The following is a 41,699-nucleotide window of genomic DNA, read 5'->3' as shown; positions in this document are numbered from 1 at the left end:
GGTGCCCCCGACCCCGCCGCGGCGCGGGCCGAGATCGGCCCGGTCGTCGACGGTGTGCTGGCGCGTCTGTAACCGCCCGCGTCGCCGCGTCCCCGTCGAGGCCCGCGGAGGCCCGGCCTCACGCCGCGTGCGTCGCGCGCGCCACCGCGGCGGCCACGCCCCGCCACCGGTCGAAGGCGCCGCCCTCCCCGGGGCGCCAGCCCTCGGTCGCGCCGTACATCACCAGCCGGTCGGCGATCCCCCGGTACCGGGCGACGAGGGCGTCGGCGAGCTCCGCCCACGTCGCCGTCACCGTGTAGGCGTCGAGCATCTCGTCGGTGATCGTCGCCGCCATCCCCGCCAGGTCGCCGGCTCGCTGCAGCTCGTGCAGGCGGTCGGCGGTGCCGTCCCAGCCGTGCAGGTCGAAGACCCCGTGGTAGGTGCGGGTCGACCCGTAGAAGGCGACGCGCAGCCGATGCTCGTCCCGCGCCGCTGCCAGCTCGGCCTCGGTGTCGCCGACGTTCGCCATCACCGGGCACACGATCGCGAGTCGGCTCGGGTCGCGACCGGCGCTGGTCGCTCCGTCGTGGACCGCGGGGAGGACCACCTCCCGCAGGTACCGCGGCGAGTGGAACGGATGGACGTGGACGCCGTCGGCGACCTCGCCGGCCATGCGGGCCATCCACGGCCGGACCGCGGCGACGTAGATCGGGACGTCCGGATGCTCGATCGGGCCCGGGCTCCACGTCCTCGGGAGGAGGTCGAGCCGCCAGTGGTCGCCCCGGAAGTCCAGCGGCGCCCCCGACTGGAAGGCGGCGAAGATCGCGCGCAGGGCCAGGACGTACTCGCGCAGCCGCGACCCCGGGTGCTCGAACGCCACGCCGTACCGGCGCTCGATGTGCGCCTTCACCTGCGTGCCGAGCCCGAGGATGAACCGCCCGCCCGTGGCGTCGGCCAGCTCCCACGCGACCTGGGCGGTGACCATGGGGCTGCGCGGGAACGCGAGCGCCACCGCCGTCCCGACGTCGAGCCGCTGCGCCGTCAGCGCGGCCGCCGTGCAGCCGGTGTACGCGGTGTGCCCGCTCTCGGTGAACCAGAGCCCGTCGAAGCCCGCCGCCTCCGCGTCGCGAACGAGGGCCGGGACGTCGCGCACCGGCTGCGCCATGCTGATCGCGTCGAACTTCATGGTCTCGGCACCGCCGGTCGGGGAAGGTAGCAGCCCGTCGTCGGGGCGACGCTCGACCGCGGCGACGAGGCCCTCGGCTTCCTCGCCGCCCGCCGGGAGGGAAGCGTTGGCCGACGACGACGAACCGTTCGTGCCGCGGGTCCTGGACCTGGTCGGCGCCGGGGCCCACGCCGCGGACGCCGTCGAGCAGGTGCGGCGCGCCGAGGTCACCGCGGTCGAGGCGGCACCACGGACCTCGAGGCGCTGCTCCGGTTGCCCCCCGGCTCGGCTTACGCGGCCCAGCCCGGGCTCACCGGCTTCGGGACCGACGTCCACTCGCGGTTGACCCAGTGATGACGCGCCGACGCGAGCTCGCGCTCGTCGCAATCGGGCGCGGCGAGGACCGGCCACCGCCGCGCCCGCGGCGTCGGCCGTCGCCACCTCCTCGTCGAACGGCGGCGCGACCATCCGTGGCTGGGCGCCCAGCCCTCGGTACCCTCGCACGCCGAGGAGAGGAGACGAACGTGTCCTCACGGCGAGCGGGCGCGACGGCGCGCGAACGCGAATGTCCGTCGGCTCGCTCGGCCTGCCTCGTCGGAAACCGAGGATGGTGATGGCCGATCCCTTCGACCGAGTGGCGAGCACGATCAACCGCGACCTCGCCTGGCTCGCCGGCGGCCTCGCGGCGCTCGGCGGCGCCCTCGTGATCTCGGGCTACGTCGCCGTCGACGTGCTGCTCCACCGGCACCGCGACCGGCGCAAGCCGACCAGCTGACGCCGCCGGCTCAGCCGTCGACGCCGCCCGCGCCCGCCGGGTCGGCGCTGGCGAGGTGACGTCGAAAGCTGTCCACCGTCGCCTCGACGACGCGGTCGTGCCCCCACCGCAGCAACGGGTGGGCGACCCGGGCCGCCAGCCGCATCGGGCGTTGCATCATCTCGAGGGTCCACGCGGCGTCGACCCGGGACCCGCCCGGGCGCGCCGCCAGCCGCAGCTCGGCCGGCCCCTCGAGATCGCCGTGGACCGAGGCCCGGATCCGCGAGGGCCGCACGCACTCCTCGAGGTCGACGCGCACCCGCATCCGGTACGGCACCGGTGGCGCGACGACGCCCGTGAGGACGGACCCGGCCCGGAGCCCGTCGCCCTCGAGCCTGAACTCCGACAGCCAGCGCCACCAGCCCTGGAAGCGGTCCGTTCGTTCCATCGCGTCCCAGAGCTCCGGCGGCGACACCGGGAAGGTGTACGCGCCCCGGTAGTCGATCAGGCAGGAAGCCGTCGTCACCGCCTGCGACCCTACGGGTCCGAGGCCCGGGCGCGGCCCCGGCTCGCCGGCCGCGAGAGACTCGGGCCGTGACCGACGACGCCGAGCTGCGGGGCCTCGACCCGTGCGACCTCCTCGACCAGGAGTCGGCTCGCCTCGCCGCCCACCTGTCGGGCCTCCCGGCGTCCGGCTGGTCGGCGCGCTCGCGCTGCCCCGGCTGGTCGGTCCGAGACGTCGTCGCCCACCTGGCGGCGTCGGAGGACTACCACCACGCGTGCCTCGCCGGCACCGTGCGGGCGTTCACCGAGGACGTCGAGGCGCGAGGCGGGACCGACCTGACCCGGGCCAACGAGCTCGGCATCGCCGACCGGGCCGCGCTGACACCCGAGCAGCTCGTGGCGGCGTGGCGAGCCGACAACGCCGAGACGCGCCGAGGGTTCCGCGACCGCGGGGACGGTCTCGTCGACACGAGCGTCGGCGACTATCCCTGCCGGTGGCAGGCCTTCCACGTCGCCGGCGAGCTCGCCGTCCACGCCGACGACATCTTCGTCCCGATCACCGAGGCCGAGCGCGAGGCGCGGCGGACGTGGCGGACGCGGTTCTCGAGGTTCGCGCTCCGCGAGGCGAAGCCCGACCTGGACGTCGGGGTCGAGGCGGGTCGCACCCGCGTCGTCGGCGGCGGCGTCGACGTCGCCGTCGAGGACGACGAGCTCGTGGAGGCCGTGGCCGGTCGGCTCGACGCCGGGTCGACGCTCGACCCGACGGCGCGCGCCGCGCTGTCGACCATGCCGTGAGCCGAGGTCCGCGGCCGCACCCACGCCGACCGCTCGCTCTACGATCCCGCCGGTGACGGGCAGGGTGACGGCGCTCGCGGCGGGCCTGCTCCTCAGCGCCGCGCTCGTGTCGCCGGCCCTCGCCACGCCGGACCCGGTGCATGGGCGCGCCCAGGTCGTCGCGCCCTGTGCCACGCCGAGCCCGCCGACCCCACCGCCGCGGCCCGGTCCCCGCCCCGCCGCGCTGGCGAGGCTGGCGCCGCTCCGGCTCCCGGCCCCGCCGCTGCGCACGCGCGGGCCCGACCTCGTCGACCGCCGCGGCGCGGTCGTGCGGCTCGCCAGCGTGAACTGGTACGGCGCCGAGGAGCAGGACTCGGTCGTCGGGGGCCTGGACCGCCAGCCCCTCGACACGATCGCGGCCGAGATCCGCGCCCTCGGCTTCAACTCGGTGCGGCTGCCGTGGTCGAACGCGCTGCTGCACGACGACCCGACGGTCTGCGACGCCAGCGTGGCCGCCAACCCCAGCCTCCGCGGCAAGCGCGCCCTCGCGGTGCTGGACGCCGTCATCACCGCGCTCGGGCGTCAGGGGCTCATGGTGATCCTCGACAACCACATGACCACCGCGGACTGGTGCTGCCTCCCGACCGACGAGGACAGCCTCTGGTACAACGCGGGGCACAACGCCGCCGACCCGGCGTGGGTCCAGAGCTTCCACACCGGGCAGTGGCTCGCCGACTGGCAGACCATGGCCCGCCGCTACCGAGGTCCCAGCTACCACAACGTGATCGGCGCCGACCTCCGCAACGAGCCGCGCGGGGGTGCGACCTGGGGGAGTCCGGCCGGGCCCGCGCCGGGCTGTCGGCCCCCGGCGCAGGACACGAAGGACTGGCGCGACGCCGCCGAGCGGGGCGCGGCCTGCGTGCTCGCCGCCAGCCCCGACCTGCTGATCATGGTCGAAGGCGTCGGCTACTCCCTCGACTTCACCGGCATCCCGGCCGGGCCCGTCGTCCTCCCCCGAGGCCACGAGCACCAGCTCGTCTACTCCCCGCACGACTACCAGGAGGACCACGCCCCGGACGCCAACGCCGACGCCGGGCGCCTCGCCGCCGTGCTCGACCAACGGTGGGGCTCCCTCGCCACCGGCCCGGGGGCGACGCCGGTCTGGGTCGGCGAATTCGGGACCTGCCACACCCCCGCGGTGCAGTGCGACGACAACCGCACCCACTCCCGCGAGTGGTTCGCGAACCTGGCCGCCTACGTGACCGCGCACCGGTTCGGCTGGAGCTACTGGCCCCTCAACGGGACCCAGTCGCGCGGCTCCACGCGGCAGCTCGGCGCCGAGGAGACCTTCGGCGTGCTCGACCCGACCTGGGCGTGCTCGGCCCAGCCCGGCCTCACTGCCATCCTGCAGCGCATGGTCGGGGCCGCCCCCGCCGTCAGCCTCCGGTGCCGGTCGTGACGCCCACGCCGCCGGCCCGCGCCGAGGACGGCTTCGGCGCGCTCGCCTCGCGGGCGGCCGCCCACCGCGACGACCTCGACGCCGAGGTCGACGCCCTCCTCGCCGAGCTGTCACCCGACGAGCGACTGGCGATGATGTCGGGGGACCTCGACTTCTGGCCCGGGCTCGTCGAGATGCTGCGCGGCGGCTACGGCCACACGCCCTACGTGGGCGGCGCCGTCGAGCGGCTCGGGCTCCCCGGCATCCGGTTCTGCGACGGCCCGCGTGGCGTCACGCTCGGCCGCTCCACCTGCTTCCCGGTCGCGATGGCGCGCGGCGCCACCTGGGACCCCGAGCTCGAGGCGCGCGTCGGCGCCGCCATCGGCGCCGAGGCGCGGGCGCAGGGCGCCAACCTCATCGGCAGCGTGTGCGTGAACCTGCTCCACCACCCGGCGTGGGGACGGGCGCAGGAGACCTACGGCGAGGACCCGGGCCACGTCGGCGCCATGGGGGCGGCCGCGGTCCGGGGCGTGCAGCGCCACGTCGTCGCCTGCGTGAAGCACTTCGCGCTCAACAACATGGAGAACGCCCGGTTCCAGGTCGACGTCCGCGCCTCGCCCCGAGTCCTCCACGAGGTGTACCTGCGCCAGTTCCGTCGGTGCGTCGACGAGGGCGCCGGCAGCGTGATGAGCGCGTACAACTCCGTGAACGGCGCCTGGTGCGGACACAACCGACCGCTGCTCACCGAGATCCTGAAGCGACGCTGGGGCTTCGACGGCTTCGTCATCACCGACTGGATCTTCGGCATCCGCGACGCCGAGCCGGCCGCGAACGCGGGCGTCGACGTCGAGATGCCGTTCCGGATGCACTTCGCCGCCCATCTCCGGGACCTCGTCGAGGCCGGCCGGGTCCCGGCCGAGCGCGTGGACGACGCCGCTCGGCGGATCCTGCGGACGCTCCTGCGGGCCGCGGCGACGACCGAGGTCCCGACGGCCGGCGACCTCGTGGCCGGGCCCGCCCATCGCGCCCTCGCCCGCGAGGTGGCGCGGCGGGCGATGGTCCTGCTCCGCAACGAGCCCGTCGACGGGACCCCGACCCTGCCCCTCCGCGCCGAGGGGCTGCGCCAGCTGGCCGTGGTCGGACCGCTCGCCGACGTCGGGAGCATCGGCGACGCCGGCTCGAGCGCGGTGCGCCCACCCGACGTCGTCACCCCGCTGGCCGGGCTGCGCGCCGCCCTCGGCGGCGCCGTCGTCGGGGACGACGGCCGCGACCCGGCCCGCGCGGCGCGGCTCGCCGCCGCCGCCGACGCCGCCGTCGTGGTCGTCGGCTACACCGCCGACGACGAGGGCGAGTACACGGACGTGGCCGAGACGCCGGAGCTGGTGGCGCTCTTCCCGCCGCTCGCCCCCGACGACCCGGCCGCGGCCGCGCTCGGCGACGCGATCACGTCCCCGGCGCGCGCCGGACGAGGAGGCGACCGCCTCCGCCTCACCCTCCACGACCACGACGAGGAGGTCCTGCGCGCCGTCGCCGCCGCGCAGCCCCGCACGATCGCGGTGCTCGTCACCGGCAGCGCGGTCGTGACCGAGCGATGGCGCGACGAGATCCCCGCGATCGTCGTGGCCTGGTACCCGGGCATGGAGGGCGGGCACGCGCTCGCCGACGTGCTGCTCGGCCGGGTGAACCCGTCGGGCCGCCTCCCGTGCGCGTTCCCGGTCGACGAGGCGGACCTGCCCCCGTTCGACCGCGACGCCCGGCACGCCGAGTACGGGCTGTGGCACGGCCAGCAGCACCTCGACCGCACCGGTCGCCGGGCGGCCTACCCGCTCGGATGGGGTCTCACGTACACCGAGTTCCGGTACGGCGCCCCGCACGCGAGGCTCGGCGACGACGCCATCGAGCTCGAGGTCCCGCTCGCGAACGTCGGTGCCCGCGACGGCGTCGAGGTCGTGCAGTGCTACGCGGCGGCGCCCCAGTCCGCGGTCGAGCGGCCGCCGCGGTGGCTCGTCGGCTTCCAGGCCGTCGCGCTCGCCGCTGGCGCCACGAGCACGGTGCGCCTCGACGTGCCCGTCGACGCGCTGGCGTACTGGGACGAGGCTCGCGACGACTTCGTGGTCGAGGCGACCCGCTACGAGCTCGTCGTCGGCGCGCACGCGGCCGCGACCGGCGACTCGGTCCGGGTCGAGCTCACCGAGCCGTCGGCGCGTCGCTGATCGGGGCGCGGGCGGGGCGGCGACGACCCTTGGCTAGGGTTCGGAGCCGCCGCACCAAGGGGAGACAGGATGGGTCTGGACCCACAAGCCCGCGCCGTGCTCGACGAGCTCGAGGCGCTCGGGAGCCCCGACCTCGACCAGGTCACGCCGAGCGAGGCGCGCGAGCTGGCCGACGCCGGCTCGGTGCTGCTGAGCGGCCCCGGCGCCCAAGACGTGGTCGCCACCGACGACGACGTCCCGGGGCCGGCGGGGCCGATCCCGGTGCGCCGGTACGCGCCGGCCCGGGGTGACGGCGCCCGCGCCGTCGTCGTCTACTACCACGGTGGCGGCTACCTCCTCGGCAGCCTCGCCACCCACGACGCCATCTGTCGAGACCTGGCGTCCGACAGCGGTGCGCTGATCGTCTCCGTCGACTACCGGCTCGCGCCCGAGCACCGGTTCCCCGCCGCGGTCGAGGACTGCGTCGCCGCGCTGGACTGGGTGCGCGCCCACGCCCGCGAGATCGGCGGGGACCCGGACCGAATCGCGGTGGCCGGCGACAGCGCCGGCGGCACCCTCGCCGCCGTCACCGCGAACGTCAGCCGCGACCGCCCGGGGCCGCCGCTGCGGTTCCAGCTCCTCGTCTACCCCGGCGTCGGGGTGACCGAGGACCAGCCCTCGGTCCGCGAGAACGGCGAGGGCTACCTGCTGACCCGACGGGACATCGAGTGGTTCACGGCGAACTACCTCGGCCCGGACGGCGACCAGAACCACCCGTGGTTCGACCCGATCCACGCCGACCTCGCCGGCGTCGCCCCCGCCCACGTGATCACGGCGGAGTTCGACCCGCTCCGCGACGGCGGGGCCGCCTACGCGCGCCGCCTGCGGTCGTTCGGCGTGCGCGTCACGGAGCGCTGCTACGAGGGCCAGATCCACGGCGCCTTCGGGATGCAAGCGGTCGTGGACGCGTCCCGTCCCATGATCCGCGACGCGGCCGAGATCCTCCGCCACGAGCTGGCGGGCGAGCTGCGCCCGGTCGCCGCCGACTGACGGGCGCCGACCGAGCCGGGCTCATCCGACGATCGGCCGGGCCCGTCGCCAGGGCGTGAGCGAGCCTGGCACCGCCCGATCCCGGCTGGCCGCGTCGGCGACGGGCCGGCCCGGCACGAGGCCCAGGGGCAGCTCGCCGGTCCAGCGCCCGTCGGCCGGGTCGTCGTGGCTCGACGGCAGTGGCGGCCCCGAGCGGATCTTCGCCGAGGCCTCCTCGATGTCGAGGCCGAGCACGAGCACGTCTCGCCGCTCGGCGTCGTTGGCCGGCCGCGCTTCGGCGGCCCGGCCGGGCACGACGTGCTCGACGATCCGGGTCAGGGCGGTGCCGACCTCCTCGCCCCGGAGGCGGCGGGCCGTCCCGAGGATGACGACGGACCGGTAGTTGACCGAGTGGTTGCGGTGCGACGCGGCCAGCACGAGCCCGTCCACGATCGTCACCGTGACGCAGACCCGGAGCCCCCGCTCGAGGGCGCGGAGCAGCCGGCTCGCGACCGAGCCGTGGAGGAGGAGCCGGTCCTCGTCGCGGCCGTACACCATCGGCATCACGAAGGGCTGCTCGTTGAGCGTGACCCCGACGTGCGCGACGAACGCGGCGTCGAGGATCTCGTAGACGGTGCTCCGCTCGTAGCTCGCGCGCTCGGGCTTGCGCCGCACCGCGGTCCTCGAGGTGGGCGCGAGGTCGCTCACGGTCATCATCGTCGCAGCGCCGGGCGCGCGTGCGCCGCGAATTCCCCTGGGCCCGGGCCGGGTGAGCCGGCGGCCGCCCACCCCGGGCTCGCAGCAGAATGCCCGGATGCGGAGGACGCGGTCGTTTCGGTTCGGGCTGCAGCTGTGGGACGCCCCGACCGGCGCCGCCTGGGCGGCCGCCGCGCGCCGGGCCGAGGAGCTGGGCTTCGACGTCCTCGTGGTGCCCGACCACGCGGTCGCCGGTGTGCTCGCGCCGCTGGCGGCGCTCGGCGCGCTCGCCGCCGCGACCACGCGGATCCGCATCGGCACCCTCGTGCTGAACAACGACTTCCGTCACCCGGCGCTGCTCGCCCGGGAGGCTGCGACCCTCGACCTCCTGAGCGGCGGGCGGTTCGAGCTGGGGCTCGGAGCCGGCCACGCCGCCCCCGAGTACCACGAGCTCGGCATCCCGTTCGACCCCCCGGGCGTGCGGGTCAGCCGCCTGACGTCGTCGGTGGCGATCCTCCGGCGGCTCTTCGACGGCGAGACGGTCAGCGTCGACGGCCCCCACTACGTCCTGGACGAGCACCGGCTCGACCCGGCGCGCCGACCGACGCTCCTGGTCGGCGGGAACGGGGACCGGGTGTTGCGGCTGGCCGCGAGGCTCGCGGACGTCGTCGGCTTCACCGGGCTGGGTGCCACCCTGCCCGACGGGCAGCGGCACGTCACCGAGTGGGCGGTCGGCGAGATCGACGCCAAGGTCGCGACCGTGCGCGCCGCGGCCGGCGACCGCGTCGACGAGCTCGAGCTGAGTGCGCTCGTCCAGTACGTCGAGATCACCGAGGACCGGGCGCTGGCCGTGGAGCCGATCGCGGCGCGCACGGGCACCGATCCCGACACGCTGCTCGCGTCCCCGTACCTGCTCGTCGGCACCCGCGACGAGATCGTGGAGCAGATCCGCCGGGCGAGGGATCGCTGGGGCTTCTCGTACTTCGTGACCCGCGACGCCGAGGCCACGGCGCCGATCATCGACGGGCTGCGCGGCGGCTAGGCGCAGGGCCCGGCCCGCCGCGGTCAAGGAGGGGCCGCCGCGTGTCGATCTGTTGGTCGACCCGCCGGGTGTGTGGCACCCTGCGCGCCCCGGTTCGGGGAGGCGGTGATGACGACCCAGCAGCGCGACGCCGAACGCTGGCCGCCGCCGCCGGTCGGGGCGCCGCGGGCCAGCTCGCCTCGGGCCGCGTGGCCCGCGAGCACGTACCAGCCGGTTCCGAGCCCGGCCGAGGTGACCCGGAACGGCATGGCGGTCGCGTCCCTGGTGCTCGGGCTGACCTGGCTGCTGTGGGCCGGGTCGATCCTCGCCGTCGTGTTCGGACACCTCGCGCTGCGCCAGATCGCGGCGTCGCAGGGCTGGCAGCGCGGCCGGGGCATGGCCCTCTCGGGCCTCATCCTCGGTTACTGCTGGCTTGCCCTCCTGCTCCTCGGCATCGTGTCGGCCGCGGTCTTGGGCTGACCCGGCGCGGCGCCGACCTCGTGGTCACCCAGCTCCCACCTGCGGCCGAGCTCGCCTACGACCTGTCGGCGTGGTCGGACGACGCTCGCCAGTGGCTCCACGGCCGGCTCCGCGACGCCGGGGTCACACCCTGCTGGCGCGGCGGCACGCTCGTCGTGCCGGCGACGTCGCGGGTCGACGTGGACCGCCGGATCGCCGAGCTGACCGAGGGTCGACCCGCCTCGGACCGCGACGCGCCCGGCGACGCCGCGGCCGCACCCCCGCCGGGGTGGTACGCCGACCCGTGGCGCGTGACGCCGGTGCGGTGGTGGGACGGGCGCGAGTGGACCGGCCACACCGCGGCCCCGGGCCCGGAGCGGCCCTGGTTCCCGCCGCGCCGGGACGCGGGGGAAACGCCGGGGCTCCGGGGCGGCGGGCTGGCGCTGGCGGGGTTCCTCCTCGCCGAGGCGCTGGCGGTCGGGCTGGCGCTGGGCGCGATCGCGCTCGGCGCGTCGCGCCACTCGCCTGGGCTCCTGGTGGCGTCGCAGCTCGGCCTGTGGGCGGGCCTGCTGACGGCGTGCGTCCTCGCCGTGCGCCGCCACGGGCGTGGGTCCCTCCGCGAGCTGGGCCTGCGGCGCATCGGGTCGCGGGACGTCGGGGTCGGGCTCGTCGCCGCGGTCATCGGCCGGATCGGCACGGTGGTGCTCGTGGCGCCCTTCATCCCGCTGCTGCCGAACCGGACCGTCCGCACGAACGGGTTCACGACCCAGCTGCACCGCGACACCCTCACGGTGCTCCTCGTCGTCCTGATCGTGACCGTGGGCGCGCCGTTCGTCGAGGAGCTGTTCTTCCGGGGGCTGGTGCAGTCCGTGTTCACGCGGCGCTGGGGCGCACGCGTCGCCGTGTTCGCGCAGGCCGGCTGCTTCGCGGTCGCCCACTACCAGGTCGGGATGAGCCTCGCCGAGGTGCTCGTCACCTTCCTGACCATCGCCGCCTTCGGCGTGTACCTCGGCGTGCTGCGCTGGCGCTCCGACCGGCTCGGCCCCGGCATGGTGGCCCACGCCGCGTTCAACCTCGTGGCCGTCGTGCTCGTCTTGAGCCTGACCTGACCCGCCCGCCCGTCCCGGCGCTCAGCCCGAGGCCGACGCGCCGGGCGGTGGGGTCGGCGCGTCGTCGACGCCCGTCAGCCCGGCGGCGCGCTCGAGCTCCTCGAGCGCCCAGGGGATGCCCGCGGCGATGGCGTCGGTCTCCGGGGCGTTCTCGGGACAGGTGAGGAACCCGAAGTCGAGCGCGTCCCGGTAGCTCAGCACGGTGATGTTCAGCCCCCCGCCGAGGATCAGCGGGCCCATCGGGTACATGCGGACGAGCCGGCCTCCGGCGAGGTAGAGCGGGAACGGCGGGCCGGGCACGTTCGAGATGATCACGTTGTAGAGGGGCGGCCCGTGCTGCTCGAGCCCGGCGGCGGTGTACATGCGCGCCGCCAGCGTGAGGAGGCCCGGCGGCGTCGTCTCGGTGAGGCTCATGATCCCCTGCGCCGACAGCGCTTGGCGCATGGACTTGGCCCGCCGGGTGTCCTCGTGGATGGTGAGGAGCCGCTTCACCGGGTCGTCGACGTCGGTGGCGAGCGACGTGAACATGGGTCCCACCTTCGTGCCCACCTGGTCGTCGCCCTCGGCGCGCAGCGACACCGGGACCTGGGCCACGAGCGGCTGGTCCGGCAGCTCGCCGCGGTCCTCGAGGTACCGGCGGAGCGCGCCGGCGCAGAGCGCGAGCACCACGTCGTTGAGCTTCACGTCGTACGCGCGCTTGATCGCCTTCACGCGGGCCAGCGGGATGCTCGCGGCCGCGAACGAGCGGTGCGGGGTGATCGGGGCGTTGAACCGGGTGCGCGGGGTCTGCAGCGGCAGCGTGGGCGGCTGGTCGCTGCGGAGGAGCCCCGCGAGCGTCACCGCCTTGCGGGTGAGCTCGGCGCTGTAGCGGGCGGCCCGCCACGGCGTCGCGAACGCGGCGGTGAGCAGCCCCTGGCCGAACAGACGCCACCCGCTCGGCACGTGGTGGTGGTGCAACGACTCGCGCACCTCGGGGTCGGGTCCCGTCGCCACCGGCTCGAGGTCGAGCAGGATCTCGGCCAGCCCGGCGCCCGACACGCCGTCGACGATCGAGTGGTGAATCTTGGTGAGGACGGCGACGTTGCCGTCGGCGAGACCCTCGATGACCCACATCTCCCAGAGGGGCTTCGACCGGTCGAGCTTGTAGCCGATGAGGCGGCCGACGAGGTCGCCGAGCTCGGCTGCGCCCCCGGGGGCGGGGACGCCGATCCGGCGGATGTGATAGTCGGGGTCGAAGTCCTCGGCCTCGACCCACACCGGGCGGTCGAGCCCGAGCGGGACCTCGACCGGCCGCCACCGGAACTGCGGGACGCTCGGCAGCCGCGCCACCGTCGTGGCCCGCACCGCGTCGAACCCGAAGTCGGGGGCCTCGGCCGGGTCGACGACGAGCAGCGCCGACACGTGCATGTGCCAGGCCGGCGTCTCCGCGTAGAGGAACGCGGCGTCGAGGCCGCCGAGGCGTCGCATGCGCGCTCTCCTTCCGCGGGCGTCCGGCCGGCGGCGCGGGCGCGGGGCGGGTGAGCGTAGCGACGCGGGCGCGGCGAGGGAAGCGGGGGCGCGGCCGCAGCCCGGGGCCGGTCGTACGATGCCGGCGTGCCCGAGGCGTTCCTGGCCGTGAGCCTCGTCGGGGCGACGTTCACGCTGCTGGCGGTGGCCGCGCCCCGCCGGCCCGCGGTGCTGGCCTTCCCGCTCTTCATCGCCGGATGGGTGACGGGGGAGCTGGCGCTCCTCCACGTGGCCTGGCAGGTGGTGGCGACCGTCGTGTTCGTGGCCCTCGGCGCGCTGCGGGAGCCCGCGGGCTGGGCCGGGCTCGGCGTGACCGCGCTCTCGTGGGCCGCCCTGGCCGTCGTCGCGCGGCGACAGGGCACGACCGCGGCGGTGCTGACCGAGGCGATGGGCGACGCCCTCGCCGGGGACCGCGGCCGGCGCGTGGCGGAGGGCGCGGCCGTCGCCGCCGTCGTGTCGCGCCGCCAGCTGCTCTCGCCCTTCCGGATGCACGCGCGCGCGGTCGAGCGCATCCCGGACCTCGCCTACGGGGAGGACCGCCGCCACCGCCTCGACCTCTACCGGCGGCGCGACGGGGAGGGGCGCCGGCCGGTGGTCCTCCAGATCCACGGCGGGGCCTGGGTCGTCGGCGACAAGCGTCAGCAGGGTCAGCCGCTGCTCTACCACCTGGCGCAGCGCGGCTGGGTGGGGGTGGCGCCGAACTACCGGCGCTCCCCTCGCGCCACGTTCCCGGACCACCTCGTGGACGTGAAGCGCGCCCTGGCCTGGGTGCGGCGCCACGGCCCCGACTACGGGGCCGACCCGGGCTTCGTGGTGGTGACCGGCGGCTCCGCCGGCGGGCACCTCGCCGCGCTCGTGGCGCTCACCCCCGACGATCCTCGCTACCAGCCCGGCTTCGAGGCCGTCGACACCGCGGTGCAGGCGTGCGTGCCGATGTACGGCGTGTACGACTTCCTCGACCGTCACGGGGTCCGGGGCCGGGACGCGATGCGTCCGTTCCTCGAGCGGTTCGTCATGAAGTGCGCACCCGAGGAGTGCCTGGGGCTGTGGGAGGCGGCGTCCCCGATCGACTTGGTCCGTCCCGACGCGCCGCCGTTCTTCGTGGTGCACGGCGGCCACGACACCCTGGCGTGGGTGGAGGACGCGCGCTTCTTCGTCGAGGCGCTGCGCGCCGTGTCGCGCAACCCGGTGGTCTACGCCGAGCTGCCCCACGCCCAGCACGCCTTCGACGTGATGTACAGCGTGCGGACCGCGTACGTGGTCGACGCGATCGGCCGCTGGCTCGACGGCCTCCGCGGGGTCAGCCGGGGCCCGGTCGACGCCGCCGTCGACGTCGACGGCGTCTCGCCGGCCTGACCGCGGTCGACCCGGCGCGTCCGACGGTCGCGCCGGCGGATCCCGGTGGCGATCGCCGGTCGCCGCCCGCCGCGGCTCAGGCCGCCGACGAGCGCTTGGCGAGGCGAACGGTGGCGGTGTGCTGGTCCCCGGCCTGGTCGAGCCAGGTGACCCGGATCATGTCGTTCGGGTGCTTGGAGCTGATGATCTGGGTGAGCTGCGTCGAGGACGACACGCTCTGCCCGTCGATAGCGGTGATCTGGTCGCCGCGGGCGATCCCGGCGTTGGCGGCCGGGCTGCCCGACTGCACGTTCTGGACCTGCACGCCGGCCGACGACCCGTTGCCGCCGAGGCTGCCGCCGAAGCCGCCGGCGACGTCGCTGACGCCGACGCCGAGGAAGCCCGACGGCCCGACGTTGGCGTTCCCGCCGCTCTTCCCGCTGTCGATCTGGTGGACGATGGCGAGGGCGTTGTTGATCGGGATGGCGAAGCCGTCGTTGCTGCCGTTCTGGGGGATCTCGCCGTAGCCGCCGCCGGTCGAGGCCGCGGTGTTGATGCCGATCACCTTCCCGGTGGCGTCGAAGAGCGGGCCCCCGGAGTTGCCGGGCTCGAGCTGGGCGTCGGTCTCGATGAGGTCGTTCAGCTGCTCGGAGCCGCCGGTGTCACTGCGGACGGTGATGGACCGGCCGAGCGCGGTGACGCTGCCCTGGGTCACCGTGGGCGGCCCGGACCGGTTGAAGGCGTTGCCGATCGCGACGACGCCGTCGCCGACCGAGAGCTGCGATGAGTTGCCCAGCGGGATGGTGGTGAGACCGGACGCGCCCTGCGCCTGCAGCACCGCGATGTCGTCGACGACGTCGGTGCCGATCGGGACCGCGGTGTAGCTCTCGGACCGGTTCGAGATCTTCACCGTGATGGCGCTGGCGTTCTCGATGACGTGGTTGTTGGTGAGGATCTCACCCGAGGAGGTGAGCACCATGCCGGTGCCGGCGGCCTCGCCGGTCCCGTCCGCGATGGTCGCGGTGACGTCCACGATCGCGGGATCGTTGCGGGCCGCGATGGCCGACGGGTCGAGCTTGGCCTGGCTGACCGGGTTGGCCGGCGCCGAGGTGGAGCTGTTGGTGGCGGTCGGGAGCAGGCCCGAGTGGCCGCCGGAGGCGTAGGCGAGCAGCCCGCCCGCCCCGACGGCGAGGACCGCCGCGGCCAGCAGCGCCCAGAGGGTGCCGCGCCGCCGCCGGGGGCGCTGGCCCCGGGGCGCCGGCGGGCCGGCCGGGGGCGGCGGGCCGAACCCGCCGCCGGGGCCACCGCCCCGCGGGGGGGCGCCGAGGCCGGCGGCGGGCTCGGGCGGCCACCACACCGCGGTGGGCTGGGGCGGCAAGGTCGGGTCGGGGGCGGCGCGCCGAGACGGTTCGGTCGGCTGCTCGTCGTCCTCCCACCAGGTCATGTGCGTGCTCCCTCGGGCCCGGTCCGTCCGTTCGGTCCCCCCCGGGTGATCTCCACCGAGCCGATCATCGTGGTTCCGGCTGAAATTCTCCTGTGAATCATGTGTGAATCACGTCACGGGAGCGGATCTCGTTCCCGACCCGTGGCCGTGCCCCTCGTGCCCGATTGGAACGTTGGTGTCGGTCCGATCCTTCCCCTCCACGGCCCCTCTCCTCGCCGCCCGGTGGCAGCGCCCGAGGCCACCGGTGAGACTCGGGCGGTGACCGAGCCCGAGGATCCGGCCCGCCCGCTGGCCGGGACCCGGGTGCTGGACCTGACCACCTTCCTGTCGGGGCCGATCGCGGCCCGCGCTCTCGCCGACCTCGGGGCCGAGGTGGTGCGCGTCGAGCCTCCCGGCGGGGACCCGACCCGAGCCGGGACGGGGCTGGCGCCGGGCGACCCGCCGTCTCCCTTCTACCTGGCCCTGCACCGCGACCGGCGCGGGGTCGTGCTCGACCTGAAGTCCGAGGCCGGCGGCGAGGTGCTGCGCGACCTGGTGGCGGCGTCCGACGTCCTGCTCGAGAACTTCCGGCCCGGCGTCACCGACCGCCTGCGGATCGACTACGAGACGCTGGCGCCGCGCAACCCCGGGCTCGTGTACTGCACGATCACCGGGTTCGGGCCCGACGGCCCCTACTCGCAGCTGGCCGCCACCGACGGCGCGGTGCAGGCCTTCGGGGGCGTCCTCGAGCTCACCGGGCCGCCGGGCCGCTTCGGCCTCCCGGTGCCGCTCCCGCTCGCCGACCTCCTCGCCGGCGCCACCGCCGCGCAGGGCGTCCTCGCCGCCCTCGTGGCCCGGGCCCGCCACGGCCGCGGCACCCACCTCGACGTCAGCATGCTCGAGTGCCTGCTCGGCTGGCTGCTGGTGGGCGACCGGGAGCGGACCCTGGCGCCGCCGACGACGCTCGTGCTCGAGGCCGCCGACGGGGCGGCCGTCCTCGTGCAGACCAGCCTCCACTTCCAGCCCCGGCTGGCCACGCTGCTCGCCGCCGTGCCGGGCTGCGCGGCGATCACCACCGATCCCCGCTTCGCGACGCGAGACGGGCGACACGAGCACCTCGCCGCCTACACCGAGCTCGTCGCGCGGGCCTTCCGCACCCGCACCGCCGACGCCTGGCTCGAGGCGCTGGGGTCGATCGGGATCCCGGCGTCGCGGGTCCAGCGCGTCGACGACGCGCTCGCTCACCCCCAGCTCGCGCACCGGGGGGCCCAGGTGGAGGTGGCGGTCCCCGGCCTCGGTCGCCGCACCGTGCTGACGGGCCCGTTCCGCTACGACGGTCACCGCAAATCCGAGACCGCGCCGCCCCCGACGCTCGGCGAGCACACCGGCGACGTCCTCACGCGGGTGCTCGGCTACGGCCACGAGCGCATCGCCGCGCTCGGCGACGCCGGCGCCTTCGGGGACCGAGCCGTCGAGTAGCGGTGCGAGGTGGGCTCGACGCGGCGCCGGCTCCCCTCGACCCGCGCCGAGGCCGCGGCCGCGCCGTCGTCGGTCCGCGCGGGGTGGCGCCCCGACCCGGGGCGCCAGGCCGGCGGCGGGCCCGAGCCCCGCCCCGCCGCCGCTCGCGGGCGCGACGGCGGGCCGTCGTCGGGGGGACGGCACGAGGCGGGGACGGGCGGCCCGGGGATGCGCGCATCGAAGCACGGAACCTCGCCCGACCGCGCCGGTGACGCCCGACGTTCAACGAGGCTTCACGGCCTGTTCGGGCCTCTTACCCGGGTCTCACCCTGGCCGACTAGAGCTTGGGCATGCCCGGACAGGTGCTGCTCGCCGAGGACGACCGGGCCACCCGCGATTCCGTGGCCCGGGCCCTCGAGCTCGAGGGGTACGCGGTCGACGCGGTCGGCGACGGCGCCGCCGCCCTCGACGCCGTCGACGCCCGGGGGCCGGACCTGATCGTCCTCGACCTCATGATGCCGAACGTCGACGGGCTCAGCGTGTGCCGGCGGCTGCGGGCCCGCGGGGACCACACCCCGGTGCTCATCGTGACCGCCCGCACCGAGGTGTCCGACCGGGTGTCGGGCCTCGACGCCGGCGCCGACGACTACCTGCCGAAGCCGTTCGCGCTCGACGAGCTGCTGGCCCGGGTGCGGGCGCTGCTCCGCCGGGCGACCTACGACACCCCCGACCGGGAGCTCGTCGTCACCGACCTGCGCATCGACGAGGCGGCTCGGCGGGCCTGGCGCGGCGACCGCGAGCTGGCGCTCACGAAGACCGAGTTCGACCTCCTCCAGTTCATGGCCCGCAACGCGGGGATCGTGCTGACCCGATCGACGATCTACGAGCGGATCTGGGGCTACGACTTCGGGCCCGACTCCAAGTCCCTCGCCGTCTACATCGGCTACCTGCGGCGCAAGACCGAGGAGGTCGGCGAGCCCCGGCTCATCCAGACCGTGCGCGGCGTCGGGTACACGCTGCGCGAGCAGTGACCCTCCGAGCCCGCCTGGCGGTGGGGCTGGCCGTGCTCGCCGGGATCTCGGTGATCGCGGTGGCGGTGATCAGCTACGTCGCCACCGACGACCGGCTGCACGGCAACGTCGACGACGAGCTGACGAGCTACGCGGCGCGCCTGCGGGACCCGGACGGGAACGTCGCCCGGATGCTCTGCGACAGCCTGGGCGGCCACGGCCCGTTCCAAGGGGGCGGACCGCTCGTGGAGTTCGGAGGGCTCCTCGGCGGGCTGCCGCGAGGGGCGGTGCAGTGCATCGACGCCCAGGGCGCCGTCACCGGCTGGACCGGGTCGGTGAACCTGCCCGTCGACCGGTCGACGGTGCTGACCGCGACCGCGACGAGCTCCGGGCTGCTCCCGGCGACCGAGCCGACCACGACGGTGGTCAAGGGCCAGGCCTACCGGGTCGTGGCCGTCGCCCGGCCCGGCGGGGGCGAGATCCGCGTCGCGCGGGGGCTCGAGGACACCACCGAGGTCCTCGGGTCGCTGCGCGACCTCTCGATCGGCGTCGGCGTCGCCGTCATCGCCCTCGCCGCCGCGGTCGGCTGGCTCATCGCCCGGCGGGTCACCCGGCCGGTGCTCCGGCTCACCGACGCCGCCGAGGCGGTCGGGGCCACCGGCCAGCTCGAGGTCGACGTGCCCGAGGGCGGCCGCGACGAGGTCGGGCGGCTAGCCCGGGCCTTCCGCTCGATGCTCGACGCCCTCCACCGCTCGCGCACCCAGCAGCAGCGGCTGGTCCAAGACGCCGGCCACGAGCTCCGCACCCCGCTCACGAGCCTGCGGGCCAACATCGACACGCTGCGCCGTCACCCCGAGCTCGCCGGCGGCCCGCGCCAGCAGCTCCTCGCCGACCTCGACGGCGAGCTGCGCGAGCTCTCGAGCCTGGCCGACGAGCTCGTCGCCCTCGCCGTCGACCGCTACGACGACGAGTCACCGCGGCGGGTGCGGCTCGACGAGCTCGCGAGCCGGGCCGGCGCGCGCGCCGAGCGACGGAGCGGCCGCGCCATCGTCGTCGACGCCGAGCCGGCGGTCGTCGAGGCCCGCCCCGGCCAGCTCGAGCGGGCCATCGGCAACCTGCTCGACAACGCGGTCAAGTTCAGCCCCGACGGCACCCCCATCGACCTCACGGTCCGACCGGGGCGCCTCACCGTTCGCGACCGCGGGCCCGGCGTCGCGCCGGCCGACCTGCCGCTGGTGTTCGACCGCTTCTACCGGGCCGTCGACGGTCGCAGCCTCCCCGGCTCCGGGCTGGGCCTCGCCATCGTGCGCGAGGCCGTCGAGGCGGCGGGCGGGCGCGTCGAGGCGTCGAACCACCCCGGCGGCGGGGCCGTGTTCACGATCGAGCTGCCCGAGGCCCCGCCGGCCTGATCCTCGCCCGGCCGTTCTTACCGAGTTCTTGACCGCCGCTCGTCACCGTCTTGCCTCCGGCGCCGATCCTGGTCCGCATGAGCGAGCCGCGCACCCCGTCCCGCCCGATCCCGGCCGCGTCGCCCCGTCCCGACCAGGCCCCGAGCCGGCGGCTCCCCCGCGCCGGCGTCCCGGGCCCGCGCCGCCGCCACCCGGCGGCGCGGGCCCGTCGGGTCGTCGCCGGCGTGTCGGCGGTCGCCTTCGCCGGCCTGGTCGGGGCCATGGCCGCCGGGCCGGCCAGCGGCACGACCGCGACCCGGCGCGGCACGACGGCCACGACCACGACCGGCGGCGCCAGCGCGTCGACGGGCTCGTCCTCCAGCTCGTCCTCGGGGTCGTCCTCGAGCTCGTCCTCGAGCGGCCTGGCCGCCAGCGCGGGCTCGTCGTCGACGTCGAAGCCGGTCACGTCCAGCCATGCGAGCTGACCGCTTCCGCGCCATGGGCAGCGACGCCGTCGTGCTCGTCGTCGGCGGCGCGCCGGCGCACCTCGCGCAAGCCCGGCGGCGCGTCGAGGAGCTCGAGGCCCGCTGGAGCCGGTTCCGGCCCGACAGCGAGCTGAACCGGCTCAACGCCGCCGCCGGCGACGGCCCCCGGCGGGTGTCGGCCGACACCTTCACGCTGCTCGAGCACGCGCGGGAGGCCTGGCGCCTCACCGACGGTCGCTTCGACCCCACCGTGCTCGGCGACGTGCTCCGAGCCGGCTACACCACCAGCTTCGACGACCCGGCCGTCACGAGCGCCGGCGTCGGCCGGGCCTGGACCCGCGGCTGCGACCGGATCGAGCTCGACCCGGTCGCCCGCACCGTCGCGCTCCCGGCCGGCGTCGGCGTCGACCCGGGCGGGATCGGGAAGGGACTGGCCGCCGACCTCGTCGTCGCCGAGCTGCTCGCCGCCGGCGCCGCCGGCGCGGCCGTGAACCTCGGCGGGGATGTACGCGTCGCCGGCGCGCCGCCCGCCGACGCCTGGGTGGTCGCCGTCGACCATCCGTGGCGCGACGAGCCGGCGGCGGTCGTGCACCTCGACGACGGCGCCGTCGCGACGTCGAGCCGCCTCCGGCGGGCCTGGACCACCCGGCGCGGCGCCGCGCACCACCTCATCGATCCCCGCCACGGCCGCCCCGCGACCGTCGGCGCCGCCAGCGCGACCGCCGTCGCGGCGCGGGGCTGGCAGGCCGAGGCGCTGGCCAAGGCCGGGTTCCTCGCCGGCCCCGTGGCGGGCGTCGACCTGCTCGACCGGCTCGGCGTCGGCGGGCTCGTCGTCGACGAGGACGGGGCCGTCCTCACCGGCCGGGGCCTGCGGCCGTTCCTCGCCGGGGCCGCGCCCGCGGCGGTGCCGTCGTGACGACCCAGCTCTGGTGGTACGTGGCGCGCGCCAGCGGGCTGCTGTCCTGGGCCCTGCTCGCCGCCGCCGTCCTCTGGGGCCTGGCCCTCAGCAGCCGCGTCTTCGGGCGGCGGCCCCGGCCGGCGTGGCTGCTCGACCTGCACCGCTACCTCGGCGGCCTGGCCGTCGTCTTCGTCGGGGTCCACGTCGGCGCCATCCTGCTCGACACCTACGTGCACTTCGGCCTGGTCGACGTCCTCGTCCCGTTCGCCGGCACCTGGCACCCCGCCGCGGTGGCGTGGGGGATCGTCGCCATGTACCTGCTGCTCGCGGTCGAGCTCACGTCGCTGGCCCGGCAGCGGCTGCCCCTCCGGGTCTGGCGCCGGGTCCACTACGCCAGCTTCCCGCTGTTCGTGCTCGCGACCGTCCACGGGCTGACCGCCGGCACCGACCGGAGCCCGGCGGTGCAGGTCGGGATGCTCGCCGTCGCCGGCGTCGTGGCGCTCCTCACGCTGCTGCGCGCGCTCCCCGCGCGCGGCGCGCCGGCCTCGTCGCGGCCGCCGGGCCCCCGCCCCGACCCGCGACCGCCGACGGCGCCGCGAGGCGTGGCGCGGACGCCGGTCAGCGCCACCGTCGACGCCGACCCGGGACCGCCGCCGGCGTCGCCGCGCGTCACCCGGGCGCCGGTGCGCGCCACGGTCGGCGCCGACCTCGGGCCGCCGCCGGCGCCGCCGGCGCGGCTCCCCGCGGGCCGGCGCTGAGCCGACGCCAGGCGCCGCCGCGAGGCGGGCGGGCCACGACCCACGCGTACGCTGCCGCCCCGTGGCCGGGTCCACCGGCGCCGACCGGGCGCGCGAGCAGCGGCTCGTCTTCGGCGAGGTCGCCGACGCCTACGACCGGGTCCGGCCGACGTACCCCGAGCCGCTCTTCGACGCGGTGGCCCGGTTCGCGGCCCTCGGACCCGGCGACCGGGTCCTCGAGGTCGGGTGCGGCACCGGGCGCGCCACGGTGCCCCTGGCGCGACGCGGCCTCACCGTCCTCGGCCTCGAGCCCAGCGCCGACATGGCGGCGGTGGCCCGACGACACTGCGCCGCCTTCCCGGCCGTGCGCATCGACACCACGACCTTCGAGGCCTGGCCGGTCGAGCGGCACGCGTTCCGGCTGCTCGTCTCGGCCCAGGCCTGGCACTGGGTCGCCCCGGCGGCGCGGGCGACGAAGGCCCATGACGCCCTCGCGCCGGGCGGCGGCCTGGCCCTGTGCTGGAACCGGGTCCGGTGGCGGCCCGACGACCCGGTCCGGGCCGCGCTCGACGCCACTTACGACCGGCTGGCACCGACGCTGGCGGCTCGCCGACCCGGCTTCCCCGGGCTCGGGGCGGCCCCGGCGACGCCCCCGTCGGTCGTCGAGCTCGAGGCGTCGGGCCGCTTCGGGCCGGTGCGCCGCCACGAGTACCCGTGGCACGCGCGCTACCGCGCCGACCGGTACGTCGAGCTGCTCAGCACCCAGTCCGACCACCGGATGCTCCCCGAGCCGGAGCGGCGGGCGCTGCTCGACGGGGTGGCCGCGGTCGTCGCCGACGCCGGCGGCGAGATCCGAGTCGACTACATCGCCGAGCTGTACCTGGCCCGGCGGGCCTGACCCGCCCGCGGGTCGCTACCAGACCCGGACGTGCCAACGGAGGCCGTCGTCGATGCAGCGCGTGGCCGGCCCCCGGGGCATCCACACCGTGGCCGGCGCGGTGATCGTGCCGGTGACCGGCTCGAGCCGGTCGCGGCGCGGCAGCGTCTCGACCTTGCAGTAGGAGCGGACGAGGTTGCCGGGCAGGTACGAGAACACGCTCGGCGAATCGACCACGATCGACGCGAACCGGCGCTCGGCGACGGCGCCCCGCAACGTGCGGGCGAGGGTGCGGTTCGAGCCCCGCACGTGGCCGCGGAAGATGTCGTCGAGCGCGGCCGCCTGGGCCGTGGTCGGCGTGCCCGGATGGGCCCGGTCGAGGAGCCAGCTCTGCGACGGCAGGTACACGGGCGCGGGGAGCCGGCCGAGGTCGGCGACGAGCCGGTCGCCGGCCCGCGCCGTCGACGCCGACGGCACCTGCCGGAAGGGGTTGTAGGCCAGGCTGGCGAACATGGCCACGACGGCGACGAGCACGATCCGCACCGTGGCCCGGTGCCGCCGGACCACCCCGGGGAACGTCAGCGCGTGGAGGCCGAGGCCGGTGACGAGGGCCACGCCGCCGTAGGCGGGGAGCAGCACGTTGTCGTAGCCGCCGGTGTGGAGCCGAGCCGTGTAGCTGGCCAGCAGCAGGCCGCCGGTCACCGGGATCCAGAACCGGCCCGCGTCGCCGCGCCGGTAGGCGAGCAGCCCCACCGCGCCGACGATCAGGGCCACGCCGAGCGGGCGGACGAGGTCGTGGGTCCAGAAGCCGACGAACTCGCTGCGCAGGAGGGCGTGCTGCCCGGCGAGGTGGATCGTGTACTGGCCGAACCACCCGCCGGTGGCGTGGTCGAACCACAGCGTCGTCGCCGCGAGCAGCCCGCCGAACGAGGCGGCGTAGACGACCGCGAGTCGCCGGTCGCGCCACCAGAGGAACGGCAGCACCGCGAGGCTCGGCAGCAGGGCCGACTGCTTGGTGAAGTAGGCCGCGGCCAGGACGACCCCCGCCAGCGCCGCCGCCCGCGTCGTCGTCGTCCGGCGCACGCAGAGGAGGCCGACGAAGAGCAGGGCGACGAAGAGCGAGTCGACCCGGGCCAGGTCGAACCAGGCCCCGCTGAGCCGGAAGCAGGCCGCCAGCACGCCGGCCGCGACCACCGCGGCCCAGCGGTTGCGGGTCTCGAGCCAGACCAGCCGGTACACGGCCGCGAGCGTCACGAGCGACGCCGCGATCGACACCATCCGCAGCGTCGACAGGTGCAGCCCGAACACCCACGCCGCGCCGGCCGACACGAAGTAGTAGAGGGGCGTGTAGAGGTACGGGGTGAACCGGAGCGACGGGGCGCCGTAGAGGCCCTCGCCGTGCAGGACGCGCGTGACGTGGCCGAGGACGCCGCCCTCGAGCCACTCGAGCTGGTACGGGTAGTCGAACCGGGCGAACGCCACCGCCAGGTAGCAGGCGACGAAGGCGAGCGCGGCCACGAGGACGGCGCCGCGCAGCGCGCGGTCGGCGCGGGTCCCTCGGGGGAGGGGCTCGGCTCCCTCGTCGGGCCGCTCGGCGGGGCGCGGGGCCGCGCCCGTCGCCGTCGCGGCCCCGACGCGCGGGGGCGCGGTCACGGCACCGCCGACAGGGTCAGGAAGGTGAGGAGGCTCATCGCCAGCAGCCCGAGCGCCGACGCCACGACGACGACCCGCCACCACCAGCCGCGCACCGAGGCGGCGGCGGCGATGATGACGGGGAAGGCGAGCAGGAGCGGGCGGGGCCGGGGCCCGACGTTGAACGAGCTGACCGCGAACAGCAGCGCCCCGAACCCGTAGATCGTCAGTTCGGCGGGGAGCCGCCGCCGCACCAGCAGCCACGCGCCGATCAGGGCCAGCACGAAGCCGCCCGCCCACACCGGGTCGTTCAGGTCCCCGACGCCGAAGCCGAGGATCCCGGTCTGCACCCAGTTCTCGAAGCGGTGGACGATGTCGACGGTGAAGCCGGAGTGGTCGTGCCAGGTGACCTGCTCGACGTGGAGCCACTCGAAGGGATGCCCGGTCAGGACCCACTGGTAGACCACGACCGTCGCGGCGCCGGCGGTCGTGAGGGCGGGGGCGACGAACGGGCGGGCCCCGGCACCACGCCGCCACGCCGCCACCGCGCTCCAGCCGGCCACGACGATCAGCACCGCCGCCGTCGGGCGCGTCATCGCGGCCACCGCGCCGAGCGCGCCCGCGAGCACCCAGCGCCGCCGCGTGAGGGCCAGGATCGCCCCGGCCGCGGCCGCGATCGTGAGCCCCTCGGTGTAGGCCATCGACAGGACGAACGAGCCGGGGAAGAAGCAGAACAGCGTGGCGGCGCGGTACGCGATCCGCTCGTCGAAGGCCTGGGCTGTGAGCACCCAGATCAGCAGGGCGCCGACGCCGCCGAGCACGGTGGCGAGCAGCAGCGCGATGACGAGCGGCGAGCCGTGGGTCAGCCACGACTCGGCCCGGATCAGCCAGGGATAGAAGGGGAAGAAGGCGTAGCTGGCGTCGCCGCCGGGCGGGATGTTCACGTGGTGGTAGCCGTGTTGGGCGATGTCGATGTACCAGGCGCCGTCCCACCGGCCGAGGGCGCGGAGGAGCGCCACGTGCGGACCGGGGATCGGCGGCCACGGCCCGGCCCCGGGGTCGCTGCCGGCGGTGGCGACGAGCGCGGCGGCGAGGACGAGCAGTCGCGACAGCCCGTAGGTGCGGAGCACGCGGCCGACCCAGCGCGTGTCGATCGCCGGCGAGGCCACCGTTGCGGCGGAACGGGGCGACGTCTTAACCATCACGAGGCCCGTCGTCGATGTGGAGCGCTCCCGTCCCGGTGCCGCTGAGATGGCGCCGTACCCGGGGGTCGGAAGGCGCAAACCGTAGCCAGAGGGGTCGGGAGAACATAGGCGCTCAGGCCGGACATGTCCGCGCGCGTCCGGTCCCGGGCCGGGCGGGCCGAGCCCGACCCCGGCCGGCGGGCGGCGCCCGGGCTCAGGATCGGCGACGGGCCCCCACGATCGCCACCGCGACCGTGCACGGCTCGCGGGTCCGGTTGTGCCAGGCGTGCCGGGTGCCGTTCTGGACCACGCAGTCGCCGGATCCCAGGCGGACCTCGCGCCCGTCGTCGAGCTCGAGCCACACCTCGCCCGACATGACGACGTCGAAGTCCACGGTGTCGGTCGTGTGCATCCCCGGGTGGTCGGGCTCCATGACCTCGGCCATGCCGGGCAGCCGCGCCTCGAGCTCGTCGAGCGCGGCGCCGAGGTCGACGTCGGTGCCGACGGTGACGGTGTCGGGCGCGAGGGTGAAGAACCCGAACCGGAAGCCGCCGACGGGCGGGAAGTAGCGGTACCGGTCGAGGCACGCGGTGTCGTCGGGCACCGACGCGGGCCCGTCGCGTCCCCAGACCTGGTGGAACGCCGCGCCCGGCAGCAGCGAGAGCGTCACCGGCTCGACGGTCTCGTCGACGACGAACACCGACCGCCCGTGCTGGTCGTGACCCGTCACCACCCGACGTCGGCTCATCGCCCCTCCAGCTCCCTCGGTCGGGGGCAGGCTAGACATCGCGGCCGGACCGCGTTCGCCGGCGCGGCAAGATACGGCGCCGGCCGCGGGGGCGGCCCGCGTCGTCGGGAGGCGAGCCATGCCGAGACAGGTCGCGTTCGTCACCGGCGCCAGCCGCGGCATCGGCAAGGCCTGCGCCGTGCACCTGGCCCGAGCCGGGTTCGACGTCGCGGTGACGGCCCGCACGGTCGTCGACGGCGAGGCCCGGGAGCACTCGTCGACGGTGCACCGCTCCGACACGCGCCCGCTGCCGGGCAGCCTGGCCGCGACCGCGGACGAGGTGCGCGCCGCCGGCCGCGAGGCGCTCGTCCTGCCCGCCGACCTGCTCGACCGGGCGTCGCTCGGCGCCGCGACGGCGGTCCTGCTCGAGCGGTGGGGCGGCGTCGACGTCCTCGTCAACAATGGCCGCTACATCGGCCCCGGGCACATGGACCGGTTCCTCGAGACGCCGCTCGAGCTGCTCGACCGGCACCTCGACGCCAACGTGATGGCGCCGCTGGTGCTGCTCCGCCACTGCCTGCCGGCGATGCTCGAGCGCGGCGGCGGGCGCGTGCTCAACATCACGTCGAGCGTGGCCTGGACCGACCCGCCGGCCCCGGCCGGCGAGGGCGGCTGGGGCCTCGGGTACGCGATGTCGAAGGCGGCGCTGCACCGCGTCGCCGGACTGGTGCAGCGCGAGCTCGCCGGCACCGGGATCGTGCTCCTGAACGTCGACCCCGGGTTCGTCGCCACCGAGCGCATGGCCCAGGACATGGGCGAGTTCGGCTTCGACGCCTCGGCCGCGGCGCCGCCCGACGCGGTCGGCGCCGCGGTGGCGTGGCTCGCCTCCGCCCCCGACGTCGGCGCGTGGGCCGGCGGCGTCGTCGCGGCCCAGCCGCTGTGCCACGAGCGCGGCCTGCTGCCGGGCTGGTCCGGCCCGGTCCCGAACCCGGTGTGACCGCCGCCGGCGCCGCGCCCGGCCGGGGGACCGTCAGCGCGCGAGCGCCGACGCCCGGTCGGGCACGAAGGCGTAGCCGTCCTCCGGGGGCCGCACGTAGCCGGCCTGGTCCTGGCGGGGCGGCAGCTCGACGCGAGCCCGGGTCACCGTGCCGTACGGGACCATGCTCAACAGGTGGGCGATGCAGTTGATGCGGGCGCTGCGCTTGTCGTCGCCGTCCACCGTGTACCAGCGGCACTCGGGGACGTCGGTGTGCTCGAACATCGTGTCCTTCGCCCGGGAGTAGTCGACCCAGCGCTCGCGGGACGCGAGGTCGACGGGGCTGAACTTCCAGCGCTTGAGCGGGTCGTCGAGGCGCGACTGGAAGCGCCGCTCCTGCTCCTCGTCGCTGAGCGAGAACCAGTACTTCACGAGGTAGATGCCGTCCTCGACGAGGAGACGCTCGAACGTCGGGCACTGGCGCAGGAACCGCTCGTACTCGTCGGGGGTGCAGAAGCCCATCACCCGCTCGACCCCGGCCCGGTTGTACCAGGACCGGTCGAACAGGACGATCTCGCCGGCGGCGGGGAGGTGCGCCACGTACCGCTGGAAGTACCACTGGGTGCGCTCGTGGTCCGTCGGCGCCGGCAGGGCGACCGCGCGCGCGAAGCGCGGGTTCAGGTGCTGGAGGATCCGGGCGATCACCCCGCCCTTGCCGGCGGCGTCCCGACCCTCGATGACCACGGCCAGGCGGGTGCCGCTGGAGCGGATCCACTCCTGCATCGTCACCAGCTCGGCCTGGAGGCGTTGGAGCTCGGACGCGTACACCTTCCGCGGCAGCCGGCTCGGCACCGGCTCAACCTACTGCGACGGCGCGCCCGGCGACCGCGTGTCGCAGCGCGGCGACGCGCGGTGCGACGCCACCGCGGGCGCGGGCTCGGTGGCGGGCGCCGGCGCGCGGTTCGCCGCGATCGGGGACGCGCCACCCGCCGGTAGGGTCGGTGCGTGCCTCGCTGGTCGCTGGTCGCCGCGACCGTCGCCGCCGTCACGCTCGCCGGCTGCGGGTCGTCGTCGAGCTCCCAGTCGGCGGGCACGGCGGCGGTGGCCTCGAAGCCAGCCGGGCGGGACCCGTCGGTGTCGTCGAAGATGCTCTGCGTCCGCGAGACCCAGGCCAACCTGGCCCAGAGCCTCGGGGTGGACCCGACGCAGGTCACGACCCCCACCTGGGTCGACCACACCTACACGTGCCGGTACGTGTACGCGAACGCCGCGCTGACCCTGTCGGTCAAGGAGCTCAGCAGCAACGCCGAGACCACCCGCTACTACGACGGGCTCGCGGCGACGCTCGGTCGGCGGCCCAACCGGATCGCGCTCGGCCAGGGCGCGTTCCTCACCACGAACGGGTCGCTCGTGGTCCGCAAGAACTACAAGGTGATGGACGTCGACGTGTCCCAGCTGCCCGGCCAGTTCGGGGCGCCGCCCCAGGTGCCGTCCGACGTCGCCCTGAGCGTGGGGGCGATCATCATGACCTGCTGGAAGGACGCCTGACCCGCCGTCGGGCGGCGCCGTCGGCCGGCCGGCCGCTCAGGTCTTCTTCGCCAGCACCCGGAACGCGCCCCGCATGAACGGGTGGATCCGACAGAAGTAGGTGTAGGTGCCGGGTGGCAGGTCGCGCGGCACCTGCCAGCTCGTCGCGCCGGAGGCGGGTGGTCCGCCCAGCCCGAGCTCGGCGGAGTCGAACTGGACCTTGGCGTTCGCGAGCGGGTAGGCGATGCCGGTCGACAGGTCGCACGGCGCGGCGCAGGCGGTGATCGTGTGGTAGATCTGCTTCGAGGCGTCGTCGTTGCGGAAGGTGAGCGTCCCGCCTTGCGGGATCGCCGGCACCGAGGACGAGCCGGCCATGTCGCCGAGCTGGTACGCGAAGTCGACGATCGGGATCACGGTGCCGCTCGGCACGTCCTGCGACGAGGCCTTCCGAAGGTCGGCGTAGGCGTTCGTCGCCGACTTGCCGCCGTGCTGGTTGTTCTCCGGCAGGTGGCCGTGGGTGAGCACGCCGGGCACGTCGACCGCTCGCTGGAAGGGGTCGACGCCCCCCGTCGTGGTGTCGGCCATCCACACCACCATGATCCCCATCGACTCGTACCACGACGCGGCCTTCGAGTCGTAGGTGCTCGAGATCGAGAGCACGTCGCCCTTGTGGACCGTCGGGCGCCACGAGACCGGCGTCGCGGTGGCGGCGAAGTCCCAGGAGACCTTGCCCGCCGGCTCCCAGTAGCTGGCGACGGAGCGGAACAGGTGCGCGGTGTCGGGGGCGCCGGGCTTGACGTGGCCCTTCGGGCCGGTGGCGCCCTTGCGCGTCACCCACAGGTCGTCGTAGAGCCCGCCCGGGTGGACGTGGCCGGCGGTGCCGAGCAGCACCCCGTCGTGGTCGACGGTCCACTGGTTGCGCTGCGGGCCGGCGCCGTAGGGGTCGGTGGCCTGGTCCGGGTAGGTGTAGGCGCCGCGCTGACCGGTGCCGTTCACGACGTCGAACACCGGGTAGGCGGACGGGTTGCGCACGTCCATCCAGATCGGCCGCGCCGCCTGGACCCCCTGGGCCGCCGGCGCGCTGGCGGGGACGAAGTCGATGTCGTAGGTGATCCAGATCGGACGAGAGTCCGACAGGTTGTTGTGCAGCATCCAGTTCAGGAGCCACCGGTCGGTGGTCTTGTACGGGTACCCGTAGCCCGACGGCAGGGCCATCGTCGTCTTCTCCTCGCCGGCGGCGAAGAACCGGTCGGGGAGCGAGGACGTCGTGTCGCGGCTGCCGAGGTTGAGCCACACGCCGTGGTGGAGGTGGATCACGTTGACGGGGGGGACGGTGCCGTCGGCCTGGTGCAGGTTGGTGCGCATCCCGACGACCCAGCCGTCCTGGCTCGGCTGGGGGATGACGCGCGTGAAGCTGATGCTGTTCTGGCCCGGCTTCACCGTGATCGGGCCGACCTCGAAGTGGAGCCGCTGGGCCCCCGGGGGCACCCCCGGGTTCACGATCGGGAAGCTCGACGGCTGCCGCGGGAGCGACCCGGTGTCGCCACCGGTCGTCGCCGACGCGGCGCCGCTCAAGGTCCCGACGACGAGGACGGTCGTCGCCGCGGCGAGCCACCGGCCGCTGCGCACGGCGGCACGGTAACACGGGGTCCCGGCGCCCGAGGGTCGGTGCGGCGCCGCCCCGGCACTGGCGATCGGGGCCCGGTCGGGGCCGGCGCGGCTCAGGTCGGGCGCACCGCCAGCGTGATCCCGATGATCGAGAGCGGCGCGACGCGCACGACGTCACCGGGCTTCGTGGCGTGGATCAGCAGGCCGCTCCCGATGTAGATGCCGACGTGCTGGTTCGGGTCGGACGGGAACACGAGGTCGCCCGGCCGCAGCTGGCTCAGCGCGACCCTCGGGAACATCGCGTACTGCGCACCCGAGAAGTGCGGGAGGACGAGACCACCGGCGCGCCACGCCCGCATCGTCAGCCCGGAGCAGTCGAAGCAGGTCGGCCCGGTGCCGCCGGAGCAGTAGGGCGCGCCGAGCTGAGCCTCGGCGTACGCGACCGCCACCGCGGCCCCCCCGGCCGGGGGTGGCGGTGGGCCGCTGCTTGCGACCGGGGTGAGGCACGCCGACGCCGCCAGGCCCACGCCCACCACGACGACCGCGAGCCGGGACCGGGCCCGCCACCAGCGGCGGGCCCGCGCGTGGTCCCGGTTCGACGCGATGTCCCCAATGCCGGGTTCGGACCCCATCTCCACCTCGCGATGCGAGCCCCCTGTATCGGCACCGCCGCGGGGCCACCTGAGCTCGCCGCCGGCGACGCCGATCGGCGGCGTCCCGCCGCTGCTGACGGGCGCCGGCGATGCCGTTACGGTGGCGGTCGCGCCGCGGGGGACCCGCGGCGAGAGTGGATCGGCTCGGTGCGACCGGCCCCGGGCCCGGCGGCTTCGGGGTGACGATGCGACCTCACGAGCGGGAGCCCGGACCGGACGACGTCGGTCCGTCCCGGACCCGCCGGGTCGACCCGCCGCCGCCGATCGAGCACCCCGGCCTCCGACGCTCGCCGCCCCCGCGCCCGGCGCCCGAGGAGCGCGAGGCCGACTCGGGCCAGCACTCCGGAGTGCGGATCCTGCGCCCGCAGTCGAGCCCGAGCGCGCACTCGAGCCCCGCGGTGCAGCCGGTCCCGGTGACGCCGCACCCGCCCGCGGGGGCAGCCAGCGAGGACCGCGCCACGAGTCCCGGCGTCCTCGGCGTGAGCATCACCGCCGGCGTGGCGCACCTGGCCGTCGTGGAGCCGCCGGCGCAGCCCCGCCTCGACGTCATCGAGGAGCTCACCCCGATGTGGCACCTCGAGCCGCGCGACATCTTCGGCGAGTTCGCGGAGCGGACCACCGAGGCGCTCCGCGACCTCGGCCTCGGCTCGGTCGCGATCGCGCGTCCGCTCCGCTACACGAACTGGACCTACAGCGCCGCCTTCGAGCGGGCCTCGCTCGAGACCTGCTTCCTCCTCGCCACGCACCGCCTCGGGCTCCGGTGTGACTCGGTCGGCCCGCATCACGCCGCCAACGTCGTCGGTCTCCCGCCGAAGGGGCTGAGCGACGCGCTGCGCACGAAGCTGCGGATCGAGCGGTCCAGCGGGTGGCAGGACCGCTGGCCGGCGCTGCTCGTCGCGCTGGCGGTGGTGCTCGAGCGTCAGGGGCTCGAGCTCCGCGACGTCGGCCGCGAGTCCTGGCGCAGCTGAGCTGGCGGCCTCGACTCAGGCCTCGCCGATGAGCCGCTCGACCGCGGCGACGTCGAGGTGCTCGGCGAGCACGTCGGCGAAGCCGTCGATGCGGGCCTGACGCTCGCCCTCGAAGGAGACGCCGGCGGCCACGAAGCGCTTGCCGGCCCGTGCCGCGACCTGACCGAGGAAACGGGCTCGGAAGCTATCGGCGTCGAGGAGCCCGTGGAGGGTGGTGCCGAAGCACGTGCCCTGTCGGACCCCGTCGACGACCGGCCCGGCGCCGTCGTCGAGGCACACGAACGGGTCGCCGCCGTGCGCGCGCACGCGCCCGTGGTGGATCTGGTAGCCGGCCACGGCGCACCCGAGCGCGGTGCCGGTCCGGCGGCGCGTCACCTTCTCGGGTTCGAAGCGGGTGTCGACCGGGAGCAGCCCGAGCCCGGCCACGGTGCCGGCGCCCGACTCGACGCGGTCCTCGAGGCCGCGTCCGAGCAGTTGGTAGCCGCCGCAGATCCCGAGGACGGCGGCACCGGTCCGGGTGAGCACGTGCGCCAGCCCGCAGGCGCGCAGCCAGGCCAGGTCGTCCACCGTCGCCTTCGTCCCGGGCACCACGACCAGGTCGGGGCGGCCCCAGCCCGCGGGGTCCTCGACGAACCGGACGCGCACCCCCGGCTCGATCCAGAGCGGGTCGAGGTCGGTGAAGTTGGAGATCCGGGGCAGCGCGAGCACCGCCACGTCGAGCGCGTCGGCCACGGGGGGTGCCGTCGACCGGGGCCGGGTAGCGAGGCCGACGGAGTCCTCGGCGTCGAGGGGCGGCATCGGCGTCCACGGCACGACCCCGAGCGTCGGGACGCCCGTGCGGGCCTCGAGGTCGGCGCAGGCGTCGCCGAGGAGGCTCGGGTCGCCGCGGAGCTTGTTGATGACGAACCCCCGCACCTGGGCCCGCTGGTCGTCGGGCAGCAGGGCCACGGTGCCGTACAGACCGGCGAAGACGCCGCCCCGGTCGATGTCACCGACGACGAGGGCCGGGACGCGCGCGGCGCGGGCCACGCGCAGGTTCGCGATGTCGCGGGCCAGGAGGTTGATCTCGGCGGGGCTGCCCGCGCCCTCGAGGAGGACCACGTCGAAGCGGGATCGCAGGTCGGCGAGGGCGTCGAGCACGGTGCCGAAGAGTCGGGACTTGCCGCGGTCGTAGTCGGCGGCGCTCATCACCCCGACCGGGCGTCCCCCGACCACGACCTGGGCGGTCCGCTCACCCGTGGGCTTCAGGAGCACCGGGTTCATGGCCACGTCGGGCTCGACGCCGGCGGCGGCGGCCTGGAGCGCTTGTGCGCGCGCGATCTCGTGGCCGGACTCCGTCACCGCCGAGTTCAGGGCCATGTTCTGGGCCTTGAACGGTGCGACGCGCGCCCCCTGACGGGCGAGCAGGCGGGCCAGGCCCATCACCAGCGTCGTCTTGCCGGCGTCGGAGGTGGTCCCGCACACCATGAGCGCGCCCCGCAGGCCGGTGCCGCCCGGCGCCGCGCCCGTCACGGCGGTCAGCGGGGGATCGCGCCCTCGCCGAGCTCGCGGCGCAGCGCCTCCTCGAAGGCCTGCACCGCGGCGCCGGCGTGACGCTCCCGGAGGCTCACCAGCTTCGGGTAGCCGGCGTCCCGCTCGGCGTCCCACTCGTCGGCGAACCGGCCCGACGCGATGTCGTCGACCAGGTGCCCCATCGTGGTGGCCACGTCGAGGTCGGCGTAAGCGTCGCGGCGGGTGAGCTGCCCGTACTGGCTGGTGGGGGAGTGGAACTGGAACTGCGCCGCGTAGCCGCCTTCCCGGACGAGCCGCATCGTGCGCTCGAACTCGCCGGACAGCACGAGCTCGGTGATCACCGCCTCCAGCGGGATCCCTCGCTCGGTCATCGCCTGGACGAACGCGGTGTTCACGAGGGCCAGGGCGGGCGACAGCGCCTGCTCGACCGACAGGTCGAGGATCGCCTCCTGGGTGGCGGACAGCTCGATGGCGCCCTGCCGGAGCCCGCCGATGGCCTTGGCCACCGCGAGCACGCGATCCCGGGCCCGGCCGGTGACGTCCCGCTCGACGCCGACTGCGGTGATGAACCCGACGCCTTCCTCGTAGCAGCGCCGGACCTCGGGCCCGAGCATCCGGGGCGCGACCATGCCGAGGTCCCCGTCGGGGCCGAAGCGGCCGAACGCGAGCGTGTAGCCGCTCGCCACCACCGTGAGACCGTCGGCGGGCCGCCGCAGCGGCAGCGACGGGATGACGTCGTCGGGTACGAGCACGCAGACCACCTCGACGTCGCTGGCGGCCTCGAGGTCGACGGGCGTGAACCCGTCGCGCGCCGCCTGCTCACGGGTGGCGTCGGCTCGAACGCACACCCGCACGTCGAACCCGGAGTCGCGCAGGTTCAACGCCCAGGAGCGCCCCTGGTTGCCGTAGCCCACCACGGCCACGGTGGCGCCGCGCAGCGCGGCGAGGTCGGCGTCGTCGTCGTGGAAGATGGTGGCCATGGGCGCGCATGCTACGGGGCGACCTGCTGGCCGCGCCCGGCCGCCCGCTCGACGGCGGCCGGGGGGCCGCGCCACCCGCGTGCGCAGCCGGCCGAGACCGTCGCCTCAGCGCGACCCCGGCACGCGACCCACGCGGACGACGGCGTCCGCGGCAGGGGTCGCGGTCCACGTGCCGGTCGCGGCGGTCCACTGCTGACCGGCGAACCCGACCGACGTGATCCCGAACTCGGTGGCGTGGCCCACGAGCCAGCAGGACACCGTCCAGCCGCGCGGGACCGTGACGGGAACCCCGACGCTGGCGTCGCCGAGCTCCAGCGTCATGGCCCCCCGCAGCGAGAGCGCAGCGGTGTCGGTCGGCGTGGCGTCGACGGTGCAGGTCAGACCGGCCGGCACCTCCCCGGTCGTCGCCCGGGCCAGCGCGCGCGCCTCGAGCTCCCACGCCGCGTACGCGTTCGGCGTCCCGCTGCGCTGCACCTGCTGCGCCGCCACCGTGACGGGCAGGGTGGGCCAGCCCGGGACGAGCGCCAGGTGCTGGTAGAAGGCCGCGGCGGCGTAGCGGGGCGTCATCACCTGCGCCGCCGTCCCCCAGCCTTGCGACGGGCGCTGCTGGAAGAGGCCGCGCGAGTCGCGGTCGCCGTACGGGAGGTTGCGCAGCCGCGACTCCTGGAGCGCGGCCGCCAGCGCGATCGTGACCGCGTGGTCCGGCAGCCCCAGCCGCTTCCCCACGGCGGCGATCGTGGTGACGTTCGCGGCCTGGTCGAGGCCGATCCGGTAGCCGGCGCCGACCTGGCAGCCGGGCAGCGGCGGCGCCGGCGAGGGGGCCAGCAGGCGGGCGAGGCCGATCCCGGCGCCGGCCAGCACGGCGACGCCGACGACCGCGGCGACGATTCGGATCCGTCGACGACGGACCGCGTCGCGCCGCCGACGCGGTCGACGAGGGGGCGGAGGCGAGGTCGGAGCAGTCAGAGGTCGGGGGGCCGCGGCGAGGGGCCGCGCCGGACGGCGCGTCGGCGCGACCGACTGTACCGACGCCGCCCCGCCGTCCCCGGTCAGGCGCGACGCGCGTGCCGAATGTCCGGGGCGCGCCTGGCGCCGCAGCGGCCGGGTGTCTCCGACCGGGGCGACGGGTAAGGACCTCGGCGTGGCGACCACCCGCGTGCGGGCTGGCGGCGGGGGGACGCGCCGCTCACGGTCCACCGAGGCGACGCGCGCCCGAGCCGTACGCATCGTCGCCCTCGTCGCCGCGCTGGTGCTGCTCGTCGTCGCGGTGGTGGTCATCGTGCAGGCGCAGCAGACCGCGCCGTGCGACAACGTGCACTTCCGATCCTCGGCCGGGCCGGTGAACCCCTCGAGCCAGCCGCCCCCGATCGGGAGCAACGGGATCGTGCGCGACCTCCGACAGTTCTTCCAGGGCGGGTCGGCGGCCGTGTTCTGCAACGACTTCCCCGACCCGTTCGTGCTGCGGAACGGCAGCTCGTACTACGCGTACGCGACCGACACCGCGGGGTACAACATCCCGGTCCTTGCCACCCACGGGCTCTTCGGCAGCGGCGGCCGGCGGGAGGCGCTGCCGTCGCTGCCGGCGTGGGCCGAGCCCGGCTGGACGTGGGCCCCCTCCGTCCTTCCCCGAGGACAGACGTTCGTCCTCTACTACGCGGCGCGCCCGCGCGGCCTCAATCGCGAGTGCCTGTCGATCGCGGTCGCGTCGAACCCCTTGGGGCCGTTCGTGGACGGCAGCTCCGGCCCGGCGGTGTGCCCGCCCGGAGGTGCCATCGACCCCAGCCCGGTCGTCACGCCGTCGGGCCAGGCCTTCCTCGTGTGGAAGAACGACGACGCGATCGTGAGCCAGCCGCTCGCACCGGACGGCCGCTCGCTGGTCGGGTCGCCGAGCCGCCTGCTGGTCGCGGACCAACCCTGGGAGGGCGGCGTGGTCGAGGGCCCGAGCATGGTCTTCGCCGGCGGCCGCTACTACCTCTTCTACTCGGCCAACCAGTGGTCGAGCGCGAACTACGCCATCGGGTACGCGGTGTGCGGCAGCCCGAGCGGGCCGTGCGCCAAGCAGCCGGGACCGTGGCTGGCGTCGGGCGACAACGTCGAAGGCCCCGGCGGCCCCGAGTTCTTCACCGACACCACCGGCCAGCTCTGGATGACGCTCCACGCCTGGGTCCACCACCGGGTCGGCTACCCCCAAGGTGCCCGCGACCTCTTCGTGCTGAAGATCGGCTTCGTGAACGGCGTGCCCGTGCCGACCTGATCGGCTCGGGCGATGCCCGCGGCGTGGGCGCGGCCCGCGGCGGCGGGCGCGGCGACGGCCCGGCCCCGGGTCAGGCCTTCGAGAACGTCACGAGGAACTCGATCAGGCCGTGGTCCTCCGTCGACGCGGGGCCGAACGACGGGTTCGGGATGCTCCAGTCGGAGAACGTGACCGGGATCGAGCCGCTGACCTCGACGGTGCTCGAGGCGCGGCGGGCGGCGAGGGCGACGACGACCGGGTGGGTCGTGCCCCGCAGCTGGAGGGTGCCGGCGGCCCGCTCACTGGCGGTGGCGCCCACGGGGGGGATGGTTCCGAGCGGGATCGGCGCCGTGAGGCTGAAGACCGCGGTGGGGTAGCTGGACGTGTGCATGATCCGGCCCTGGAACTGGTCGTCGCGGCGGCTCTGGTCGCTCGTCACCTTCGTGAGGTCGACGGTGATGCTCGCCGCCGTCACCTGGCTGGCGGCGATCGTCATCAGGCCCGTCACCGCCTGGGTCCGTCCGACGGCGGTGTTGCTCTGACCGAAGAGAACCTCGTTGACCCGGTAGCCGGCCTGGGACCCGGGGGCGACCGTCCACCGACCGTCGACCGGGACCGCGGCCCCCGGGCGGGTGTGGGACCGCGCCCTCGGCAGGTGGAGCCGCGCCGGCGCCGGGCCCTCGATGACGCGGAAGTAGAGGAAGGGGCCGCCGACGACGATGGCGGCGACGACCACGATCCCGCCGATGAGCCAGCGCCTCCAGTGCCGCGGCCGCCAGCGCGCCATCCGGTCGCTCCTCGCTCCCTTGTGCCGCCCGGCCCGCCTCGAGACGACGGCTCCCGTTGCCCGCCTCCAGGTTGGCGCGCCGGGCGCGGCGCCGCACGTCGCGGCGGCACCGCCCGGTCAGGCCCGAGTGAGCGCAGCGGCCACGCGCTCGCCCGAGCGGATGGCGCCGTCCATGTAGCCGGCCCACACCGTGGCGGTCTCGGTGCCGGCCCAGTGGATCGGACCGCACGGGTCGCGCAGCGCGGGGCCGAACTGGGTCAGCACCCCGGGCGGGGCGTGGGCGCCGTAGCAGCCGCCGCTCCAGCGCTCGGCGGCCCAGTCCCGCTCGAGGAACTCGGTCGGCGAGCCGGCGCGAGGCCCGAAGGCTCGGACGAGGCAGGCCACGGTGGCGGCGCGGCGCTCCGCCGGCGAGGAGCGCGAGAGCTCGCGCGCGTGCGCGCCCTCGGCGAAGGTGAGGAGGACGCCCGGCCGGCCGTCCGGCGGCGAGTTGTCGAACGTCAGCTGGATCGGGCCCACGTCGCTCGTGGACTGGCCGGTGAGGCCGTCGGCCCGCCAGAACGGCTCGTCGTACACGGCCATCGACTTGATGACCGAACCCATCGGCAGCCGCTGGGTCAGCTGGGCCCGCCCCGGTGGGAGGGCCGGCTCGTACTCGAGCTGCCCGGCGAGCACCGGCGGCACCGCGACGACGACCGCGTCGGCCGTGAAGCGGTCGCCGTCGGCCTCGACGGCCACGCCGTCACTACCACCACCATTACCGGTGACGATTCGCCGGGCCGGGACGCCGAGGTGGACGGCGTCCCCGAGCGGCTCGGCCAGGCCGGTGGCGAGCACGTGGGAGCCGCCGACGACCCGCCACTGCTGCGCGCCGCCGGCCACGTTCAGGAGCCGGTCGAGGAGGCCGCCGGAGTGACTGTAGAAGAGGAAGTGGAGCAGCGAGAGGTCCGTCGCCTCGGTCGCGAACACCGCGCGCACCGCCAGCCGGAGCATCTCGCGGGCCCCGTGCGTCCGGACGTGTCGGCGCAGCCAGGTCTCGAGGGTCTGGCCGTCCCACCGCCGAGCCGACGCCGCGTGCCACGGGTCGTCGAGCGGGACGGTGCGCGCCATGCGGTCCAGCCGGAGCTGGGCCTGGGCGATGTCGGCCAGCACCGGCGGCGGGAGCCTGGGGATGGCGCCGCGATACCGGCGGTGCCGGCCCCGGTAGCAGACGACGTTCTCGCCCTCGTCGTACGTCGGGAAGAGCTTGGCCCCGAGGTCCTCGGCGAGGGCCAAGGCCCGGTCCTGGGTCGGGCCCAGCCACTGGCCGCCGAGCTCCACGACCGACCCGTCGGCGGTGTGGCCGTTCATGACCCGCCCGCCGACCCGATCGCGGGCTTCGAGGACCACGACCGTCCGGCCGGCGGCGACGAGGTCGCGCGCGGCGGCGAGACCCGCGAGGCCCGCGCCCACGACGACGACGTCGGCGTCCACGACGCCGAGACGCTACCGCTCGGCCACCGCGGGCTCGAGGCGACCGGACGTTACCGTGGGCGCGATGTGCGACCTGCTCGTCGCCCTGCCGCCGGCGACCGCGTCGGGCCGCGCCCTGTTCGCCAAGAACTCCGACCGCCCTCCCGACGAGGCGCAAGAGCTGGAGTGGCTGCCACCGCGGCGTGACGACGGGCCGCTGCGCACCACCTACATCGACGTCGAGCCGTCGTGTCGAACCACGCTCGGCGTGCTCGGGTCGCGGCCGGCGTGGATGTGGGGCCTCGAGCACGGGGTCAACGAGGCCGGCGTGGCGATCGGCAACGCCGCCATCTTCACGACCCTCGACCCGCACGGGCAGCCGCCCCGCCTCGTCGGCATGGACCTCGTCCGCCTGGCCCTCGAGCGGGGCGAGTCGGCCCCGACCGCGGTGCAGATCCTCCTCGAGCTGCTCGAGCGGTACGGGCAGGGCGGCAGCGGGCACCGCGACGTCGACGACCCGTACTGGTCGTCGTTCCTCGTCGCCGACCGGTCCGAGGCCTGGGTGGTGGAGACCTCCGGGACGAGCTGGGCGACCGAGCTGGTGACCGCGGCGCGGGCGCTCTCGAACCGCACGACGATCCCCGCCTTCGACGCCGAGCACCGTGACCCCGCCATGGCGACCGACACGGTCACCGACCCCCGCCTGCGCGCCAGCCGGGCCACCCTCGCCCGGGAGGCGGTGACCGTCGCCGCGCTGAAGGCGCACCTCCGCGACGACACCAGCGGCGAGTCGGGGTTCAGCGTCTGCATGCACGTCCCGGGCTACATGGTCACGACCGCGGGGATGGTGGCCGAGCTGCCGGGGCCGTTTGCGAGCGGACGGCCGCTGGCGCACGTCTGCCTCGGCTCGCCGTGCCGCTCGATCTTCGTGCCGGTGGCGGTCGGCCGGCCGCTGGGGTGCCCGCCACCGTGGTCGCGGTTCGCGGCGCTCGGCCCCGACGCCCGCAAACGACTGGCCGTCGTCGAGGACGAGCTCGCGGCCGCGGCGCCGACCGAAGCCGACAGCGACGGCTGGGCCGCCGACGCGTGGCGGCGCGTCGAGTCCGCCCTGTGAGGGCGACGCCGTCCACACCGACCGCCCGCGACCGCTCCCTCGGGGTGGGCGCGCTCAGGCTCGGGTGAGCGCGATCACCGGGATCGGCCGCGTGGTCTGCCGCTGGTAGTCGCCGAACTGCGGGACGCGCTCGGCCTGCCGTCGGAACAGCCGGTCGCGCTCCTCGCCCCGCGTCACCTCGGCTCGCACCTCGAACCGCTCCGTTCCCAGCTCGACCGTCGCGGTCGGGTGGGCGACCAGGTTGTGGTACCAGGCCGGGTTCGTCGGCGCGCCCGCCTTCGAGGCGAACACGACGAGGCGATCGCCGTCGGTGGCGTAGACGACGGGCGTGGTGTGGGTGCGACCCGTCTTGGCGCCGGTCGTCGTCAGGAGGAGCAGGGACGCGCCCGCGAACGGACCCCCGACCTTCCCGCCGTTGGCGCGGAACTCCGCGATCACCGACTGGTTGAAGTCGTTGACACCGCTCGGTGCCGGCTCCGACATGGCGGCGCCTCCTCCGGTCCGACGACGGCGACGGGCGGCGACACTACCGAGCGGCCGGTGCCAGTGACGAGGCGACGGACGCGCGGTGTCGGGTCGACCGTCAGTCCTGGTACGGGTCGGCCCGGACTCGAGCGAGCGCGGCCTCGACCTCGGCCGGCGTGATGCGATCCTCGAACTCGCCGACGCGCGCCTCGATCTCGGCGTCGGTCGCCATCGGGTACCGCTGCCACGCCCGCGCGTACCGATCCTCTCGGTTCAGGCGCGCCACGAGCTGCTCGACCGGGGCCGATCGCAGCTCGGGCTGCTCCTCGAAGAGGTAGCCGAGCTGCCCGACGAGGCGGTCGACGCTCGGGCTCACGTCCCCAGCCCACCACAGCGGCGTCGCCCGGAGCCGGGCGGGCCTGTCGGCGACCTCGGCCCGGGTGGCAGCGTTAGGTCGTGGCGCCCGAGCCGATCCCCGCGACGGTCGAGTGGCGACGGGGCCGGCTCCGGCTCCTGGACCAGCGCGCCCTGCCACAGCGGGTCCGCCACGTCACCTGCGCCACCCCCGGGGAGGTGGCGGCCGCCATCCGAGCACTGGTGGTCCGCGGCGCGCCGGCGATCGGCGCCGCCGGCGCCTACGGCGTGGCGCTGGCCGCCCGGGAGCGGTCGTCGCCGGCGGCGGTCGGGCGGGCGGCGACGCGGCTCCGGGCGGCCCGGCCCACCGCGGTCAACCTGGCCTTTGGGGTCGACCGGGCCCTCGCCGCCTACGACACCGGGGGCGCCGCCGCGGCCCTCGACGAGGCCCACGCCATCGCGGCCGAGGACGTCGCCGCCAACCGGGCGCTCGGAGCCTTCGGCGCCGCGCTGGTGCCGGCGCACGCCCGGGTGCTCACTCACTGCAACGCGGGGGCGCTCGCCACCGTCGGCTACGGCACCGCGCTCGGGATCATCCGGGCTGCCGACGAGGCCGGCAAGCGGCCGCGGGTCTGGGTCGACGAGACCCGCCCGGTGCTCCAAGGGGCCCGGCTGACCGCCTGGGAGCTCGACCGGCTCGGGATCGAGCACACGCTCATCGCCGACGCCACGGCCGGCACGCTCATGGGCGCGGGCGAGGTCGACCTCGTCGTCGTCGGCGCCGACCGGGTCGCCGCCAACGGCGACGTGGCCAACAAGGTCGGCACGTACGCGCTCGCGGTGCTGGCCCACCACCATCGGGTGCCGTTCGTCGTGGCCGCCCCGACGTCCACGGTCGACCTCGCCACGCCCGACGGCGCCCGCATCGCGATCGAGGAGCGCGCCGCCGAGGAGCTCACCCGGGTCGCCGGGGTCCGGACCGCGCCGGTCGGGACCACGGTGCTGAACCCCGCCTTCGACGTCACCCCGGCGCGCCTCGTCGACGCCATCGTGACCGAGCGCGGGGTGGTCCGGCCGCCGTTCCGCCGGGCCCTGCGCGCGTCAGCGCGCCGCCGCGCCTGAGGCGGACGAGGCCAGCCGGTCGGCGGCGGTGCCCATGAGGTCGACGAAGTTGTCGCAGTAGAAGCGGCGGCGGGTGGCCTCGTCCGCGTCCCCGAGCGAGGCCTCGAACCGCTCGAGCGGCCGACGGCCGCCCTCGACGTGCGGGTAGTCCGACGAGAACAGGCACACCTC

At 75.8% G+C, this 41,699-nt stretch carries 41 protein-coding genes; 21 read left to right on the top strand and 20 right to left on the bottom strand.

From position 1 onward, the window contains the following. Positions 1-118: 118 nt before the first annotated feature. Entirely contained in the window at positions 119-1,375 is a 1,257-nt protein-coding gene (locus VG869_02655; GenBank protein HEV3450080.1) for a TIGR03617 family F420-dependent LLM class oxidoreductase, read from the bottom strand. 382 nt (positions 1,376-1,757) lie between these two features. On the opposite strand from VG869_02655, the gene VG869_02650 reads away from it, so the two are divergent. Continuing rightward, positions 1,758-1,919 (top strand): hypothetical protein, encoded by a 162-nt coding sequence (locus VG869_02650; protein HEV3450079.1) that lies wholly within the window; start codon positions 1,758-1,760, stop codon positions 1,917-1,919. Between the two features lie 10 nt (positions 1,920-1,929). On the opposite strand, the gene VG869_02645 is transcribed toward VG869_02650, so the two are convergent. After that, positions 1,930-2,424: a hypothetical protein gene (locus VG869_02645; protein HEV3450078.1), complete on the bottom strand. Its 495-nt coding sequence runs from the start codon at positions 2,422-2,424 to the stop codon at positions 1,930-1,932. 68 nt (positions 2,425-2,492) lie between these two features. Here VG869_02645 and VG869_02640 point away from each other — a divergent pair, with 68 nt between their 5' ends. The 4 genes from VG869_02640 to VG869_02625 all read left to right on the top strand — a co-directional run bounded on the left by VG869_02640 (position 2,493) and on the right by VG869_02625 (position 7,856). After that, a complete protein-coding gene (locus VG869_02640) occupies positions 2,493-3,197 on the top strand; it encodes a maleylpyruvate isomerase family mycothiol-dependent enzyme (protein ID HEV3450077.1) in 705 nt (234 codons plus the stop codon). 52 nt (positions 3,198-3,249) lie between these two features. Beyond that, positions 3,250-4,635 (top strand): cellulase family glycosylhydrolase, encoded by a 1,386-nt coding sequence (locus tag VG869_02635; protein ID HEV3450076.1) that lies wholly within the window; start codon positions 3,250-3,252, stop codon positions 4,633-4,635. Continuing rightward, positions 4,632-6,827, top strand: coding sequence for a glycoside hydrolase family 3 C-terminal domain-containing protein (locus VG869_02630; GenBank protein ID HEV3450075.1), 2,196 nt, complete (start codon positions 4,632-4,634; stop codon positions 6,825-6,827). The genes VG869_02635 and VG869_02630 overlap by 4 nt, the downstream gene beginning before the upstream one ends. A gap of 69 nt (positions 6,828-6,896) precedes the next feature. Next, positions 6,897-7,856, top strand: coding sequence for an alpha/beta hydrolase (locus VG869_02625; GenBank protein ID HEV3450074.1), 960 nt, complete (start codon positions 6,897-6,899; stop codon positions 7,854-7,856). 21 nt (positions 7,857-7,877) lie between these two features. On the opposite strand, the gene VG869_02620 is transcribed toward VG869_02625, so the two are convergent. Continuing rightward, entirely contained in the window at positions 7,878-8,543 is a 666-nt protein-coding gene (locus VG869_02620) for a pyridoxamine 5'-phosphate oxidase family protein (protein HEV3450073.1), read from the bottom strand. 106 nt (positions 8,544-8,649) lie between these two features. On the opposite strand from VG869_02620, the gene VG869_02615 reads away from it, so the two are divergent. The 3 genes from VG869_02615 (at position 8,650) to VG869_02605 (ending at position 11,120) form a co-directional block, all read left to right on the top strand. Then, entirely contained in the window at positions 8,650-9,573 is a 924-nt protein-coding gene (locus VG869_02615; protein ID HEV3450072.1) for a TIGR03621 family F420-dependent LLM class oxidoreductase, read from the top strand. A 108-nt stretch (positions 9,574-9,681) separates the two neighbouring features. Next, positions 9,682-10,032: a DUF4190 domain-containing protein gene (locus tag VG869_02610; GenBank protein HEV3450071.1), complete on the top strand. Its 351-nt coding sequence runs from the start codon at positions 9,682-9,684 to the stop codon at positions 10,030-10,032. Positions 10,033-10,052: 20 nt separating this feature from the next. After that, positions 10,053-11,120, top strand: coding sequence for a CPBP family glutamic-type intramembrane protease (locus VG869_02605; GenBank protein ID HEV3450070.1), 1,068 nt, complete (start codon positions 10,053-10,055; stop codon positions 11,118-11,120). 21 nt (positions 11,121-11,141) lie between these two features. Here VG869_02605 and VG869_02600 read toward each other — a convergent pair whose 3' ends face one another. Next, a complete protein-coding gene (locus VG869_02600) occupies positions 11,142-12,587 on the bottom strand; it encodes a wax ester/triacylglycerol synthase family O-acyltransferase (protein HEV3450069.1) in 1,446 nt (481 codons plus the stop codon). A 126-nt stretch (positions 12,588-12,713) separates the two neighbouring features. Here VG869_02600 and VG869_02595 point away from each other — a divergent pair, with 126 nt between their 5' ends. Further along, on the top strand, positions 12,714-13,982 hold the full coding sequence (locus tag VG869_02595) for an alpha/beta hydrolase (GenBank protein ID HEV3450068.1): 1,269 nt from the start codon (positions 12,714-12,716) through the stop codon (positions 13,980-13,982). 76 nt (positions 13,983-14,058) lie between these two features. Here VG869_02595 and VG869_02590 read toward each other — a convergent pair whose 3' ends face one another. Next, complete coding sequence (locus tag VG869_02590) at positions 14,059-15,405, bottom strand: trypsin-like peptidase domain-containing protein (protein ID HEV3450067.1); 1,347 nt, start codon at positions 15,403-15,405, stop codon at positions 14,059-14,061. Between the two features lie 258 nt (positions 15,406-15,663). Between VG869_02590 and VG869_02585 the strand changes: the two genes are divergently transcribed. From VG869_02585 to VG869_02575, 3 genes are all read left to right on the top strand, one after another. Then, the gene (locus tag VG869_02585) at positions 15,664-16,863 is read left to right on the top strand and encodes a CoA transferase (protein HEV3450066.1); all 1,200 of its coding nucleotides are present in this window, start codon (positions 15,664-15,666) and stop codon (positions 16,861-16,863) included. 329 nt (positions 16,864-17,192) lie between these two features. Further along, positions 17,193-17,873, top strand: a complete 681-nt coding sequence (locus VG869_02580) for a response regulator transcription factor (protein ID HEV3450065.1) — start codon at positions 17,193-17,195, stop codon at positions 17,871-17,873. Next, a complete protein-coding gene (locus tag VG869_02575; protein ID HEV3450064.1) occupies positions 17,870-19,261 on the top strand; it encodes a HAMP domain-containing sensor histidine kinase in 1,392 nt (463 codons plus the stop codon). The genes VG869_02580 and VG869_02575 overlap by 4 nt, the downstream gene beginning before the upstream one ends. Here VG869_02575 and VG869_02570 read toward each other — a convergent pair. Next, entirely contained in the window at positions 19,227-19,706 is a 480-nt protein-coding gene (locus VG869_02570) for a hypothetical protein (protein ID HEV3450063.1), read from the bottom strand. The genes VG869_02575 and VG869_02570 overlap by 35 nt on opposite strands. Before the next feature lie 8 nt (positions 19,707-19,714). Here VG869_02570 and VG869_02565 point away from each other — a divergent pair, with 8 nt between their 5' ends. The 3 genes from VG869_02565 to VG869_02555 all read left to right on the top strand — a co-directional run bounded on the left by VG869_02565 (position 19,715) and on the right by VG869_02555 (position 22,258). Then, entirely contained in the window at positions 19,715-20,641 is a 927-nt protein-coding gene (locus VG869_02565; GenBank protein ID HEV3450062.1) for an FAD:protein FMN transferase, read from the top strand. Further along, positions 20,638-21,381, top strand: a complete 744-nt coding sequence (locus VG869_02560; GenBank protein ID HEV3450061.1) for a ferric reductase-like transmembrane domain-containing protein — start codon at positions 20,638-20,640, stop codon at positions 21,379-21,381. The genes VG869_02565 and VG869_02560 overlap by 4 nt, the downstream gene beginning before the upstream one ends. 61 nt (positions 21,382-21,442) lie before the next feature. After that, positions 21,443-22,258 carry a class I SAM-dependent methyltransferase gene (locus VG869_02555; protein ID HEV3450060.1) on the top strand — a complete coding sequence of 272 codons (816 nt, stop codon included), beginning with the start codon at positions 21,443-21,445 and terminating at the stop codon, positions 22,256-22,258. Positions 22,259-22,273: 15 nt separating this feature from the next. On the opposite strand, the gene VG869_02550 is transcribed toward VG869_02555, so the two are convergent. The 3 genes from VG869_02550 to VG869_02540 all read right to left on the bottom strand — a co-directional run bounded on the left by VG869_02550 (position 22,274) and on the right by VG869_02540 (position 25,801). Further along, entirely contained in the window at positions 22,274-23,890 is a 1,617-nt protein-coding gene (locus VG869_02550) for a glycosyltransferase family 39 protein (GenBank protein ID HEV3450059.1), read from the bottom strand. Beyond that, the gene (locus VG869_02545; protein ID HEV3450058.1) at positions 23,887-25,038 is read right to left on the bottom strand and encodes a mannosyltransferase family protein; all 1,152 of its coding nucleotides are present in this window, start codon (positions 25,036-25,038) and stop codon (positions 23,887-23,889) included. The genes VG869_02550 and VG869_02545 overlap by 4 nt, the downstream gene beginning before the upstream one ends. Positions 25,039-25,267: 229 nt before the next feature. Then, the gene (locus VG869_02540; GenBank protein ID HEV3450057.1) at positions 25,268-25,801 is read right to left on the bottom strand and encodes a cupin domain-containing protein; all 534 of its coding nucleotides are present in this window, start codon (positions 25,799-25,801) and stop codon (positions 25,268-25,270) included. Between the two features lie 118 nt (positions 25,802-25,919). Here VG869_02540 and VG869_02535 point away from each other — a divergent pair, with 118 nt between their 5' ends. Further along, positions 25,920-26,777: an SDR family oxidoreductase gene (locus tag VG869_02535; protein HEV3450056.1), complete on the top strand. Its 858-nt coding sequence runs from the start codon at positions 25,920-25,922 to the stop codon at positions 26,775-26,777. A 33-nt stretch (positions 26,778-26,810) separates the two neighbouring features. On the opposite strand, the gene ppk2 is transcribed toward VG869_02535, so the two are convergent. Next, the gene (gene ppk2, locus VG869_02530; protein HEV3450055.1) at positions 26,811-27,608 is read right to left on the bottom strand and encodes a polyphosphate kinase 2; all 798 of its coding nucleotides are present in this window, start codon (positions 27,606-27,608) and stop codon (positions 26,811-26,813) included. 153 nt (positions 27,609-27,761) lie between these two features. Between ppk2 and VG869_02525 the strand changes: the two genes are divergently transcribed. After that, entirely contained in the window at positions 27,762-28,304 is a 543-nt protein-coding gene (locus VG869_02525) for a hypothetical protein (GenBank protein ID HEV3450054.1), read from the top strand. Positions 28,305-28,340: 36 nt separating this feature from the next. Here the strand turns inward: VG869_02525 and VG869_02520 are convergent, their stop codons facing one another. Next, complete coding sequence (locus tag VG869_02520; GenBank protein HEV3450053.1) at positions 28,341-29,912, bottom strand: hypothetical protein; 1,572 nt, start codon at positions 29,910-29,912, stop codon at positions 28,341-28,343. 92 nt (positions 29,913-30,004) lie between these two features. Beyond that, entirely contained in the window at positions 30,005-30,523 is a 519-nt protein-coding gene (locus VG869_02515) for a C40 family peptidase (GenBank protein HEV3450052.1), read from the bottom strand. A 200-nt stretch (positions 30,524-30,723) separates the two neighbouring features. Here VG869_02515 and VG869_02510 point away from each other — a divergent pair, with 200 nt between their 5' ends. Next, positions 30,724-31,512, top strand: a complete 789-nt coding sequence (locus VG869_02510; protein ID HEV3450051.1) for a hypothetical protein — start codon at positions 30,724-30,726, stop codon at positions 31,510-31,512. Between the two features lie 15 nt (positions 31,513-31,527). On the opposite strand, the gene VG869_02505 is transcribed toward VG869_02510, so the two are convergent. The 3 genes from VG869_02505 to VG869_02495 all read right to left on the bottom strand — a co-directional run bounded on the left by VG869_02505 (position 31,528) and on the right by VG869_02495 (position 34,865). After that, positions 31,528-33,024, bottom strand: coding sequence for a cobyric acid synthase (locus tag VG869_02505; GenBank protein HEV3450050.1), 1,497 nt, complete (start codon positions 33,022-33,024; stop codon positions 31,528-31,530). A gap of 5 nt (positions 33,025-33,029) precedes the next feature. Beyond that, complete coding sequence (locus VG869_02500; GenBank protein HEV3450049.1) at positions 33,030-34,004, bottom strand: NAD(P)-binding domain-containing protein; 975 nt, start codon at positions 34,002-34,004, stop codon at positions 33,030-33,032. 105 nt (positions 34,005-34,109) lie between these two features. Next, the gene (locus VG869_02495) at positions 34,110-34,865 is read right to left on the bottom strand and encodes a hypothetical protein (GenBank protein ID HEV3450048.1); all 756 of its coding nucleotides are present in this window, start codon (positions 34,863-34,865) and stop codon (positions 34,110-34,112) included. 280 nt (positions 34,866-35,145) lie between these two features. On the opposite strand from VG869_02495, the gene VG869_02490 reads away from it, so the two are divergent. Beyond that, entirely contained in the window at positions 35,146-36,258 is a 1,113-nt protein-coding gene (locus tag VG869_02490) for a glycoside hydrolase family 43 protein (protein ID HEV3450047.1), read from the top strand. A gap of 70 nt (positions 36,259-36,328) precedes the next feature. On the opposite strand, the gene VG869_02485 is transcribed toward VG869_02490, so the two are convergent. Next, positions 36,329-37,024 carry a YceI family protein gene (locus VG869_02485; protein HEV3450046.1) on the bottom strand — a complete coding sequence of 232 codons (696 nt, stop codon included), beginning with the start codon at positions 37,022-37,024 and terminating at the stop codon, positions 36,329-36,331. Between the two features lie 117 nt (positions 37,025-37,141). Next, the gene (locus VG869_02480) at positions 37,142-38,494 is read right to left on the bottom strand and encodes an FAD-dependent oxidoreductase (protein ID HEV3450045.1); all 1,353 of its coding nucleotides are present in this window, start codon (positions 38,492-38,494) and stop codon (positions 37,142-37,144) included. Positions 38,495-38,558: 64 nt separating this feature from the next. Between VG869_02480 and VG869_02475 the strand changes: the two genes are divergently transcribed. Next, entirely contained in the window at positions 38,559-39,587 is a 1,029-nt protein-coding gene (locus VG869_02475; GenBank protein HEV3450044.1) for a C69 family dipeptidase, read from the top strand. Positions 39,588-39,641: 54 nt separating this feature from the next. On the opposite strand, the gene VG869_02470 is transcribed toward VG869_02475, so the two are convergent. Further along, positions 39,642-40,070, bottom strand: coding sequence for a nitroreductase family deazaflavin-dependent oxidoreductase (locus tag VG869_02470; protein ID HEV3450043.1), 429 nt, complete (start codon positions 40,068-40,070; stop codon positions 39,642-39,644). Between the two features lie 100 nt (positions 40,071-40,170). Further along, a complete protein-coding gene (locus VG869_02465; protein ID HEV3450042.1) occupies positions 40,171-40,428 on the bottom strand; it encodes a hypothetical protein in 258 nt (85 codons plus the stop codon). A gap of 80 nt (positions 40,429-40,508) precedes the next feature. Between VG869_02465 and mtnA the strand changes: the two genes are divergently transcribed. After that, a complete protein-coding gene (gene mtnA / locus VG869_02460) occupies positions 40,509-41,528 on the top strand; it encodes an S-methyl-5-thioribose-1-phosphate isomerase (GenBank protein ID HEV3450041.1) in 1,020 nt (339 codons plus the stop codon). Here the strand turns inward: mtnA and VG869_02455 are convergent. Then, positions 41,508-41,699, bottom strand: a 192-nt coding sequence (locus tag VG869_02455) for an amidohydrolase (protein ID HEV3450040.1), incomplete at its 5' end; no start/stop codon positions are given. The genes mtnA and VG869_02455 overlap by 21 nt on opposite strands.

This window comes from Acidimicrobiia bacterium, assembly GCA_035948415.1.
Taxonomy (GTDB): Bacteria; Actinomycetota; Acidimicrobiia; order IMCC26256; family PALSA-555; genus PALSA-555.
This window is presented reverse-complemented; position numbering and strand designations above follow the sequence as displayed.

What these genes read in the sequence shown, in the direction of transcription:
- VG869_02650 (HEV3450079.1), top strand. Translation starts at nt 1,758, where the DNA reads ATGGCCGATCCCTTCGACCGAGTGGCGAGCACGATCAACCGCGACCTC.
- VG869_02625 (HEV3450074.1), top strand. Translation starts at nt 6,897, where the DNA reads ATGGGTCTGGACCCACAAGCCCGCGCCGTGCTCGACGAGCTCGAGGCG.
- VG869_02615 (HEV3450072.1), top strand. Translation starts at nt 8,650, where the DNA reads ATGCGGAGGACGCGGTCGTTTCGGTTCGGGCTGCAGCTGTGGGACGCC.
- VG869_02610 (HEV3450071.1), top strand. Translation starts at nt 9,682, where the DNA reads ATGACGACCCAGCAGCGCGACGCCGAACGCTGGCCGCCGCCGCCGGTC.
- VG869_02600 (HEV3450069.1), bottom strand. Translation starts at nt 12,587, where the DNA reads ATGCGACGCCTCGGCGGCCTCGACGCCGCGTTCCTCTACGCGGAGACG.
- VG869_02590 (HEV3450067.1), bottom strand. Translation starts at nt 15,405, where the DNA reads ATGACCTGGTGGGAGGACGACGAGCAGCCGACCGAACCGTCTCGGCGC.
- VG869_02580 (HEV3450065.1), top strand. Translation starts at nt 17,193, where the DNA reads ATGCCCGGACAGGTGCTGCTCGCCGAGGACGACCGGGCCACCCGCGAT.
- VG869_02565 (HEV3450062.1), top strand. Translation starts at nt 19,715, where the DNA reads ATGCGAGCTGACCGCTTCCGCGCCATGGGCAGCGACGCCGTCGTGCTC.
- VG869_02540 (HEV3450057.1), bottom strand. Translation starts at nt 25,801, where the DNA reads ATGAGCCGACGTCGGGTGGTGACGGGTCACGACCAGCACGGGCGGTCG.
- VG869_02535 (HEV3450056.1), top strand. Translation starts at nt 25,920, where the DNA reads ATGCCGAGACAGGTCGCGTTCGTCACCGGCGCCAGCCGCGGCATCGGC.
- VG869_02515 (HEV3450052.1), bottom strand. Translation starts at nt 30,523, where the DNA reads ATGGGGTCCGAACCCGGCATTGGGGACATCGCGTCGAACCGGGACCAC.
- VG869_02500 (HEV3450049.1), bottom strand. Translation starts at nt 34,004, where the DNA reads ATGGCCACCATCTTCCACGACGACGACGCCGACCTCGCCGCGCTGCGC.
- VG869_02485 (HEV3450046.1), bottom strand. Translation starts at nt 37,024, where the DNA reads ATGGCGCGCTGGCGGCCGCGGCACTGGAGGCGCTGGCTCATCGGCGGG.
- VG869_02475 (HEV3450044.1), top strand. Translation starts at nt 38,559, where the DNA reads ATGTGCGACCTGCTCGTCGCCCTGCCGCCGGCGACCGCGTCGGGCCGC.
- VG869_02470 (HEV3450043.1), bottom strand. Translation starts at nt 40,070, where the DNA reads ATGTCGGAGCCGGCACCGAGCGGTGTCAACGACTTCAACCAGTCGGTG.